This is a genomic window from Pontibacter diazotrophicus (assembly GCF_003367245.1).
Classification (GTDB): domain Bacteria; phylum Bacteroidota; class Bacteroidia; order Cytophagales; family Hymenobacteraceae; genus Pontibacter; species Pontibacter diazotrophicus.
The window spans coordinates 1-48,453 of record NZ_QRGR01000040.1 but is presented as its reverse complement, the minus strand read 5'-3'; the positions used below and the strand labels follow the sequence as shown (position 1 = coordinate 48,453).

General features: G+C 49.5%; 34 protein-coding genes. 11 read left to right on the top strand and 23 right to left on the bottom strand.

From position 1 onward, the window contains the following. Positions 1 to 1,031 precede the first annotated feature (1,031 nt). Positions 1,032 to 2,459, bottom strand: a complete 1,428-nt coding sequence (locus DXT99_RS24360) for a S41 family peptidase (protein WP_115568211.1) — start codon at positions 2,457 to 2,459, stop codon at positions 1,032 to 1,034. Positions 2,460 to 2,496: 37 nt separating this feature from the next. Continuing rightward, positions 2,497 to 3,741 (bottom strand): NAD(P)-dependent oxidoreductase, encoded by a 1,245-nt coding sequence (locus tag DXT99_RS24355; protein ID WP_115568201.1) that lies wholly within the window; start codon positions 3,739 to 3,741, stop codon positions 2,497 to 2,499. Between the two features lie 271 nt (positions 3,742 to 4,012). Here DXT99_RS24355 and gcvP point away from each other — a divergent pair, with 271 nt between their 5' ends. Both gcvP and DXT99_RS24345 read left to right on the top strand, forming a co-directional pair. After that, complete coding sequence (gene gcvP / locus DXT99_RS24350; protein ID WP_115568200.1) at positions 4,013 to 6,931, top strand: aminomethyl-transferring glycine dehydrogenase; 2,919 nt, start codon at positions 4,013 to 4,015, stop codon at positions 6,929 to 6,931. Positions 6,932 to 7,177: 246 nt separating this feature from the next. Further along, the gene (locus DXT99_RS24345) at positions 7,178 to 7,792 is read left to right on the top strand and encodes a DUF4136 domain-containing protein (RefSeq protein ID WP_115568199.1); all 615 of its coding nucleotides are present in this window, start codon (positions 7,178 to 7,180) and stop codon (positions 7,790 to 7,792) included. Between the two features lie 9 nt (positions 7,793 to 7,801). Here the strand turns inward: DXT99_RS24345 and DXT99_RS24340 are convergent, their stop codons facing one another. Further along, positions 7,802 to 10,093, bottom strand: a complete 2,292-nt coding sequence (locus DXT99_RS24340; RefSeq protein ID WP_246001014.1) for a TonB-dependent receptor domain-containing protein — start codon at positions 10,091 to 10,093, stop codon at positions 7,802 to 7,804. A gap of 192 nt (positions 10,094 to 10,285) precedes the next feature. Here DXT99_RS24340 and DXT99_RS24335 point away from each other — a divergent pair, with 192 nt between their 5' ends. Beyond that, entirely contained in the window at positions 10,286 to 11,470 is a 1,185-nt protein-coding gene (locus DXT99_RS24335) for a PQQ-dependent sugar dehydrogenase (protein WP_115568198.1), read from the top strand. Positions 11,471 to 11,694: 224 nt separating this feature from the next. Here the strand turns inward: DXT99_RS24335 and DXT99_RS24330 are convergent, their stop codons facing one another. The 5 genes from DXT99_RS24330 to DXT99_RS24310 form a co-directional block, all read right to left on the bottom strand. Further along, a complete protein-coding gene (locus DXT99_RS24330) occupies positions 11,695 to 13,701 on the bottom strand; it encodes an OmpA family protein (protein WP_115568197.1) in 2,007 nt (668 codons plus the stop codon). A gap of 18 nt (positions 13,702 to 13,719) precedes the next feature. Further along, entirely contained in the window at positions 13,720 to 14,658 is a 939-nt protein-coding gene (locus DXT99_RS24325; RefSeq protein ID WP_115568209.1) for a PorP/SprF family type IX secretion system membrane protein, read from the bottom strand. A 33-nt stretch (positions 14,659 to 14,691) separates the two neighbouring features. Then, on the bottom strand, positions 14,692 to 18,441 hold the full coding sequence (locus DXT99_RS24320) for an ice-binding family protein (protein ID WP_115568196.1): 3,750 nt from the start codon (positions 18,439 to 18,441) through the stop codon (positions 14,692 to 14,694). 461 nt (positions 18,442 to 18,902) lie between these two features. Continuing rightward, complete coding sequence (gene lipA / locus DXT99_RS24315; RefSeq protein ID WP_246001013.1) at positions 18,903 to 19,814, bottom strand: lipoyl synthase; 912 nt, start codon at positions 19,812 to 19,814, stop codon at positions 18,903 to 18,905. A 211-nt stretch (positions 19,815 to 20,025) separates the two neighbouring features. Further along, entirely contained in the window at positions 20,026 to 20,754 is a 729-nt protein-coding gene (locus DXT99_RS24310) for a hypothetical protein (RefSeq protein WP_246001012.1), read from the bottom strand. A gap of 73 nt (positions 20,755 to 20,827) precedes the next feature. Between DXT99_RS24310 and DXT99_RS24305 the strand changes: the two genes are divergently transcribed. After that, entirely contained in the window at positions 20,828 to 21,235 is a 408-nt protein-coding gene (locus DXT99_RS24305) for an OsmC family protein (protein ID WP_115568207.1), read from the top strand. Between the two features lie 33 nt (positions 21,236 to 21,268). Here the strand turns inward: DXT99_RS24305 and ytxJ are convergent, their stop codons facing one another. From ytxJ to DXT99_RS24285, 4 genes are read right to left on the bottom strand one after another with little or no spacing between them, the layout of a single operon-like run. Next, positions 21,269 to 21,610, bottom strand: coding sequence for a bacillithiol system redox-active protein YtxJ (ytxJ, locus tag DXT99_RS24300; protein ID WP_115568194.1), 342 nt, complete (start codon positions 21,608 to 21,610; stop codon positions 21,269 to 21,271). A 33-nt stretch (positions 21,611 to 21,643) separates the two neighbouring features. Next, complete coding sequence (locus tag DXT99_RS24295; protein WP_115568193.1) at positions 21,644 to 22,000, bottom strand: hypothetical protein; 357 nt, start codon at positions 21,998 to 22,000, stop codon at positions 21,644 to 21,646. Positions 22,001 to 22,046: 46 nt separating this feature from the next. Further along, the gene (locus tag DXT99_RS24290; protein WP_115568206.1) at positions 22,047 to 22,259 is read right to left on the bottom strand and encodes a hypothetical protein; all 213 of its coding nucleotides are present in this window, start codon (positions 22,257 to 22,259) and stop codon (positions 22,047 to 22,049) included. Positions 22,260 to 22,314: 55 nt separating this feature from the next. Then, positions 22,315 to 24,294 carry an alpha-ketoacid dehydrogenase subunit alpha/beta gene (locus tag DXT99_RS24285; protein ID WP_115568192.1) on the bottom strand — a complete coding sequence of 660 codons (1,980 nt, stop codon included), beginning with the start codon at positions 24,292 to 24,294 and terminating at the stop codon, positions 22,315 to 22,317. 210 nt (positions 24,295 to 24,504) lie between these two features. Here DXT99_RS24285 and DXT99_RS24280 point away from each other — a divergent pair, with 210 nt between their 5' ends. Further along, entirely contained in the window at positions 24,505 to 25,782 is a 1,278-nt protein-coding gene (locus DXT99_RS24280) for a M16 family metallopeptidase (RefSeq protein WP_115568191.1), read from the top strand. A 145-nt stretch (positions 25,783 to 25,927) separates the two neighbouring features. On the opposite strand, the gene DXT99_RS24275 is transcribed toward DXT99_RS24280, so the two are convergent. Beyond that, positions 25,928 to 27,013 carry an arabinan endo-1,5-alpha-L-arabinosidase gene (locus DXT99_RS24275; RefSeq protein WP_115568190.1) on the bottom strand — a complete coding sequence of 362 codons (1,086 nt, stop codon included), beginning with the start codon at positions 27,011 to 27,013 and terminating at the stop codon, positions 25,928 to 25,930. Positions 27,014 to 27,420: 407 nt separating this feature from the next. On the opposite strand from DXT99_RS24275, the gene DXT99_RS24270 reads away from it, so the two are divergent. From DXT99_RS24270 to DXT99_RS24260, 3 genes are all read left to right on the top strand, one after another. Then, on the top strand, positions 27,421 to 27,870 hold the full coding sequence (locus tag DXT99_RS24270; RefSeq protein ID WP_115568189.1) for a MarR family winged helix-turn-helix transcriptional regulator: 450 nt from the start codon (positions 27,421 to 27,423) through the stop codon (positions 27,868 to 27,870). 62 nt (positions 27,871 to 27,932) lie between these two features. Then, positions 27,933 to 28,751 (top strand): aldo/keto reductase, encoded by an 819-nt coding sequence (locus tag DXT99_RS24265; RefSeq protein ID WP_115568188.1) that lies wholly within the window; start codon positions 27,933 to 27,935, stop codon positions 28,749 to 28,751. 113 nt (positions 28,752 to 28,864) lie between these two features. Further along, the gene (locus DXT99_RS24260) at positions 28,865 to 29,965 is read left to right on the top strand and encodes an alkene reductase (protein WP_115568187.1); all 1,101 of its coding nucleotides are present in this window, start codon (positions 28,865 to 28,867) and stop codon (positions 29,963 to 29,965) included. A gap of 75 nt (positions 29,966 to 30,040) precedes the next feature. On the opposite strand, the gene DXT99_RS24255 is transcribed toward DXT99_RS24260, so the two are convergent. Both DXT99_RS24255 and DXT99_RS24250 read right to left on the bottom strand, forming a co-directional pair. After that, on the bottom strand, positions 30,041 to 30,850 hold the full coding sequence (locus DXT99_RS24255) for a cytochrome c oxidase assembly protein (RefSeq protein WP_115568205.1): 810 nt from the start codon (positions 30,848 to 30,850) through the stop codon (positions 30,041 to 30,043). Positions 30,851 to 30,874: 24 nt separating this feature from the next. Next, a complete protein-coding gene (locus tag DXT99_RS24250; protein ID WP_115568186.1) occupies positions 30,875 to 31,351 on the bottom strand; it encodes a DUF2243 domain-containing protein in 477 nt (158 codons plus the stop codon). A 358-nt stretch (positions 31,352 to 31,709) separates the two neighbouring features. On the opposite strand from DXT99_RS24250, the gene ispF reads away from it, so the two are divergent. The 3 genes from ispF (at position 31,710) to DXT99_RS24235 (ending at position 35,528) form a co-directional block, all read left to right on the top strand. Continuing rightward, positions 31,710 to 32,195 carry a 2-C-methyl-D-erythritol 2,4-cyclodiphosphate synthase gene (ispF, locus tag DXT99_RS24245; protein ID WP_115568185.1) on the top strand — a complete coding sequence of 162 codons (486 nt, stop codon included), beginning with the start codon at positions 31,710 to 31,712 and terminating at the stop codon, positions 32,193 to 32,195. A gap of 157 nt (positions 32,196 to 32,352) precedes the next feature. Beyond that, positions 32,353 to 34,002: a M28 family peptidase gene (locus DXT99_RS24240; RefSeq protein ID WP_115568184.1), complete on the top strand. Its 1,650-nt coding sequence runs from the start codon at positions 32,353 to 32,355 to the stop codon at positions 34,000 to 34,002. Between the two features lie 152 nt (positions 34,003 to 34,154). Further along, entirely contained in the window at positions 34,155 to 35,528 is a 1,374-nt protein-coding gene (locus DXT99_RS24235) for a LutB/LldF family L-lactate oxidation iron-sulfur protein (RefSeq protein WP_115568183.1), read from the top strand. Positions 35,529 to 35,572: 44 nt separating this feature from the next. Here DXT99_RS24235 and DXT99_RS24230 read toward each other — a convergent pair whose 3' ends face one another. The 8 genes from DXT99_RS24230 to DXT99_RS24195 all read right to left on the bottom strand — a co-directional run. Continuing rightward, positions 35,573 to 36,778 carry a galactose-1-epimerase gene (locus tag DXT99_RS24230; protein WP_115568182.1) on the bottom strand — a complete coding sequence of 402 codons (1,206 nt, stop codon included), beginning with the start codon at positions 36,776 to 36,778 and terminating at the stop codon, positions 35,573 to 35,575. A 78-nt stretch (positions 36,779 to 36,856) separates the two neighbouring features. Continuing rightward, complete coding sequence (locus tag DXT99_RS24225; protein ID WP_246001011.1) at positions 36,857 to 38,467, bottom strand: family 43 glycosylhydrolase; 1,611 nt, start codon at positions 38,465 to 38,467, stop codon at positions 36,857 to 36,859. 79 nt (positions 38,468 to 38,546) lie between these two features. Then, positions 38,547 to 39,623 carry a glycoside hydrolase family 43 protein gene (locus DXT99_RS24220; RefSeq protein WP_246001010.1) on the bottom strand — a complete coding sequence of 359 codons (1,077 nt, stop codon included), beginning with the start codon at positions 39,621 to 39,623 and terminating at the stop codon, positions 38,547 to 38,549. A gap of 99 nt (positions 39,624 to 39,722) precedes the next feature. Next, positions 39,723 to 41,603: a glycoside hydrolase family 2 protein gene (locus tag DXT99_RS24215; protein ID WP_115568181.1), complete on the bottom strand. Its 1,881-nt coding sequence runs from the start codon at positions 41,601 to 41,603 to the stop codon at positions 39,723 to 39,725. 222 nt (positions 41,604 to 41,825) lie between these two features. Beyond that, positions 41,826 to 42,500, bottom strand: a complete 675-nt coding sequence (locus DXT99_RS24210) for a DUF3823 domain-containing protein (protein WP_115568180.1) — start codon at positions 42,498 to 42,500, stop codon at positions 41,826 to 41,828. A gap of 9 nt (positions 42,501 to 42,509) precedes the next feature. Next, the gene (locus DXT99_RS24205; RefSeq protein WP_115568179.1) at positions 42,510 to 44,363 is read right to left on the bottom strand and encodes a RagB/SusD family nutrient uptake outer membrane protein; all 1,854 of its coding nucleotides are present in this window, start codon (positions 44,361 to 44,363) and stop codon (positions 42,510 to 42,512) included. 10 nt (positions 44,364 to 44,373) lie between these two features. Beyond that, positions 44,374 to 47,625 (bottom strand): SusC/RagA family TonB-linked outer membrane protein, encoded by a 3,252-nt coding sequence (locus DXT99_RS24200; protein WP_246001008.1) that lies wholly within the window; start codon positions 47,623 to 47,625, stop codon positions 44,374 to 44,376. 324 nt (positions 47,626 to 47,949) lie between these two features. Then, positions 47,950 to 48,453 (bottom strand): Gfo/Idh/MocA family oxidoreductase (locus DXT99_RS24195; protein ID WP_246001007.1); only part of this gene is annotated, 504 nt, incomplete at its 5' end.

The following is a 48,453-nucleotide window of genomic DNA, read 5'->3' as shown; positions in this document are numbered from 1 at the left end:
GGATTACCTTAAATTTCTGTCTCAATCAATCTCTCAAAGAACGTAGTGAAAAGAACATCTTTCTTTTCCTTGTGGCAGTACAACTGCCGGTGTTTTTCTCTTGTTTCCGCAAGGCCTGTTGCCCTGTTTTGAGGAAGCGGATACAAAGGTAAGAATCTTTTTCTTAGTCCGCAATGAAAAGGAAGATTTTATTTTCCTGTTCCTTTTCTCTAACGACCTCTCTGCTTCCTTTTGAAGCGGGTTGCAAAGGTACGAAGAGTTTTGCTTTCCGCAATGCCAGAGCAGAAGTTTTTTCTTTCTTTTTCTCTGTCCGTAGAGCCTGTGTTAGCAGCCTCTCACTGACCGCCTCCTGCCGAAACGGGATGCAAAGGTAAGAAGCTTTTTCCGCTTTGCAAGCAGTGAGGAGAACTTTTTTCTCTCTGTACTGCGCTTCACTCTCTCTTTCCCGTCCCTGCCGAACGGGGATGCAAAAGTAGCAATCTTTCCCCTATCCGCAAGCGCCGCTTGTAAGAAAAGCTGCTGCCCCTTGCCTGATTCCACGCAAGTAACTGGTACTGCGCGGGAAAGAATTTCGGAAAACTTTGCTGTTTTTTTTGCTGCGGCCTGCCCGAGGCCTCTCTGATTCGCGCAAGGAGGCAAGACTGGTGCCCTTTCCTATGGCTTGCCCCGCTCTCTTTTACTGTTCCCGGCCCCCTTTCAGCGCCGGTTGCTGGGGATTAACATGCACAAAGCAGCCTGAAGTTCCAAAGGGGAAATAAATTTCTACAGCCTGTTTGTTTTTGCTACCTGCGTCTCAGGCACGGGGTAATCACGGGGTAAAAAGCCTTGGGAGTTCCCGCACATCAGAAGTTTTGCCGAAGACGCTTAGGAAAGGTTTACATTTTCTCTTATAGTTGACAGCAAGCTTGGACATAGAAAAGGCAGGAGCAACTACCTCTTTGCATTTGATACTATGTAAACTTATGTCATGGCATCTGTTCACTCTTTTTCATTGATGAAGGTACCTGCGCACGTGCCAAACAGGTGTGCAGCTACTGCTTAGGTGTGCTTGGGTTAAGTAATTTATTCAGGGTATAATCCAGCACCTCATCCTTATTGTCTAGCAGATGATCCCTTACTTTATAATCCGGTATTACGCCAGATAACTTTTCATCACCATTTGGACGAATAATATACCCTTTAGGGACTTTCACCATGATGCCTGTTTTAGGTAAGGGAAAGGAGAACTGGGAGGCATACAAGGTTGGCACATCTCCGGTTTCTTCACCCACTATTTCTGCAAACCCATAATCCTGAATAAGCGCTGCACTTACGGCAGCCATGGAATAAGTCTGGCGGTTCACTAATACATATACCTTCCCCCTAAACCGTTTGTCATCGGGAACTGGATTTTGGATTGGCAAATCATATTCAAAAACTTCCCCGTCTTTATGGTTCAAGATAGCTTTTGTATAGCTGTCCATATCTTGTGCAGGAGCGTTCTGCCTGGTCTGCTCTTTCAGAACTTCACTGGTCTTCAGATGAAACTTCGAATACCATCTGAAAGGCTTGTCTGCAAAGTAGGCTATCAGGTAGTCGCTATAAGCATTGTGCCCCCCGGAGTTATTTCTAAAGTCAATAACCAGATTTTCAATATTCTTTATGTTTATGTCTGAGAAAGCGGAGTCAATAAACGCTTTGAACTTTTCTTCGCCATCTGCATCTGGAGAACTAGAGGGGCCAGGACTGAGATAGGCGACATCATCGAAATAATGAAAGGTCCGTTCCTCTTTTAAAATCTCACCGCCTCTCTTTGTCTCATAGTCCATCACAGGGATAGCCTCTACCTTGTGTGTGCCCACTATCCCTTCAGGGCTCTTTGTCTTAATGTTGAAAGTTGCTTTTTCTCCAAACACTGACCAGTATAGCCTGGGAAACGACCAGAACTCAAGTTTTGCATCCTTGAAATAAGGTCTCTCAGCGGAAATGTAAGGGTGTATCTCTTTCTGCAGTGATTTAATGGATGTGTTATTTATGCTAAGTATCTGAACCCCGGCTTTTACGTTCGAGTTACCTGCATAGCTTTTTCTAATATAAGCTACCCCATCCTCGAAAGCCAGTTCCAAAGGAAAAACCGTCCCTCCTCTTTGAGCATAAGCTATGTATGACTGGGCTGGGAAATCAACTTCGCTGTGACCTGTATTTCCGATAGCTGCAAACTTCTGATAGCGCTTTGTTGTCTCCAGGAGGCTTAAAGAGTCTTTGCTAATTGATTTTTGGATAGCTGTATAAGCGGCATCAAACTTATTCTTGTTCACATACCCATATAAATCATAGTGAGACTTCTCTAACGTATTGTATAGGTATTCTAAATCAGCTTTCACGTCAGAGGCAGAAAACTTCACCTCACTCCCCTGGGCTAATGGAACCTGAATTGAAGCAAAAGACAACAGCAGTGTTATCCATAGTGCTTTTTTCATAAATAATTTCTTCATCGTTCGTTAAGCCCAACCTCCACTATGCCACCTTTTGCTTCTGCTTACCTGTAGTAGCGCCATCAGCATACTCCTGCAGGTAACTATAGCGTGGCGTTAGTTTACCAGCTCTGGCAATAGTGCCGCGCTCCAGCATGCCTTCTGCATCTCCGTTGAAGAGGTGCGGAAACACATTATCGATTAGGTGGCGGCCAAAGTCGCGGGAGGCATTGCGCGGCAACTCACAAGGCAGGTTGTCCACAGCCATTACGGTAATGTTTTCCGGGCGGCTGTAGGCTGGCTCCAGTTCTCCTGTGTCCGGGTTATAGTCAAAAGCTGGCTCCTGTATGGTGGTGGAGCGCTTGGTGGTGGGAATAGAACCGTTGACATCGCAGGTAATGTCTGCAATGGTGTTTATTCTAAAATCTGGCTGGCGTGCCTCCTCCTCTGTGAACAATTTAGGTGCGTTCGGATGCCAGTAAGCGCAGGCCAGCAGCAGATCGGTCACGCGGGTGAATTTCCGGAACGTACTCTTGTATAAATGTGGATTGGTATAAAAGTCAGGTGAGTCCCACACCTCTACATCCGGGCGCATATTATAGTCACCGGAATGCAGTTGGGCGTAAACCGGCTCTGTGAATTGCTTGTACAGGTAATCGAACACGCTAACTTTTTTTATACCCATCTTATCCAGCACCTCCATAGCTCCGCTGGCCACACGTCCTCCTCCGGTTACGGCAATCTTTACCGGCGGCAGCTTTACCTTGAAAAACTCCTCCTGCATGTCCTCCATCTCATGGCACAGGTAAGCTGGCTTCAGATTGAACAGTTTCCATTTTTTGCCATAGGTCAGCATACCGTTATAGGCCCCTACTATACCTGCATACCGGCCAAAAGCTACTACACGCTGCCCCTGTGGGGTTTTGAGTGTTTCATAGTCTACCAGCGTAATGTTCTTATCGAGGATGGCCCGAAGCAGTCTGGCATTTTGCGGCTGCTTCTTTATCGTATGGGAGAAGAAGAAATAGGTCTTGTTGGGAATGAGCAAATCAACTGGCACCTCTTTTACACCAAGCAGAATATCGCAGTCGTGCAGGTCCTGCTGTACCGGAATACCCAGCTCGGCATACTCAGCGTCGGCAAAGCTCCGGACATCACTGGACTGCACCACAATCTCCATCTCGGGAAACTTCTCCAGCGCTTCCACACACTTTTTTGGAGTGAGCGGTACGCGCTTGTCTGTCGGTGTTTTACCTTCCTTTACAATGCCAATTTTGATCTTGCCCATGAATGTGCCCTTTTGAATTGTTGATGGATCAAATTTGTTAGACTAAAGCAAGCAAAAAGTGCTTTTACCTGTTATAGTTGAAAGGCTGTATTGCACATAAAGGCAATATCATGTAAGTAGCAACAGATAGCAGGTTAAAGCCCTAACTATTTAGTTTTGATGCTTCAATATAATAAACAATTACTATTACTTTTGTAGAAAATTACTGAGAATGGCGGAGGTCCGCTGCTTTCTACTATTTGCAACCATAATTCCCAATCTATATTCCGTTATGATTTTTAAAACCAAACCTGCAGATGTATTTAAGGAGCGCCACAACGGCCCCGATAAAGAGCAGATGCAGTATATGCTTCAGACTATTGGGGCAGACTCGCTGGACCAACTGATTGAGGAGACGGTACCAGCCGCCATTCGCTTAAAAAAACCACTGAACCTGCCAAAGGCTCTTTCTGAGAAAGACTTCCTGAACAAGTTCAGCCAGATTGCAAAGCAGAATAAAGTATTCAAGTCGTACATCGGCCTTGGATACAATGATACGGTGGTGCCCCCGGTTATACTTCGCAACATTATGGAGAACCCGGGCTGGTACACGGCCTATACTCCTTACCAGGCCGAAATTGCCCAGGGCCGCCTGGAGGCGCTGATCAACTACCAGACAATGGTGATGGACCTGACGGGGATGGAGATTGCCAATGCCTCTTTGCTGGATGAGGGCACTGCTGCTGCCGAGGCAATGGGTATGTTCTTCTCACAGCGCAAAGGCTCCCGCAAAAACGCCACCCGTTTCTTTGTATCGGAACAAGTGCTGCCGCAAACAATAGATGTACTGCTGTCGCGTGCCACGCCGCTTGGCATTGAACTGGTAATAGGAAACCATCGCGAAGCCAACCTGGAAGACGAGACGTTGTTCGGCGCTATGCTGCAATATCCGGCTGCCGACGGTGCGGTATACGATTATACAGATTTCATCAGCCGCGCCCATGCCCAGGATATACTGGTAGCAGTGGCTGCGGATATACTTTCGCTTACCTTATTGACACCTCCGGGTGAGATGGGTGCCGATGCCGTAGTGGGCACGACGCAGCGCTTTGGTGTGCCGATGGGCTTTGGCGGACCACACGCTGGTTACTTCGCTACAAAAGATACTTTCAAGCGTGTGCTCCCGGGCCGCATTATTGGTGTTTCTGTGGATGCGGCAGGTGACAAGGCTTACCGCATGGCCCTGCAGACACGTGAGCAGCACATCCGCCGCGAGAAAGCTACTTCCAACATCTGTACAGCGCAGGTACTGCTGGGCGTGATGGCGGGGATGTATGCCGTTTACCACGGGCCACGCCGCCTGAAGTACATTGGCCTGAACACTTATGCTCTGACGCAGCAACTGGAAAACGGCTTAAAGGCCTTAGGCTTTGAGCAGCAGAACGAGCAGTATTTCGACACGCTGAAAATAGCAGTAGAGAGTGCCGACCTGCAGCAGGCCATCCGCCAGGAGGCAGAAGCTGCAGGTATCAACTTCCGTTACTTTGGTGAAAAGAACATCGGCATTTCGCTTAACCAGAACACAGAGCTGCAGGATGTGAAGGATATCTTAGCGGTATTCGCGAAGGTGGCTGGCAAACCTGCCGATGTGTTAAACATAGACGAACTTTCTGCAGAAACAGACGTGACCTGGGCCGACAGCCTGATCCGTAAGAGTGCATACCTGCAGCACGAGGTGTTTAACAAGCACCATTCAGAGCTGGAGATGACGCGCTACATGAAGTCTCTTGAGAACAAGGATATTTCGCTGGTGCACTCCATGATTCCACTCGGCTCCTGCACCATGAAGCTAAACGCCACAGCAGAGATGATTCCGGTAACCTGGCCAGAAATCGGACAGTTGCACCCCTTTGCCCCGGCTGACCAGACAAAAGGCTATCAGCAGATCTTCGCTGACCTGGAGGCCTGGCTGTGCGAGGTGACACAGTTTGATGCGATGTCGCTGCAGCCTAATTCCGGTGCACAAGGTGAGTATGCCGGCCTGATGGTTATCCGTGCTTATCACGAGTCACGTGGCGACCACCATCGTACTGTTTCGCTTATCCCTTCTTCTGCACACGGTACCAACCCTGCTTCTGCGGTAATGGCCGGCATGAAAGTGGTGATTGTGAAGTGCGATGAGAAAGGAAACATCGATGTGGCTGACCTGCGTGCGAAGGCAGAGCAGTATAAAAACGAACTTTCGTGCCTGATGGTGACTTATCCTTCCACACACGGTGTGTATGAGGAGAGCATCATCGAGATCTGCCAGATAATCCACGACAACGGCGGCCGCGTATATATGGACGGTGCCAACATGAATGCCCAGGTTGGCCTGACTTCTCCGGCTACCATCGGAGCCGACGTTTGCCACCTGAACCTGCATAAAACCTTCTGTATCCCTCACGGTGGTGGTGGCCCAGGCATGGGACCTATCGGTGTGGTGAAGGACCTGGCTCCGTTCCTGCCGGGCCACGCGGTGGTGGACTTAGGCCGTGGTGAGGCTATTAATGCAGTGTCTGCAGCGCCTTGGGGTTCTGCTTCTATTCTGCCTATCTCTTACGCTTACATTGCCATGATGGGCGGCGAAGGTTTGACAGAGGCAACCAAAGTTGCCATCCTGAACGCCAATTACATTAAGGCGCGCTTAGAGAAGCATTACCCTGTGCTGTATGTAGGTTCTAAAGGCCGTTGTGCACACGAGATGATTCTCGATTGCCGTAACTTCAAGAAAGTGGGTGTAGAGGTAGAAGATATTGCGAAGCGCCTGATGGACTACGGTTTCCATGCGCCTACCGTATCTTTCCCGGTTGCCGGCACGCTGATGGTGGAGCCAACAGAGTCTGAGGCACAGGAAGAATTGGACAGGTTCTGCGATGTGATGATATCTATTCGAGAAGAAATCCGCGAGGTTGAAGACGGCAAAGCAGACCAGAAAGCGAACGTGCTGAAGCATGCGCCGCATACCTTAAAAGTTGTGATGACAGAGAATTGGGAAAGACCATACAGCCGTGAGAAGGCAGTATTCCCGATGGCTTACCTGCGCGACAACAAAGTATGGCCAACTGTTAGCCGCATCGATAGCGCATACGGCGACCGCAACCTGATCTGCTCCTGTGCCCCAATTGAGGCTTATAATGAGAATGGAAATGAGATGGTAGCTGTAGGCTAAACTAACGCTCAACTCCTGTTAAAATAGAAAGCCCCGCAGCAATTTTTTGTTGCGGGGCTTTTTTGTGCCTGTCCCAAAAGAGTGGCTCCTATATAGAAATCAGCCTAAAGCATGTGTAGCAGGAATAATTAGAACAATCATTCAATATTTTGTATATTCCGGTGCTGGAGGCACTGCCGCTGGCGCCGTTACAACAGCTACCGTATATACCTCGTTACATCCTTTAGATATCAAGAGGAGTTTAAAATGATGAAAGCCACCACACCCTTTGGCATTTTTTTCCTGCTATTTATTTTCCTGCTTTCTGCGAGCGGGTGCGCCCGCCTTCCACTGGCAGATGTACAGTATGTGTATGACCCCACCGTCAATTACAGGAAGTACCGTACCTTTGGCTGGTACCGGGCAGAAGTACCGACTCCTGTTGCAGGAGGTTCAGGCCCTGCATTCAGTACACTTGTAGATGATAGAGTAAAGGGAGCCGTGGCCAGTGAACTTGTGAAACAAGGGTTAGACCTGGTAGTGGATGGAACGCCGGACTTACTGGTGGCTTACGACATTGCAGTAGATACAGCCCAACTCGTGACGCAGGATTCTAACCTGCCTCCAAGTTATGGCTACGCCTACTGGTATGGGTATCGCTACCGTTACAGCTATGCAGGTGTGCCAAACTATATGGACATCAGAAGATACAACATCGGCACCCTGGTGATAGATCTCATTGATCCAAACACAAATGAGCTGGTCTGGCGTGGCTGGGTCGATTCTGAAATAGACCCTGCTGCCCTGGAGAACTCTTATATACCCGTAGTTGTGGCAAACATTATGTCACGGTTCCCTCCAACACCTGATATTACGCACTAAAGCTACACCTCACAACCTGTAGCTGATGTTAATACCGCCATAGTAGTTGCGGTCGGGGGCAGGCTGGAAATAGCGGCCGCCAAAAGCATTCAGATCGTTGCCGAGGCTGTACTTTTCATCTGTCAGGTTATCCACTCCTCCAAAAATCTCCAGCCCGATGTGGTAGCCTAGCTGCCGCTTAAAGCCAGCCCGCGCTCCCAGCACAAGGTAGCTATCGGCGTAAACTGTGTTGGCGTCGTCCAGCGGAATCTCATCCACGTAAGTGCCTGTCGCATTCAAGTAAAAGCCTAGGCTAGTGTTGAGATCGAGGCCTGCGGTGGCAGCGTGTGGCGCTGTGCCCGTTAACCTGTTGCCAGAGAAATCATCTTCGTCCCTTTGGTATTCGTCGAAACGGAAATGGTTGTAGGTATAACTGGTCCATGCTTTGAGCAAACTCAGCGCCTGCTCTGGCTTGTCTATGAACGTATAGCCTATACTTGTCTCGATTCCTCTCTGATTGGTAGAGCCCACATTTCTAAATACAGCCACACTCGACACATCCTGCCGGCTCACGATGGTCTCACTCAGCCGGAAGTAAAAGGCGACCACATCAAAACTCAATTTGTCTGCCAAGGCAAACCCGCGTACGCCTACTTCATAGTTTGTGCCTCGCTCTGCTTCTAAATCTTCGTTCAAAATGCCGTTGGAGGTGAGTATCTCCTCTTCGGTGGGAGGAGAAAAGCCTGAACTTACGCTGGCATGGACCGATATATTATTAGAAAACTGCTTCAGCAGGGCTATTCTTGGAGAAAGCTCCGCCTCAAAATCACGGGTATAGATATAGTCGCCGGTGACTACCTGCTGCAGCCGTGTTATTTCGTAGCGGGTGTCGTTCAAACTCAGTGCAGCGGTGGCAATAATATCGGCAGGCAGCTCAAACTCGGCCTGGGCAAACAGGAATCCTGACTTTGCCACCACTTCGTCGTCGGAGCGGAGGTCGCCTGGTTCGCCACCATTGTTGTCGTAGGTGCGGGACGCTTCGAAACCCCGCTGAAACTCACCTCCTACTGTAAAAGCAGTTCCTATACTTCCGAGGTTCATATCATAAACAAAGCTGGTGCGACCACCGATTTCCTGGCTGGCGTTGCGCTCATAGTCGGTATTGAAGGGATGGTCCCTGAAACGATGCAGCCCATATAACACGGTATTATTCCTGAACTGGTCATTGAACCTATACTCCTGCTTCACTCCCACGTTGATGCCTTCCTGGTTCATGGAGGCATTCTGTGCTTCGCTGCCAAACATGCCGCCCCGCGCCTGCCGTGGGTTCTCCTCATACTGCTCCCGTGTCAATCCGCCCGGCAGCTCATAGTACAGGTTGGAGTAAATAATATTTGCCCCGACCGTTCTTTTCTCAGAAGGGTAAAACTCCGATGTAATTAACAGCACATCACGGTTTATGGCTGATTGCGGACGGTAACCATCATACTGCTGTTTTGAATACTGCACCAGCACATTGGCTTTCTCGCTGCCAAACCCAGCGGAGGCCGTATACCGCCTGAAACCATAGGAGCCCGTGGTGGCACCAACCTGCAAAGCGCTTTCTCCTGGAGCGGCACGTCTTGGCTCCAACAACACGGTGCCGCCTGTACCAGCACCGTAAATACTACCTGCAGGGCCTTTCAGCACTTCAATTCTTCCAATATTAGCAGCATCCATCAGGTTCAGCGCTGTTGTACCGTTGGCTTCTGTGAAAGGAATACCGTCGTAGTACATCTTCACATTCCGGATACCATAGGGCGAACGCAGGGTGCTTCCCCGGATAGAAAGGCGGTAGCTGGCGGGAGCACGCTCCTCCATCCGCACACCTGGCACTGTGTTCACGGCTCTTACAATGGAGCTTTCATCGAAGCGCTCTATCACCTCCCGCTCTATCAGGCTCACAGCTCCGGGGGTTTGCAGCAAGGGCCGATTACTTTCATACCCTGTTATCACTACCTCCTGCAGGCTGGCAGCGCTAGGCTGCAGGAGCACACGCAGTTCCTCACCGGTTGGGGGAACCGCTACCCTTTGTGTTGTGTAGCCGAGGTAGCTGAAGACTAATCTTCTTGCTCTTTCCGACACGGATAAGCCAAAGTCACCCAGCTCGTTTGTAATAGCCTGCTCCCCGGTACTGGCCGTAACGGTAACACCTTCCAGTGGTAATTCACTACGGGCGTCCAGCACCCGGCCACTCACAAGCCGCTGGGCCAGCAGCGCCTGCGGCAGAAAAGCCATCAAAAAAAAGAGGAGAAAGGAGGATAGAGGTAAAGAAATCTTCATCAGAAACTGTTTAGTAATAATCTCAAAACGGAAGAAGCTGCTCAAGGTTTGAACACTATTTTATTATCTTTCAGCAAAGCACCCTTGGTACCTGCTTGTAACAATTCTCCATACTTCAAGTTATAGATAAGAATTAAACAGAAAGCATCCTGTTTCAGGATGCCGCTACGACACAAGACACAAAGTAAAACTATGAAAACATTTAACACCGTATTGGCAGTAGGGTTAGCCTTCACTTTTTCGGCTGCCACGGCACAAAACAGCGACCAGCCGATAAGCGCCTCTATGGAAGGGCACATTTATAAACCTGTTAAAGTACCCGCCACCGACGAACGGGTGCGCCAGCTGAAAGTACCTGCAGGCTTCACTATCACCAAGTTTGCCGAAAACCTCAACAAGCCCCGCATGCTGGCCGTGCATACTGACGGCACCGTGTATGCAACAGACCGGGACAAAGGCACCGTGACCATGATCCGTGACACGAATAACGACGGGAAAGCCGACCAGCAGAAAGTGGTTGCCACTAAAAAAGACATGCATGGCATTGCTATTCGCGACGGAAAAGCATACCTGATGACGGTGAATGAAATCTATACTGCTACCATCAACAAAGATGGCAGCCTCGGAGAACTGAAGGAAATAGCCAATGGCTTTCCGGAAGCCGGTCAGCACCCTGATCGCAGCCTTGAGTTTGGGCCTGATGGATTGCTGTATATACAGGTAGGCAGTACATGTAATGCCTGTGGGGAGACACACGAAGAAAACGCCACACTGGTACAGATGAAACCGGATGGCTCCGGCCGCCGCATCTACGCCAAAGGCCTGCGCAACCTAATTGGCTTTGACTGGCATCCACAAACAAAGGAACTCTATGGCTTCGACCACGGTATTGACTGGCTGGGAGACACGACACAGAAGGAGGAACTCAATAAGATTATTGATGGAGGAAACTACGGATGGCCTTATGTGTTCGAAGACGGCAAAGCCAACCTGGCCGATGAGCCGCCACAAGGTATGACATGGGAAGAATATGCAAAGAAAACAGAATTCCCTGTATTGATGTATGATGCACACGCTGCTCCTATGGACTTCATTTTTTACACTGGCTCACAATTTCCGCAGGAATACAGTGGAGACGCTATTGCAACAATGCACGGCTCCTGGAATCGAAGCGAACCTGTTGGTTATAATGTAGTGCGGGTGCGTTTTGAAAACGGCCAGCCTAAGCGCATTGAAGATTTTGTAACCGGATTCTTAATGGAGGATGGCAAGTCCCATTTCGGGCGGCCAGTAGGCTTAGCACAACACCGGGATGGTTCTCTTCTGATTGCGGATGATGATAATGGTGTTATTTATCGTGTAGCCGCCAAGAAGTAAGCTTTAGATACAACGAAGATTAAAAGACAGAAAGCAAAAATAATTTTAAATGAAAAAGCGGCTATCCAACTGGGTAGCCGCTTTCTTGTTGGTGTTTGTTAGAATTATACCGTTATCAATTGGATACTTCGCACGAAGCTGTTCTGCAAAACCCACCCCTACCCCCAGGAGGGGAATCTGCAGACAGTTAAAATGTAATGCGCATGAACCAACTGATAGTGATGTTAGTTCTTTTTGATGACGAATTCTGTACGGCGATTCTTCTGATGATCTTCCTCGGGGCATACCACACCATCCCCGCAGCCATTCACCAGTCTTGTTTTACCATAGCCTTTGGCCGTCAGCCTGCTTCTGTCTATGCCCCTGGATACCAGGTAATCTACGGCAGCCTGCGCTCTTCGCTCTGAAAGTATCTGGTTGTAATCCTGGCTTTCGCGGCTATCGGTGTGGGCACTCAGCTCTATCTCAATCTGCGGGTTGTTCTCCAGCAGCGTTGCCAGCTTGTTTAGCTCACTTGCAGCATCCGTACGAATATCCGATTTGTCAAGGTCGTAGTAGATGTTCTCCAGTACGATGGCTTTCTCCAGCTCATTCTTATCGAACAGCAACACAACTTCTACGGTGTCAGGGGCTGTAGCTGGTACCTCTGCAGTAGTTTGCATTTTCAGGTAACCGTGCTTCGCACCCATAAAGGTATAGGTATCCCCTGCTCTGCCATCTAAGAAGTGCTTACCGCTATTGTCTGTGACAAACACAGTAGAATCTTCTAAACTCTTCTGCGCCATTACGATTCTTGTTTCCGGAAGAAGCTCCTGCACAGTACGCTTCTGCTTGTCTTGCTTACGCTCGAGTGTAGTGATGGCAAGCACTACCGGCTTATTCAGGATATCGAAGGTGAATATGTCATCCGTTCCATTGCTGGCATCGCGGTTAGAAGAGAGAAGCCCTTTCTTGCCCGGCTCAGTAAACATGATGCCGTAGTCGTTCTTCGGCGTATTAACCGGGTAACCCAGGTTTTTAACTTTTTGCCAGTTGCCTTGTGTTCCCTCAGCTGAGAAGATATCGAGTTCACCCATACCTACGTGGCCATCAGAAGCAAAGAATAGCTTGCCCTTGGCATCTACATAAGGAAAACTCTCACGGCCCGGCGTGTTGACAACAACTCCTGCATTTATCGGTTCACCCCAGCTGCCATCAGCCTTGCGAAGGGAGTAGTATACATCTGTGTCGCCCATACCGCCCGGCATATCAGACACAAAGTACAGCACCTGCCCATCGGGTGACAGTGCGGGGTGCCCTACTGAATATTCCTCTACCTTGTTGTACACGAAAGGCTGAATATTGCTCCAGTTTCCGCTTTGTTTCTCAGCTGTAAATATCTCCAGGCGGTTCACGTAATCCTTCACCTCTGGCTCAGCCGCTTTTACCCAACTGGTTGGGTCAGAATTTACATGTGTTTTTCTCTGCATTACCTGCGTGCGGGTAAAGTAGAGCGTTTTACCATCCTCAGCGGCAGAAGCAGTAGCGTTGTGATAATCAGAGTTGATGACATCCTGCAGTGGCATTGGGTTGCCCCAGTTACCCTGCACATCCTGCTCAGCAGTAAACAGCTGCAGATAAGGGCGGCCGGTCCAGCCGTGCAACTGCGCCTGATCTTTCTTTTTATCGCCGGTGACAGGCTTCACTCCCCTGTCAGAAGTAAAGATGATGCCTTTGTTACCGTACTGCATTGGGCTGAAGTCGGAGTAGTTGGCATAATTTAATACTTGCAGCGGCTCTACCTTGGCCACGGCAGGCTGTTTCATCCACCTGGCTGCCATTTCTGTTGCCTCTATCAGCTCCTGGGCCTGCTCCGCTTTGTCAGGCATCTCTTCGCCCCATGCCATATACTGCTCTTTTGCTTCCGCATACTTGCCATTGCTGCGCAGTGCCTCCGCAAAGTAGAACAGGTTCATCGGCTCGCGGCCGGTCATCTTCACTATTTTACCGTACCAGTTTTCGGCTTGCTCTGTCTGGCGCGTCAGGCGGTATGCATCCGCAATGCGTGTGGCTGTCTCTAAATCTGGTGTGCGTTTCTGGATGGCCTCTTGGTAGTTTTCCAGCGCCAAAGCGAACTCGTAATTCTCATACTGTTTATTTGCCTTGCGAAGGGACGACTGGCTATGCGCCACAGGTCCAAAACCTAACATCGCCGCCACAACTAAACATAAGGGTGTGTATTTATATTTCATAGGTGTAAGCGCTAATTGTTAAAAGTACTGTGGTGTGAGCATTTTTGTCTCTTTCTTCTTTTTGAAGAAGTAGTATCCAACGGAAACTTCATGCGTATTGTAGCCACTCAGGCCGTTCAGCATCTTATCGTAAGAGTAGCCCAGGCGAAGTGTCTTGAGCACTTGCAGCTCCGCGATGAGCGCCACTGCCGTAGGTCTGCTTAAACCCTCTCCTTCCGCTTCACCCATCAGGTTCATGCTGGTACGGTAAGAGCTGCCCAGCCACAGGCGGTCGCCCAGCAGCACAAAGGCATTCAGGTCGATGTTAGCCGGTGCGTTGAAATCCTCTTTAATGAGCACGCTTGGCTTTACTTTCACAAAAGGGCTTACATCAAAAACATAACCCGTCGTGAAATAGAAGTGGCGCTCCGGCTCTATCTGCTCCATGTCTTTGTACTGCAACAGGTCTGAAGCAGACAGGCCAGCATAAAAACGGTTTGTATGATAGTAGGCACCAATTTTAACGTCAGGCTTAATGTATACCTCTTTGCCTGAAGGAATCGCGTCGTCACCCTCAAAGTGGCCGAGTGCTGTGCCGTCTATCATGTTCTGCACCAGGCCAGGCGCTAAACCTAAGCTTATCACAGAGTTCTCGCTCAGCTGCAGCTTCACAGCGATGTTGGCATAGGCGCTGAGCGTGCTCTGCGCACCAATCTCATCGCGTGTCAGGTTCAGGCCCACGCCCAGCCGGTCGTTTGCCAGCACGCCATCCACAGCCAGCGACTGCGTAGTGGGCGCCCCGTCAACCCCTGTCCACTGCGAACGGTGGAAGGCGTTCAGGTTCAGCACGTTTTTGCTTCCGGTATAAGCCGGGTTAATTCCCATGCTGTTGAAAATGTACTGGGAGTACTGCGGATTCTGCTGTGCGTTGGCTGCTGTTGTGAACAGCAGCGCCAGCAATAGATAAAATATTCTCATATTCATTAAAGTTTCAGATTTCATAACCACTGCTTATCGGAAAAGGGTTGTATAGCCAGTGAACTCTTTTACAACGCCCTCGCATAATGTTACCCTTACCTTAAAGAAGTAAGTACCTGGCCCCAATTTACTTGCACTCCAGTTGTTCTGGTAGTTGCTCGTTTTGTATACTTCAGAACCCCAGCGGTTAAAGATGGTCACCTCATTGGCGGTGAACTTCTCCAGGTTAGTTATCATCCAGGTATCATTCTTACCGTCTCCGTTCGGGCTAAAGGCTTTCGGGAAATTAAGCTGGCCATCGGCAAGTGAGACATCTATTGTTGCGCTGGCGGCAATGCTGCTGCAAGTACCATTCAGGGCGGACACAGTTACCTGACCCGCTGCAGTCGGACTATCCGCTGTTACGGTGATGGTGGTTGTTCCCTGACCTGAGGTGATGGTGAAGCCTGCCGGAACAGTCCAGGTATAACCTGTCGCTCCTGTCACCGCATCAATGGTGTAAGTCAGGCCGTCGCATACGTTGCTGTTATCTATAATGGCACCTGGTGAAACCGGCGGCACTGTGATGCTGACATCCTTGGAAATGCTTTGAGCGGTGCCGCAGGTGTTTGTCGCAATAACAGAGATGGTTCCTGCAGCTGCTGTTGTGTTCACCGTGATGGTGCCTGTTCCCTGGCCATCCACTAGTGTCCAGTCGGCAGGTACTGCCCAGGTGTAGGTTACGCCTTCTTCTACAGTAGCGAGGGTATACGTTACTGTCTCTCCGTACTCACACACGGCACTGTTACCCACAATCTCATTTGTTTCGGTCGGAGCCAGCACTGGAGCCACATTTAAAGTAGCGGCATTGCCTGTACCACAATCATTTATCACGCCTACTGTAACCTGACCTGCCTCTTCACCTACTTCCACTACAATGCTCGTTGTGTTCTGGCCGCTAACCAATGTCCAGGTAGCCGGCACTGCCCAGGCGTAACCTGTAGCGCCTGTTACAGCAGGAATGGTATAGGTCAGGCTTTCTCCGATACAGGCCCCTGCCTCTCCTGTTATAGCCGGAGCGGCAAGTTTGTCATTCACCGTTATGGCCAGCGTTGCTGCAGAACTGCCACCGCAGTTATTGTCAGCTGTTACACTGATAGCACCTGCTGCGGAGCCAACCTGTACGGTTACCTGTGCTGTGCCTTCGCCACTTACAATGCTCCAGCCAGTTGGCAGTGTCCAGGTATAACCGGTGGCACCTGTTACGGCAGCCACTGCATAGGTTGCTTCCGTGCCGGCGCATACAGTTGCCTCGCCAGTGATAGCCACCGGAGCTGCCGGCACTGGGTTGATGGTACTGTTATAAGTGCGCTCTCCGCTGTCGCCGCATTCGTTTGTTGCTTTTACTTTGATGGCACCTGCCGTTTCACCGGCTGTTACGGTGATGCTGGTAGTATTCTGCCCGTTCTCGATTGTCCAGCCATCAGGCACCGTCCACACATATCCTGTAGCACCGTCTACGGCAGCTATACTATACACATTACCTGTTCCTTCGGCACACACGGCAGACGGTCCGGTGATGGCACCGGGAGTTTCGGGTTTGTCGTTTACTGTTACTGCTAGTGTTGTAACCGGGCTGCTACCACAGCCATTGTCTGCTGTTACGGTGATGTTACCGCCTGCTTCGCCAACCTTGAAGGCAACGCTTGCCGTACCTTCCCCGCTAACGATGCGCCAGCCATTTGGCATTGTCCAGGTATAGCCGGTGGCACCTGCTACGGCAGCCACGCTGTAAGTTGCATCCGTTCCTGCGCATACAATTGCCTCGCCGGTGATGGCTGCAGGAGCTGCTGGTATTTCGTTTACCTGTACCGCTATAGTAGCAGTGCTTGTGTTACCGCATGCATTGGCAGCTGCCACGCTTAAGTCTACACTGCCCGGAGTGTTGCCAACCTGTAGCGTAATTGTCCTGGTGCCTTCTCCTGAAACAATCGTCCAGCCAGTTGGCACATCCCAAACGTAGCTATCGGCTCTGTTTATTGCTGCAGTGCTGTATGTTACCTGGTTACCTACACATACTGTTGCGCTACCAGTTATAGCAGTTGGCGCATTTGGTAAAGTAGTGGTGGTTATCGCTTTGAGTGCAGTATAGGTGTTACCGCACTTGTCTGTGATCTCTACCTGCACTACACCTGAAGTAGTAACATTTACAGTTATATTGTTATCCGTCTGTGAAACCTTTGAAAGGCCATCTGTAAGGGTAAAATTGTAAGTAGCTCCTGGAATTCGTGTTGCAGTGAACTTGACGTCATTAGTTCCTTCGCAAACAAGCGAAGCACCTGTAACTTCAACTGCTGTTATCGGTTCGCAGGTTACTTCAATTTCTTCTCCACCCGTATTGTCACCCGGTGTTAAATCCGGCACATTACCACCAGGCGATACAGTTACTGTGTTTACAATATTTCCCGGTGCGTTTATTTTCGCTATCAGTGTAAGCGTTGCCTGGCTACCTACTGCTAAGTCGCCGATTGTATAAAGCCCTGTAGTATTGTCATAAGCACCCTGGCTAACAGCGGCAGATACAAACTCCAAACCTTCCGGAAGCACCTCTGTCAGCGTTACTGCTTTTGCATCGTATGGGCCTGCATTGTTCACCGTGATGGTATAGGTCACGTTGCCACCTACATAATAAGGTGCACCTGCAGCTACTTTCGTAACGTTGAGGTTTGAGCTAATTTCAGGAACTTCAATGATTACCTCATCTTTGACAGGAGGGTCTTCTTCTTTTGTCTCTTCACTCTTTACAATAACTGTATTGACAATCTGACCTGCGCTTAGAATCTCAAACGTAAGCTTTATCTCCTGGCTCTCGCCGAACTGCAGGAAGTCTAATGACCAGATATAATTGCTTTCGTCGAACACGCCGACAGAATGAACAGCAGAGCCAGGTATATAGCGCAGGCTTTCCGGGAATCGCTCTTTCATATTCACGACCGTAGCCGTACCCGGACCTTCGTTATGCACTAAAATGGTGTAAGTAATGTGGTCGCCTACACGGTAGTTTCTAGCAGGCGCTGTTTTGACAACACTTAAGTTGGGATCTATAGTGGAAGGCAGATACAAGTTGTTCTTTTCTCCATTGAACACAACCTTACCTTCCAGCGATATAGCGCGGCCCTCTACAGTTACACCATTCAATATTATATCTCTTTTAGCCAGCATATTGCCTTTCATAGCAGATATACTACCTAACCTCACTTCTCCACTTATGATCCAGAAAAGGTTTTTTTCGTGGCCCCCATTCTGCCCTATAATACTGGCATTAGGGGATTCCGACAGGAGATTGCCATCCACTATGATGATGAAAACAGAATTATCGTCACCCAATCCCTCCAGTGTCAGCCTGCCCTGCAAGCTGAGGTCTCCGCTTATCTTATGAACACCCGGTGTTAACGTTGTCCCGGTTCCAATTATAGGGGAAAGCTCCTTAGCCTTGGGATCATCCTTCTGTGCTAAGAAAAAGTTGTAAGCGGCTAGCGCATCTTCCTGAGCATTAGCGGCAATGGCAGTACCTTTTTCGGTACGTCCCTGTAAAATGCTCATTCGCTCTTCGCCAACAATGGAGGTACCCGGATGCACCCCCACGTTTCCTGTCACCCCCGTCTGGTCTGCGTTGTTGATTATTTCTGTGGAAGCCAGCACGGTGAAGGTGGTTGCCCTCTTTAGCGCTGGGTCTGACTGTGCAAGGCTAAGGGAAACGCCCAAAGTCAGAAAGAAAAAGACTAGAAGTAAAGCTCGGTTCATATAGTGTTAGTAAAGCAAAATGGTAGTTCCTTTTTAGATTAATTCAAATATAAATAGATATAAGTACATATATATACTCTCCAATATATACTTGCCTTTCTTTATTTTGTTTCCGAAATAAAGAAAAAATTGTAATAAGATATATAAATCGATCTATATATACTGACTAATTTATACCAGAGGAACTTAAAGCATCCGCTTAACAGTGCCTGTAGAAAAAGCTATCGGGACATTCATGGTTTCTAAAAGCAAAAGTAATGATATTTATATATAATAAAACTATATGTTTAAATATATAAGAAATAAAATACATTTTATTCTTAAAACCTCAATAGCATTACATGCAGCACTATAATTTGATTAACTTCAAAAATAATTCCTTTGAAAATTGTGCAATAAAAAACCCGGCTACATCCTATGTAGCCGGGTTTTTTATACTCTTTGCTTATGTACAGTTTATATTAAACGTTTACGTGGCGCTCTGCGTGGTAAGATGACCGCACTAACGGACCAGACTCAACATACTTGATTCCTCTTTTCAAGCCTTCCTCGCGGTAATGATCAAACAGGTCGGGGTGAATAAACTCTGCCACCTCCAGGTGCATCTTGGTTGGTTGCAGATATTGACCTAAGGTCAGGATATCGCAGCCATTGGTTGCCAGGTCATCCATGGCCTGGTACACCTGCTCCCGAGTTTCGCCGAGGCCCAGCATGATACCGGTTTTGGTTCGCTTGCCATATTCCTTGGTGCGACGGATCTGCTCTAAGCTGCGGTCATACTTCGCCTGCGGGCGTACACGGCGGTACAGTTCTTTTACTGTCTCCATGTTATGCGACACAACCTCCTGCCCTGGAGAGATCATCGTAATCAAGGCATCCCAGCTTGCTTTCACATCCGGAATCAGCGTTTCGATGGTGGTAGCGGGAGACATGAGCTTCACCTGTTTCACCGTATCGTGCCAGACGGCAGCGCCACGGTCTTTCAGTTCGTCGCGGTTCACAGAAGTAATCACGGCGTGTTTTACTCCCATCAGTTTGATGGCCTCTGCCACACGGCGCGGCTCATCTTCGTCGTACTCGTTTGGGCGGCCGGTAGCCACAGCGCAGAAAGAGCAGCTGCGGGTACATACATTGCCTAAGATCATGAAGGTGGCTGTACCTGCACCCCAGCACTCACCCATGTTAGGGCAGTTGCCGCTTTCGCAGATGGTGTGCAGTTTATATTCGTCTACAATGCTTCTTACTTTGGCGTACTCCTTCCCAACCGGTAGTTTTACACGCAGCCAGTTTGGCTTGCGTGGCTGGCCCAGCGCGTTCAGCCCCTCGGGCTGTGCATTAGGCTGTATAACCGGAAGTGTCATTAATTCATCCATGGTGCAAAGATAGGAAGTTATAGGTTAAGAGGTTAACCTTGGGCTAAAAATGTAACCCTCACAGGTTTTGCCTCTATAACAAAGTGACTGCTCTGTTTGTTCGGGGGATGGGTTTGAAGCGTGTTTAAACTTTGTCTTAAAAGCTGCAAATGGATGTTTCCAGAACCTGGCAACATCCATTTGCACATTCAGAACCCGATTTAAACGTGCGCTAATTACGGCTTCCGTAGTACAGGTTCAGGTAAACGGAAGTGAACGTTTTGTGATTATCAGCATCCGGGATGATGACGGGTGTGTTGAGAAAGCGCTCTACCAGAAAGCCTACCTCTATGCCGGCAATACTTTCACGGTAGCGGCCATACTCAAAGGTGAGACCTGCCTTTAAGTGCACACCGGGGTTCAGGCTAGCTTCTCCGAGCCCCCTAAGCACGCTATCGCTACCAAGGATGTAGTCTCTGTCGAGGTGGCGGCTCGGGTCGTATTGCTCTGTGCGGATATCAGTACCCTGCCCGCCATAGTTATAATCAATATAATACGGCACCAGCAGGCCAAGTGACGGCCCTGCAGCTGCGAGGGCATTTACCTGCACCCCCGACTCCGGCGCCTTCCGGAACAAAACCAGGTCACGGCCATAATGCGGCCGCACTACAAAAAAATAGTTCTGTTTACCATCCACAAAGGACTCGCCGGAAATAGGGCTGAAATAGCGGTTTTCTTTCGGGTGCTTTACTTCTACAACCTCTATGGCACCAAACTGGTACATGTTCTCGTTCATGAAAAAAGTAGAACGAATGAAAGCGCCTCCAATAAGGCCGCCATTGGAGTTAAAATTAACGCCATAGCTCAGCTCATTCTGAAAGCCTTCATCTTCCTCGGACTGGGCTTTAGCCGGAGCGGCTGCCAACAACGCAAAAGCAAGCAGGATTATAAGGGATTTCACCAAGTAATTTTTGAGTTTTGAATTGTATAAAAGTAAGTATCTTTACGCTGATATCAAAACAGAGTTTATACCTATGGCTACTATAAGCAGCACTTACCAAGGAGGCTTGCGCACTACTGCTCAACACCTTGCCTCCGGCAATACTATCATCACCGATGCCCCTGTCGACAACAACGGCAAAGGGGAGGCTTTCTCACCAACTGACCTTGTTGCTTCCGCGTTGGGCTCCTGTATGATGACCATCATGGGTATTGTCGCCAACCGCGCCGGTATCGACATTGACGGCATAGCGGTAGAAACCACAAAGATTATGGCTGCTGAGCCACGCCGCATAGCAGAGGTGGTATTAGACTTCACCATGCCGGCCGGCAAATCCTACTCTGATAAAGAGAAGGCGATGCTGGAAAATGCTGCCCGCACCTGCCCTGTAGCACTTAGCCTGCACCCTGACATCAAACAGACGGTAACTTTTCAGTACTAAAGCATTAACGGCGTGGCAGCCTGATAATTATCTCTACGCCGTTACTTTTTTCTTCAAGGCATCTACACCTATGCTCATGTGGGAGGCATTGTAGGTGCAAACTCCATCCTGCACCAGCAACAGCTGCGGCGACTGGTGCTCTACCTGCAGCACCTCGGCTACCTCATTCGACACGGGCCGGTAACGCAGCAAATCCAGGTAATAGGTTTTTACATGGTCTAAGCCAGCGCCTTCCCACTGCCGCTCTATGCGGCTCTTAGCCGTGGCACTGATAGAACAGGAGGTGCTGTGCTTAAAAATCACCACCGGTGTCTCTTTCGATTCTTGTATTACTTCATCCAGTTGCTCCGGGCTTGTTAGCGGGTGCCAGTTCATAGCTGTCTCTCCTTTTCCTTCTTTAGTTCGTTTTTAATTTTTCTTTTGTTCCCGCTTATACTTTTTCTTCTTCAGGAAATGAAACCATCTCATTGGTTTGCCTCTCTCGTTGAACTGGTAGCTGGCCCGTTCATCCTGCTTTATCTGCCTGCGGGCAGCAGCCCCTTTCCTAAATGTATAAGCATTGGTATTCAGATGGCTTTCTTTGTAAGCAATATCAGCTTTGGCAGCTTCTTTCAGAGACTTGCGCATCTCCCGCCCATGCTTTTCCTGCGCTTTATGGCTAATCTGACCATAACCGGGCAGGGCTCCGAAAAGGAGCAACAGCACCAGGGGCAGCATAACTTTCACTGCCTTTTTCGCATCACTTCTTACAGTCCTTACTTCCATCTTCACTGGAGATTATACTGATCTTCAAAAAAGTAGTTTCCTTTGCTTACCATATGCGCCAGCCTCCTTTCTTCACTCTGCCATTCTTATCACGGGGTACTTTGATGGCCTCAAACCCCTGTCCTGCCTGTGTGGTCATTTTTACACGGTTCTTATTGCCCGTTGGCTTGGGGCAGGGAATACCTTTACGCTGGCAGCCCGTGCCCAACAGCAGCCCTATGCAAAGCGAGGCTAAAAGAAATGACCGAAGTATGCGCATGGCACAGGAGTTAAAGTTTTTTATATAGTATTTGTACAGTATAAGCAAATATAGCTTAATATGCCAACATGGCCTCCACTTTCTGGCGAAGGCGCTGCTTTGGCAGAAACTCCTGCTCCAGCGGCTGCGCAAACGGAACAGCCGTATCCAGGCTGGCGACACGGGCTACCGGAGCATCCAGCAGCTCGAAGCAGTTCTCGCCAACCCAGGCAGCTATCTCACCGCCAATACCGCCTGTCAGGGTATCTTCATGTAATATAAGCACACGGCCTGTTTTTGCAACAGCATCCCGCACGGCTTCTTTGTCCCAGGGCAGCAGCGAGCGCAGGTCCAGTATTTCCAGGCTTGCGTCTGTTAGCTCCTGCTGCAGCTGGCTGGCCCAGTGCACGCCCATACCATACGTGATAATGGTCAGGTCTGTGCCTTCTGCCACTGTTCTGGCTTTGCCAATTTCTACGGTATAATAGTCGTCCGGTATCTCTTGTGAGATAGAGCGGTACAGCAGCTTGTGCTCAAAGTACATCACCGGGTTCGGGTCTTCGATGGCCGCATTCAGCAAACCTTTGGCATCGTAGGGTGTGGAGGGGTAGACCACCTTCAGGCCAGGGGTGTGGAAAAACCACGCCTCGTTGCTTTGCGAATGGAAAGGACCTGCCGCTGCACCTGCGCCGGTAGGCATGCGCACCACCACATCGGCAGCCTGACCCCAGCGGTAATGGCTTTTGGCCAGGTTATTCACAATCTGGCTGAAACCAGCGCTCACAAAATCGGCGAACTGCATTTCCACGATGCTTTTCTTACCGCGCACCGACATCCCGAGGCCTACACCCAGAATAGCGGACTCACACAATGGCGTGTTGCGGATGCGCTCTTTGCCGAACTTATCCACAAAGCCCTCCGTCACTTTAAACACCCCGCCGTATTCCGCTACGTCCTGCCCCATCAGCACCAGTTCCGGGTAACGCTCCATGCTTTGGCGGATAGCATCCGAAACGGCATCCACAAAGCGACGCTCTGTTTTTCCTTCCGAAGAAGGCTTTATCACTTCCTGGTCAAAGGACTTATACACATCCGCCAGTTCTTCCTGCCGGTTGGCTTCCGGCATCGGCGTAGCATAAGCCGCCTGAAGCCCAGCCTCTATCTCGGCTGCTATCTCTCCTCTTATCCCATCCATCACCTTCTGCGTCAGGATGAGCTCTTCCAGCAGGAATTTTTCGAAGTTTTCCACAGGGTCTTTCTTCGCCCACTTCTCAAACAGCTCCTGCGGCACATACTTGGTGCCGCTGGCCTCTTCGTGGCCGCGCATCCGGAATGTAATGGCCTCTATCAGCATCGGGCGCGGATTTTTGCGGATGCTGGAGGCTGCCTGTCGCACGGTATCATATACTTCCAGCACATTGTTGCCGTCAATCTGCAGGGCATCTATGCCGTAAGCCGGGCCTTTATCTATAAAGTGCCTGAACTTAAATTGTTCGTTATTCGGTGTGGATAAACCGTAGCCGTTGTTTTCAATCATGAAGATGACCGGCAGTCCCCACACGGCCGCTACATTCAGGGCCTCATGGAAATCTCCTTCTGAAGCACCGCCATCGCCGCTGAATACCAGCGTCACTTTCTCTTTCTTTTCCAGTAAATCAGCCAGGGCAATGCCATCCGCCACCGCCAGCTGTGGCCCCAGGTGCGAAATCATCCCAACAATGTGGTGCTCGTTTGTCCCGAAATGGAAAGAACGGTCGCGGCCTTTGGTAAAGCCGGTGGTCTTGCCCTGAAACTGGGCAAACAAACGATCTAAAGGAACTTCGCGGCTCGTGAACACGCCCAGGTTACGGTGCAGAGGCAGAATATACTCATCTTTCTCTAAGGCCAGAGCAGAACCTACCGAGATAGCCTCCTGGCCGATACCGGAGAACCACTTGCTCACTTTGCCCTGCCGCAGCAGCACAAGCATGCGCTCTTCAATCATACGCGGCTTCAGGATAGCGCGGTAAAGGCTGATCAGTTCGTCTTCGGTATAGTCTTGGATGTTATAGTTCATCTGTAAAAAGGAAACCTTGTTATATGGTGGCAAGTTAATGTATTGGCGGGTGACCTGAAATTTATGCCGCTATTTTTTAATTTTGTTCTTATTTCAAAAGTTGAATGGCTAAATGGTTTAATTGTTAAACGGTTTGAGAGATAATCCTTGCGTTAAACGGCTGTAAGCTCAAACTTACAATTTAGCAATTCAACAATGTAACAACTACCTATGATAGAATTCAGAGAATTTACACTTGATAATGGCCTCCGTGTGATTGTGCACGAAGACCATACCAGCCCCATGGCCGTGCTGAACGTGCTGTACGATGTAGGCTCCAGAGATGAAGAAGAAGCCCACACCGGATTCGCGCACCTTTTTGAGCACCTGATGTTCAGCGGCTCGAAAAACATACCGGTTTATGATGAGCCCCTGCAGCGTGTAGGTGGTGAGAATAACGCCTTCACCAGCCCCGACATCACGAACTATTACCTGTCGCTTCCGGCGCAGAACATTGAGACTGGCTTCTGGCTGGAGTCGGACCGCATGCTGGAACTGGCCTTTAGCGAGAACGGCCTGGAGGTGCAGCGCAAGGTAGTGGTAGAAGAGTTTAAGCAGAACTACCTGAACCAGCCTTACGGCGATGTGTGGCTCAAACTGCGTCCGCTCGCTTATAAGGAGCACCCGTACAAATGGGCAACCATCGGAAAAGAGATTTCGCATATAGAGGAGGCTACGATGGATATTGTAAAGGCTTTCTTCCGGAAACATTACTCCCCGAGCAATGCTATACTGGTAGTGGCCGGCAACGTGACGTTCGAGCGCGCAAAGGAACTGACAGAAAAATGGTTCGGCCCAATACCTGCCGGTGAGAAATATGTCCGCAATAACCCGAAGGAGCCAAAGCAAACGGAGCCGCGCGTGCTGGAGACAAGTGCCGACGTGCCTCTAAATGCCATCTACAAAGCATACCACATGCCTGCTCGCACTGAGGATGACTATCATGCTGTAGACCTTATCAGCGACATACTGGGACGTGGAAAATCGAGCAGGCTGTATGACCAACTGGTAAAAGAGCAGAAGCTGTTCAATTCCATTACGGCTTCGGTATCAGGCTCTGTGGAGCAGGGACTGTTGATTATACAGGGCAAGCTGAATGAGGGCGTGGACCTGCAGGAAGCGAATGCTGCCATCGAGGCTATTAACCAGGAGTTGATGGACAAGTTGGTAGACGAGGAAGAACTGAACAAGGTGAAAAACCAGGCGGAAACCGCTATTGTATTTTCTGAGATTGAGCTACTGAACCGCGCCATGAACTTGGCTTATAGTAAGCTTATGGGCGATGCGAACCTCATCAACCTGGAAGGAGAGAAAGTGCAGGCTGTGACGCCACAGGATATTCTGCGTTGCGCAAAGCAGGTACTGGCCCCGAACAACTGTTCTACGCTACTGTACAAAGCGGAGAAAAAGAAAGTAAAGGAAGAGGCGCCTGTGGAAGCAGAAGCATAAATCCTGATTACATATTTCTGAATAAAAGAGGAATGGCTGCCATGTTATTGGCAGCCATTCCTCTTTTATAGTGATAGTGATGAAGAATTGTACTACATCAACCCTCTGCGTCTTCTGAGAAAAACCAGCTTTTTTCTACAAGAACTTATTTTTTCATATCGATAGAGGGCCACTGGTCATTTCCCCATTTTATTTCATTGATTCTTAATTTTGGCTTGCCCTCATCCTTCTTGTCATAAGCATGGAAGATAAGATAGTCTTTTCCATCAAAGGTGTAAGCAGCCGGGTGCCCTGCAGCGGCCCACTCCTCATTGCCCTGTGCTACTAATGTTCCTCCACCATGTATTAGCTTATTCCCCTCCTTGTCAAGGTACGGGCCGGTGATGTCTTTTGAACGGCCAACTAAAACTTTATACGTGCTTTCCAGGCCACGGCAGCAGCGGTCCCAGGACATGAAAAGGTAGTAGTACCCGTTTTTCTTGAATAAGAATGGTGCTTCGATAGAGCCACTTTTCATGTTCCTGGCCTGTTCCAGCAACTCCGGCGTATACAACTTTTCATAGTCCAGTTCAGGGTTGGCAGCGTCGCCTGCGTCACGCTCATCCAGTAACCAATTGCGTTCCCTGGCAGCAATGGTATGCCAACTCTGTGGAGTGTTGACAACAGAGGTCAAATCTGGAGTTAGCTGCACCAGCTTGATGCCTTGCCAGAATGAGCCAAAAGTCATCCAAGGCGTGCCCTTATCATCAAAAATCACATTTGGATCGATGGCGTTCCACATATCACGACCAGGCACAGAGCGAACAACGATGCCCTGGTCTTCCCACTTGAAATTCGGGTCATTGGGGTTCAACGTTTTATTGGTGGCCACGGCGATGGCTGAATTATTGCGGCCAAAAGCGGACACGGAGTAATACAGGTAATAGGTACCGTTGTGCTGCAGAATATCGGGAGCCCAGATATTTCCATCAAACTTTGGAATCATTTTAGTCACCCAGTCCGGCGTGCTTGCGAAAACCGGCTTTCCTTCTTTCCAGTTTTTCATGTCCTTCGATGATTTCACATGAATTCCCTCCCCCGTATGAAAAACATAGTAGGTGTCACCCTGCTTTATCATGACCGGGTCATGCGCAATAACGTCACGCGACTGTGCCAGCAGGGCCGTGTTTCCCAGCAGTAAAACCAGCATCAGGGAAAGGAGTGATTTAATATTTATATGAAGGTTATGCATATTTAAAATACAGTTTAATGATTTATAAATTATTAATTAAATGTATAAACTACATTTATAATAGGCAAGTAATTATGATGCGATTATACATGTTTATAGAAATTTAATTTAAATAGACGCCTTACATGTTACTTGAGCTAGGTTAATATAACGTGTAGCAGAACTTTTGCCATAAAAGCTACCTGTCCTGAAGAAGCTATCTGCTATAGCATTGCCCCGGCCTTCGTGCCCAACTCTGCCTTTTTCACCTATCATCTTTTTATCTTTTGCCTAAAAGTTCTTCATCGCTTTAGATAACTTTAGTGAAACCTTACTTACCAGAAGTCTTTTGCTCATACTGAAACCTTACACCTACAAAGTTTGTATATACAAATAACATTCATACCTTTGTACCCACTAAAGGAGTTATGCGCATAGAAGACGAAATACATCAGAAAAATTTTAAGGACGACCACCGTCGCCTGCTGGCCAACCTGTTGTTTACGAACAACTGGCTGAATCAGCAACTGATGCCTTTCTTCAAAGATTTAGGTCTTACCCTGCAGCAGCACAACGTGCTCGCTATTTTGCGCGGGCAGCAACCTGACCCGGTATGCTTTGGCGACATTCAGAACCGGATGGTGGATAGAAATTCTAACGTCACGCGCCTCATTGATAAGCTGATTGAGAAAGGCTACGTGACCCGCGACATCTGCCAGACGAATCGTCGTATGATTGAAGTACGTTTAACGGAGCCTGGCTTGCGCAAATTGCAGCAGGTGGACGAGAACTTCCCAAAGCTGTTCGCTAAGCTTCATAACCTGACGCAGGAGGAAGCAATTTTGGTAAGTAACCTTTTAGATAAGCTACGCGGATAGGCTATTTTTTTACCCATATACTTGTATATACAAATAATGTACAAACCCATAATAACCAGACTATGAAAGACATAAATATAAAAGACGCTACGATACCAGCACTGGGATTCGGTACTTTCGAATTAACCGGCGATACAGCGGTTGAATTGGTGACAGCTGCCCTGGATACTGGCTACCGCCACATCGACACAGCCCAGATGTATGACAACGAGGCTGCTGTAGGCAGCGCGATAAAGGAATCAAGTGTAGCCCGTGAGGAAGTGTTCCTGACCACAAAGGTGCTGCCTTCTAATCTAAGTAGTAAAGACTTCCTGCCCTCCGTGGAGGAAAGCCTGCAAAAGCTGCAAACAGATACTGTAGACCTGTTGCTCATTCACTGGCCAAACCCGGAGGTACCCGTGGAGGAATACATAGGCGAGTTGGTGAAGGCGCAGGAAAAAGGCTACACAAAGCATATTGGCGTCAGTAACCACACCACTGCCCTGCTAGACAAAGTGTTAGCCACAGGTGCCAACATCATCACCAACCAGGTAGAGTACCACCCTTTCCTCAACCAGGATAAACTGTACAGCTACCTCCGTGAGCACGACCTGACATTGACCGCTTACAGCCCGATTGCCCACGGCAAAGTGATGGGTAACGACACGCTGAAGCAGATTGGTGAGAAGTACAACAAAAATGAGGTGCAGATTACACTGCGATGGCTGCTGCAGCAGGATGGCGTATTAGCCATTCCGAGGTCCTCAAAAGAAAGCCACATGCAGTCCAACTTCAACATTTTCGATTTTGAACTGACACAGGACGAGGCACAGCAAATCAGCAGCCTGACCCAGGCAAACAACCGCCTCATCGACCCAGGCTTTGCACCGGACTGGGACTAGATTAATTATGAATTACGAATTATAAATTATGAATGAAGGTGGAGGGAACAGAAGCTTTACGATACTAGTAACTTTTTAACCCTCTAACTTTTTAACTTTCTAACTTAAGAAATATGTCTCAAGCACTTTTAAAACCTATAGATCTTAATGGCCTGGAACTGAAAAACCGGGTGGTAATGGCTCCAATGACGCGCAGCCGCGCAGATAATGAAGGCAATGTACCGAACGAACTGATGGTAACATACTACACGCAGCGTGCCGGAGCGGGCCTGATTATTTCGGAAGGCTCCCAGATTTCAAAGCAGGCCGTAGGTTATATTAATACACCCGGCATTTACTCGCAGGAGCAGGTGGAAGGCTGGAAAAAAGTAACTGACGCCGTGCATGCAGAAGGCGGAAAGATTTTCCTGCAGTTGTGGCACGTAGGCCGTATGTCGCACCCTGACTTCCATAATGGTGAGTTACCGGTAGCGCCATCAGCTATCAACCCGAATGATAAGTCTTACACACCAGAAGGTTTTAAAGACACCGTTACGCCACGTGAGTTGACTGTGCCGGAGATTAAGCAGATCGTGCAGGACTTCAAAAACGCAGCTGAAAATGCTATCGCCGCCGGCTTTGATGGCGTAGAGGTACACGCTTCTAACGGTTACCTGTTCCACCAGTTCTTTGTAACTACCGCCAATACCCGCACAGATGAGTATGGCGGTTCTAAAGAGAACCGTACCAAGCTGCTATTTGAGGTATTGGATGCCATCAAGGCAGTAGTTCCTATTGAGAAGGTGGGCGTACGTTTAAACCCAAGCCTGCACAACGGCTTCGGCATCACCGTGAATGAGGATACTATTCCAACCTACGACTATATCATTGAAAAGCTGAATAACTATAAATTGGCTTACCTGCACCTGTCAGAGCCGTTCTCAGATGTAAGTGATGTGCCACATGCAGAGTCAGATATTGCGAAGCGCTACCGCCCGATTTTCAAAGGCAACCTGATTATTAATGCTGGCTTTACGCAGGAAACAGGCAATAAAGTAATAGAAGAAGGAGATGCAGACATGGTGGCGTTTGGCGTGCCGTTCATTGCAAACCCAGACCTGCCGGAGCGATTTGCTCAGAACGTAGACCTCCAGAAACCAGACCAGAACACCTTTTACTCTCCTGGTGCCAAAGGCTATATCGATTATCCTTCCTTAGTGGAGGCAGAGGCCTAAGCCAAAGGCGCTTTTTCATATATATTTTTACAGCCAGCTTCCGCAAGGTAGCTGGCTGTTTGTTTTATTGCTCAGCTACCTTGAACGCTGAACTTGTGGATTTAACGAATAAGCGTGTCGGCTACTGTCCCGATACCAGCTTGCAAATAAGATTATCACAAGCAACAGTTCAGCAAAATCGCCGCCGTAGTACATAAGCTGCGCAGCCTCCCGTATCTGTTCCATATCGTGCGGTGTGTTTCGGGGCCAGCTGTAGGCGTACATGAACTTACTCAGGTAAGCATGGGCAGCAATGCTGATGAAGAGCACAACTAAGCGGGTGCGCATGGCGGGGCGCCCGGGTGCAGGGTCCGGTCCGGCAATGGACCATGTAAAAAGATAACCGGCAGCCAAAAAGTGAAGGTGCACCAGGTGGTGCATGTAAGGATTAGTGAGAGTAAGGGCGTAAAGCGGCGTCAGGTAAAGCAGGTACATGCCGCCAATGTTGAGCAAAAGGGCCGTAACAGGATGGCTCAGCCATTGAAACGCCCAGCTACGCAGCACAGACGTCACAACCCGCGCACTTTGTACAGGCAGCGTGCGCAGCATCAGCGTAAGCGGCGCAGCAAGTACCAACCCAAGTGGGGCAAGCATACCTATCAGCAAGTGCTGGATCATGTGGCCCCGCAAATCGTGATGGGCATACCGCACGAGCGAAGGTGACATGGCGACAGCAAGTAAGGAAACTCCAACAATAAAGCTGATGGTACGCCACCTGCTCCAGGGGCGTAAAGAATTGCGCTGCCGTGCTACAGCAAATAAATAAGCAGCCAGCGCCGCAGCTATCAGCAGGTAAGGAATAGCTACTGCTAAAGTACCTCCTCCGGCTCCTGTATGATGCTCCATTGTTTCCATTGCACAACCTCCGGATTACCTGTCTGCTGCTATAGGCTTTGTTGCCGCCCGCGCCCGAAAGGCCAGCCAGATACCTATCAGGAGGAGCACGACAGCTGCCAGGTTCCAGGCCAGATCGTAAGGCAGCAGGTTTACGCCGTAACGGATTTGGTGCAGCCGCAACACCTTGTGGTCTACTATACCATCAAAAAGCTGAAAGCCTCCCATCCCTAAGAAGAAGCCTGCCCATGCCCAAAGAGGTACTAGGGAATGGCGGCGGCGCAGATCGGCGAGCAGGAAAAACCCGGCCACTATAGCGATAAGTTCTGCCGCATGAAGCAGCCCATCTGTCAGCAGGCCAATCTCTAAAGTTGACTGATCGTAAAAGTGGTGCCATGCCAGCAGCTGATGAAAAACAATTTCATCTACAGCCGCCATTATCCCAATGCCAATCAAAATTCCCGCCCACCTGGAGCGGGAAATATCCGGATAATGCTGCTTGTCGTCATTCATAATCGGCTTGTTCTCTACGGGGCAGTATAAGTTCTTCTAAAAAAGATACTTTCTCATTCCATTGCTAAACTTGGTTACGCTGAATTTACCAAAGAGATTACCCCTACTTATACATGTGCAGCCCTGCGAGAAGCAACGGCACACGCAGGGCTGCTTCTATAGGATAAAGCGCAGCCATTTCATGCTGCTTTCAGACTATATCGCTTTCAAAAGGAACTCTGTTTGAACAGTCTTCACAAAGTGTAAACATCAAAAACCGGAATGCTTTTTGCCCACTTCAGCACAAATTAAGCTACTTTTACGTTTTAGACCTGCTGCTAAAGGGCAGCGCAACAGGCTCGAACACAAGTATAATCACATGAAACTGAAAATAAGAACCGGCTTTGGCTACGATGTGCACCAGTTGCAGGAGGGGCTTGATTTCTGGCTCGGCGGCATCAAATTACCGCACACACACGGAGCGCTGGGTCATTCTGACGCCGATGTGCTGATTCACGTTATCTGCGATGCCCTGCTGGGTGCAGCGAACATGCGTGATATCGGCTTTCACTTTTCCGACAAGGACCCTAAGTACAAAGGCATCGACAGCAAAATTCTCCTGAAAGAAGTGGTGCACCTATTGGCCATGGAAGGCTACGAAATTGGCAATATAGACTCTACGGTATGCCTGCAGGAGCCAAAGGTGAATCCACATATTCCGGCCATGAAAGCCTGCCTGGCGGAAGTAATGGGTATTCCGGAGGCAGATATTTCCATTAAAGCCACCACCACCGAAAATTTAGGCTTTGTAGGAAAAAAAGAAGGCGTAGCCGCCTACGCAACCGTACTGATTATGAAGCAGTAAAAGCAGGATTACAGGCTAAAGCACCTGATTACCGTAGAAGCAAACAAGCTACCACATTGCCGTACAGGGAAAAGCTGCCTGTTTAGTCTTTTATCCTTTGTCGGAATATCGTTTATCTAATTAATCACACCTTATCTAAACTAACAAATCTAACAATATGAAACACAATGCCTATGGGTATTTGCTGTTAGCCGCCCTAGGGTTCGGCTGCGCGCAAACACCTACCACTTCCACTCCGCAGGGTCCCGTTACAGATGTAGCCCAGCTAACTGAAGTCGCTCCCCAATATGCCAGCACTGTTACTGCCGCTGACCTCTCCAGACACCTTACTATTCTGGCATCAGATGAGTATGAAGGACGCAATACTGGTGAAAGAGGTCAGAAGATGGCCGCCGAATATATTGCCCGCGAGTTTCGGGAAGATGGCCTGACCGGGCCTGTACAAGGCGGCAGCAACCCCTACTATCAAACTTTTGACCTTGAAAGAAGCCAATGGGGAGACGGCTATATGACAGTTGGCCAGGAAAAGTACCTGATGATGCAGGACTTCTTTGTACTGGGCAGTTCTCCTTTCCAGACAGAGCAGGCTGTTGATGTGGTGTTTGCCGGCTATGGTATTGATGCCGAAAATTACTCCGACTACACAAATCAGGACGTAACCGGCAAAGTAGTAGTTGTGCTGGCAGGCGAACCAAGAGGCAGCAATGGCAACTTCCTTATCAGCGGCACCGATAAAGCCTCTGACTGGGGCAACGACTACCGCACCAAGCGCAATGCCGCCACGAAACACGGCGCAAAGGCAGTATTAATAGTTACAGGCACCAACGAGTCTGAATTTAACAGCCTGACGCAGCGCTACAAAGCCTACGCCAGCCGTCCCTCCCTCGGCTTAAAGAGCAGTGGCAACCAGGAAAATGCTGCAGTTGCTTTTGTATCTCCGGTTGCCGGCTCAACGCTGCTAAACACCACTCCTGAAAAACTATTCGCACATGGCACCCAGACAGGAGAAGCAGGCGGACCCGTGGCAGGCAATTTCACGGCAGCAACAGATGTGAAAATAAAAGCATCGCGCGACGCCTCCCCGCTTCCTACTGAAAACGTACTGGGCTTTGTAGAGGGCTCTGACAAAAAAGACGAAGTGGTGGTGATAACAGCACACTACGACCACGTAGGTGTAGACAGTACACTGCAGGGCGACCAGATTTTTAATGGTGCCAACGATGACGGCTCAGGTACAGTGGCTGTCATAGAACTGGCCGAAGCTTTTGCACAGGCGAAGAAAGATGGCTTCGGCCCACGCCGCAGCATCCTGTTTATGACGGTAACAGCCGAGGAGAAAGGCCTGCTTGGCTCTGAATATTACGCAGAGAACCCCATCTTCCCGCTGGAGAACACGGTAGCCAACGTAAACATCGACATGATTGGCCGCATGGACAAGGAACATGAGAAGACCAACGACAGCAACTACATCTACTCTATCGGGGCAGACAAGCTATCCTCAGAGCTGCACCAGATAAACGAGGAGATGAACGAGAAGTATGTAAACCTGAAGCTGGACTACACCTTTAACGATGAGAATGATCCGAACCGCTTCTACTACCGCTCAGACCACTACAATTTCGCGAAGAACGGTATTCCGATTGTGTTTTACTTCAATGGCGTGCACGATGACTATCACCAGCCGTCAGACGAAGTAGACAAAATCATCTTCGAGAGTGCAGAGAAAGTAGCAAGGCTTGCCTTCCACGTAACATGGGAGTTAGCAAACCGCGAAAACCGCATTGTAGTAGACAGCAACAAAAAATAGTATACTACAGCGGCCAGAACAGCCGTTAAGAGTATAAATATTTACAGCTTTATTAGCTTTCAGAAAAACACCCTAACTTTAAGGGTGTTTTTCTTTTTATGAGTACCTAAGGTGCAGCTACATACAGAGAAAGAACGTAGGGGAGAATAATTATGAGTAAACTGAAACAGTTTCTGCTCGACGCAGAGACAAAAGCATTTGACCAGGGCCATCGCGCAACCATCAAGTTTAACATCGGCAAGTATAATACTGCTGTGCAGCGTGGCCTTACCCAGTACTCCGACCATGAACTGGCCCGTGAGCGGGGTTCCTATATAAAAACAAACACCATCAATAACCTGGATAAGTACCTGATGGAGTTTGAATCTAACTTCACGGCACGGGGCGGCAAAGTAATCTGGGCCCGTGACGCCCAGGAGGCGCTGAAGGAAATAGGTGAGATTATGAAGCGCAAACGCGCCCGATCCGTCGTAAAATCCAAGTCGATGACGACGGAGGAGATTCACCTGAACGAGTACCTGGAGAAGAATGGCATTGAAACCGTAGAAACCGACCTGGGTGAGTACATTGTGCAGCTGGCCGAGCAGCGGCCTTACCATATCGTGACACCGGCCATGCATATGTCCAAAAAGGACATTTCTGAACTGTTTGTGCGCAAACTAGGGATAGCTCCCACCGACAATGCCGAAGAACTAGTAGGCGTAGCCCGTAAGCTGATGCGCGAGAAGTATACCGCTGCGGAGGTAGGCATTACAGGAGGCAATTACCTGATAGCAGACATAGGGGGCGTAGCCGTAACGGAAAATGAAGGCAATGCCCGCCTCTCCACCACCTTCCCGAAAACGCACATTGCTATTGTGGGTATAGAGAAGATGATTCCGTCTATTATGGACCTGGACCTCTTCTGGCCGCTCCTGAGCACCAGCGGCACGGGCCAGGACGTAACCGTTTACAATACCATCATGACAGGCCCGCGCCAGCCAAAGGAAAAGGACGGGCCGGAGGAAATGTATGTTATCCTGCTGGATAATGGCCGTACCGACCTGCTGGCACTGCCGGAAAAACGTGAGGCACTGAACTGCATCCGCTGCGGCGCCTGCCTCAATGTGTGTCCGGTTTACAAAAACATCGGAGGTCATACCTATGAGAGCACCTACAGCGGCCCGATTGGTTCTGTCATCACACCGCACTATAACGGAATGGCCGAGAATAAACACCTGAGCTTTGCCAGCTCCCTATGTGGCGCCTGTACCTCCGTATGCCCGGTTAAAATCAACATCCACAACCTGCTGCTGCTTAACCGAAAGCAGAGCGTGGATCAGGGAATGGCCGACAGCAGCGAGAAAACAGCCATGAAGTTCTGGCTGAAGGCCATGAAGAGCCGCACGCTGCTGAACCTGGCTCCTGCCTTTGCCAAGAACTTTGTACTGAAGCAGGTGCTGAAAGATACCTGGAGCAAGCGCCGTGAGCCACTGCAAGTGCCTTCCAAATCCTTTAACCAGCTCTGGAAAGAGCGTAACAAATAATAAAAAAGCCTGCGTAAAGCAGGCTTTTTTATTATGAAGCTTTCTTATTGTCCATCTTCTCTTGTAGAGAACTTATAGACGGTTGTTGTCTCGTAAGTGTTCCCCGGCTCCAAAATAGTGGAAGGGAACTTTGGCTGGTTCGGAGAGTCAGGGAAGTGCTGCGTCTCCAGCGCGAAACCGTAGTGTTGCTCATATACCTTGCCCCCACTTCCGGTGATGGTGCCGTCGAGGAAGTTGCCTGAGTAGAACTGGATTCCCGGCTCTGTGGTGAAGACCTCCATCACTCTACCGCTGGTCGGCTCATATACCGTGGCCGCCTTCTTCAGTGAATCGTCTGTGTTGTTGAGCACATAGTTGTGGTCGTAGCCGCCGCCCTCCACCTGCTTCACACGTGCGCCTATTGTCTGCGGCTCCCGGAAGTCCATCACCGTGCCCTCCAGGTCGCGCAGCTCTCCTGTCGGAATCAGTGACTCGTCCACCACTGTGTACTTGTCTGCGTTTATCGTCACAACGTGGCCCAGCGCGTCCTCGGCCTCGCCTGCCGCCAGGTTAAAGTAGCTGTGATTCGTGAGGTTCACAGGCGTTGGCTTGTCTGTTTTGGCCTCGTAGTCAATCTTTACCTCGTTGTCGTTGGTGAGAGTGTAGGTGACGGTCGTGGTAAGCGTGCCGGGGTATCCCTCCTGCCCGTCCGGGCTCACGTAAGTGAGGCGCAGGGCGTTCTGCTGGGGCAGCGGCTCTGCCTGCCACAGCACCTTGTCAAATCCCTGGAGTCCCCCATGCAGGTGGTTCTCCCCGTTGTTCGTGGCCAGTTGGTACTCCTCTCCGTTGAGGGTGAACCTGCCCTTGGCAATCCTGTTGCCGTAGCGCCCCACGATGGCGCCGAAGTAGGGCCCGCTCTTCACATACTCCTGGCTCTTGTAGCCTTCCATGCTGTCGAAGCCCAGCACCACGTCGCCCAGTTCCCCTTCTCTGTCGGGGGTAAGCAGTGAGGTGATAGTGGCCCCGTAGTCGGTAATCTGCACCTGCATACCCTGCGCGTTGGTCAGGGTGTAGAGCGTGGCTTCTTCTCCTTCCGGTGTTGTGCCGAAGGACTCTTGACTGATGTTCATTTCTTGCTGTTGGTCTGTTGTGGCTGTTATTTCTGTGCTGTCTGTTGTCTGCTGGCTCGAGCAGCCGGCAAGGCTGCCGGCACCGATGCCACCCAATGCCGCGAGCAGCAGAAATCGTTTACTGATTTGTCTCTTTTTCATGTTGATTTAAGGGTGCTTACGATATAGTTTTTTAAATTTATTCATATTTAGGATACTGCCTGCAAAATCCTGACCAGTTTAATTATCCACGCGGAACCAGTCAAAGACGGCTGTGGCATTTTCCGGGCCTTTCGCTGTCAGCCCCACACGCACACCCCGGTCCCAGGGCGGCAGGTAGAAAGCATCCACGGCTTCGCCCTCATTTAAGGGATGCCAGGTGGTGCCATCGGCGCTCCAGGCAAACTGCATTTGGTCGCCTTCTTCGGTGGTAAGCCGCAACTGCACCATCTCCTCACCAGCAGGTGCGGCTGCTCTGGCAATCGTAGACAAAGAGCCTCCTTTCATCGCCCAAAGTACAATCTGTTCGTCGCTGAGGGCGATGCCTACCGCATTATCAGTGTCGCCGATGGCAGTAAGACCCGCCATAATACCTCCATGCAGTGCGCTCTTTCTGATGGCCGTAGTTGCCGTGTAGTCCTCATCTATGGTACGCTTCCCTAATACCGTTCCTATGTTATCAGGAGAGGCTTCCAGCACCAGCAGTCCCTCGTTAAAAGTATAAGCTGGCTTCTGCTCTACCGGCCACTGCCAGGTGTCGGAGAGGTTACCATCATTAAACTCTTCGCTGATATCTAAATCTTCTGCTCCGGAGGCAGTAGCTCCCCCTGGAGCTGGTATTTGCGCAGTGATGGCTGGAGAGTTATTCTCGAAGTACGGCCAGCCGTCTTCTCCCCACTTTATCTCATCCAGCAACCCCTGGCGACCGGCGTACACGAAGCTATCGGTGTTGTAGGCATGGTATAGAAAATAGTCGCGGCCACTTGGGTCAGAGACTACGGTTCCGTGGCCGGGGCATTTCCACTCCTCGTTCTGCTTCATAATCGGGTTCTGATCATACTTCTCCCATGGCCCTTTGATACTTGTGGCCCGCGCCACGCCCACGCCATAGGTGCACTCACGGCCGCAGCACTTGTCGCCTGCATAAAAGTTGTAGAAATAATCCCCCCGGCGCACGATGGCAGGGCCTTCTACAAGCCCTCCCTCCCATGTGCCGGGGTCGTTGCGGAACATCTCGAACATCTCACCTGTCAGGGCGGTGCGTTCCTCATTCATGCGCTGGCCCCAGATAGGTGTGGGCAGTCCCCGGCTGTTGCCGTCTTCTTTCCAGACCAGGTACAAATCCCCGTTTTTATCCCTTATCTCATAGCCGTCTATAGAACCCACCTCCTGGCAAACCAGCGGGCCATGATCCACATAAGGACCTGTGGCGCTGGCAGAGCTAGCCACCCCTACACAGAGGTTGCCGCCTTTCTTCTTAGCTGTGTAGTAAATGTAGTACCGGCCGTTTTCGTGGGCAATCTCAGGAGCCCAGAAATGCGCCTCCGCCCAATCCGGCAGCTTATCCGGGAATACATGCCCTACCGTCTCCCAGTCCACCAGGTTTTTGGAATGCAGGATAGGAAATAAGGGAGCCCATTCAGAGGAAGTGGCTGTTGCCCAGTAATCATCCCCGACCCGCACCACCGAAGGGTCGGCATAGTCGCCGGGCAGCACAGGATTGGTATAGGATATAGTCTGAGTGGCTACAGGCTCACTGACAGCAGTATCCTGCTGGTTCATGGGCGTGTTACTGGTACAGGAGAAGGCCAGCAGCCCGACCAGGTATAAAAGCAGGGTTTGTTTTTTCATTTCTTTCATAGTTGTTACTTGTTAAAAGCCTCGCCTGCTTTCATACAATTACTATATAAAACGGGCTTGGATATTTGTCTTATTCCTCCTGCCCTGAAGGCACGGGTAAAGGCACCCCAGCCGGTACAGGTGTTCCAAAATCAGGAAAGCCGTCCGCTGTCCAGGTAAACTCCTGCGCCCGTATATTCCGGTCCCACCCCGGCTCCTCGCTTTTTTTAGAATGATACAGAATCCAGTGCTCTGTATTGTCCGGAGATGTGGTGAAGCTACAGTGACCTACACCCAGCACCTCATCTGTTCCCTCGAAAACCGGCCCTGATTTTACCCAGTGCGCGGCCTCCATTGGATTGAGTAACGTATCAGAAAGCGTCAGTTGGCCCAAGCGGTACTCCTTCAGCCACGACTCGCGGGTGGAGTAGATAATGAATACTTTTCCCTGATGCTTCAGCACCTGCGGCCCTTCGTTCAAATCCAATGGCCCACCTGTCTCCCAGGGCTCTTCCGGAGATGAAATTAACACCCTGTTGCTGCTAATCGTCCAGGGATTGCTCATGGTGGCCATATATAAATGTTGCTTTGTTTTATCAGTGTCCGCATCACTCTTCCAGCCCGACCAGATAGCATACAACTGTCCGTTGAGCGGCAGCGGCGTCAGGTCTATGGCCCATTTAGGTGCAGAGGCGGCATACTGAATGCTGTCGCCGGTGTAAAGCATCCCTTTGTCTACGTACGGGCCGAACGGATCATCCGCCACCGACTCCAGCACCCCGGACCGCTGGTGCAGGAATGGTCCTCCCGGCTTTTTGGCAGCGGCATAATAGATGTACCACTTGCCGTTGAAGTGGTGCAGCTCCGGAGCCCATACATTGCTCTTGTTCCAGCCTGTATCAGGTGTTTCCCAGACAAGTACTTTTTCACCGAGTTCTGTCAGCTTCTCTGATTTGGAGACCTGGATACCTCCATTGCCAGAGCTGCAGAAATAATAGACACCGTCTTTCTTATACACCCAAGGGTCGGCACCATCTGCAATCGGATTCGTGAAGTATGCCTCTGCTTCAGGCTGGCTGCTCTCCTGCTGTTTTACTGGCGCGTCAGCCGTGGTGCAGCCAAGCATAAACAGCGGGTACAGCAGTAGCCCGATCAGCGCCTTCTTCATCTTTATGTATCTGTAGTCAGCGGTATCCATTCAGTAGCATTTTTTTGTCCGGCTTCCGGTAGTGGCTTTGAAGTAAAAAGCCTGTGTAGCTTCTTTACTTTATCTCAGACTGCCTGTAGCCTGTTGCTTCATCTTAACCAATGACGGATCATATAACTTGGAATGAACCTGCCGCAGCTTCTCAGCCGGCACTTTAATTATTTTCCGGTCGTAGGTCATCAGGCCGTTTGTTTCAATTTCCACGTCGGTGGTCTGGGTATATACTGCCGCAGAAAGGCCTTGTTTTATCAACTCCTCTAGGTTTTCTGTGAAGGCTTTATACCGCTCAAACAGCTCGTCCGCATTCTTGAAGCTTTGGTAGCCCCAGTTGTCTTTCTGCTGCCATGTGTGCCCTTCTACCGGCAAACCAAGCCCCCCGAACTCGCCCAGCACAATCACCTGCTTCTCCCCAAACAATTCGGGGCGCGGCATCACTGGGTCCGGGTAGTTGTGCAGGTCGATAATCTGGCCCACCGGATGAAAGTTACCGCCGCTGGCGCTGTTTACCAGCCGCGACGGGTCGCGCTCCACTGTCCAGTTCGTGATTTCTTCTGTCTTAAACTGTCCCCAGGCCTCGTTAAATGGCACCCACACCACAATGCTCGGGAAGTTGTGCAAATCATCCATTATCTCGGCCCACTCGGTTCGGAATATCTTCTCCGATTCAGGAGTCCGCTCTTTTTCAGTACCGCGTCCTGTAACACCCGGGCGAGATTCCCACCTGTTGCCCATGTCGCCGCTCGGCATATCCTGCCATACCAGCATGCCTGTCTTGTCGGTGTGGTAGTACCAGCGGGCTGGCTCCACCTTCACGTGTTTGCGTATCATGTTAAAGCCCATTTCTTTCGTCTTATCAATATCAAAAAGAAGGGCTTCCTCCGTAGGCGCCGTATATAGGCCGTCCGGCCACCAACCCTGGTCCAGCGGGCCGTACTGAAACACGAACTCGTTGTTAAGCAGCATACGCTGCACCCCGTTTGCATCAGGTTCCATGCTTATTTTGCGCATGGCAAAGTAGCTTTTCACTTCATCCTGCACCTTCCCGTTCCGCACCACAGCCACCCGCAGATCATAAAGGAAAGGGTTTTCAGGAGACCACAGTTTAGCGTTGCTTACCTGCAGCACAGCCGGGCTATTGGCGCTTACCTCCTGCTCTGCCACTTTCGTTTTACCGTCCCAGGCTGATACCCTTAGCCGGTCATTTGCCTGCAGCTGCGCTACTTCAGCCGCCACGGTAACGGTTCCTTCGTCTATGTCCGGGGTTTGCCTGGTAGAGGCGATGTAGGTGCGGGGCACCGACTCCAGCCACACCGTTTGCCAAACACCGGTTACGGGGGTATACCAGATAGACTCCGGCTTTTTTACCTGCTTGCCGCGGGGCTGCGGACCATCGTCGCTGGGGTCCCATACGCTGATAGCAATGTCCTGTTGGCTGCCCCTTTTCAGGTATGGGGTGATGTCGAAAGAGAAAGGATCGTAACCGCCCTGGTGGGTGCCTGCTTTCTGTCCGTTTACATACACATCTGCTTGCCAATCCACGGCACCGAAGTGCAGCAACACGTTTTGCCTGCGCAATTTGGCAGGCACATTGATGCTTTTCCTGTACCAGAGCACACTGTCTTTACCCACAGTTTTGCCTACACCAGACAAAGCAGATTCAATGGCATAGGGCACCAGGATTTTCCCCTGGGAAGTAGTGGGGAGACTTGCCTGCTGCGCTTTCGGCACTATAGCGTAATCCCAAAGCCCGTTCAGGTTCTGCCAATCTTCGCGTACTAGCTGCGGGCGCGGGTACTCCGGCAAGGGGTTGGATGGGTTTACCTGCTCTGCCCAGGGAGAGGTGATTTTACCTTCTACTACTTTCCAGTCGGAGCTTTGAGCATGCAATATGTTTACCTGAACAAGCGAGGCAAACAGTAAGAGTAAACAGGTCTTTTTCATCTTATTTTTCTGAGATTAAAACAATGACCAGCGCCTTGATAACTACTAATGAGTCAAATTACTCAATTACTTTATAAAAATGTAATCAACTGTTATCCTAAGGCTGGTTTATCATTTTGAAGATACTCTATGATCCTGTACAAAAAATTAGTTCAGGTAAGCTTCCCTGGAGAAGTCGGCTTACCTGAACTAACTATTTAATTTGATTGAAAGATAACCTTATCAGAGCTCTACCTTTTCAACAGGTGAATAAATCATTTCTGCCACGTCGGCTATTTTCACACCAACTCTGGCAAAAACGTACCCCTTGTTGGCTATGTTAGCCGGAACTTCTAAGCTCATGCTCATTGGAGCAGCAACAGCCTCCTCATTCGGCCACCATATGTCTGTTACGGCCGCAAAGTTGTTCGCATCTACGATAGTAGTGGAGCCTAAATAATAGGTTACCCGCTCGATTTTTGCACCGGGGACTAACGCCTCCACATTCAGAGTTGTTGTTACGGCATTTCCATTATTCTGAAACTGCTCATTTCTGATTAAGAAAAAAGGCTGTACAGGAACTTCTACTACTGTGTTGCCCTGAACCTGAACATCGATGGTATCGGTATTATCTACCCAAGGGCCGTTTCCTCTTAACCGGGTGAGCTTGTAGTTTCCATCAAATACCATGGCAGAAAATGTTCCCTCCTGGTCTACATAAACGGGTATTTTTTGCAGCACCGGGTAACCCGGCTGCCATAACTCCAGCTGCACACCACTGGATCTGACGCCGATGGCTTGGTCCTGATAAACTACTTTACCAGTCAACATCGTTTTTGGCGGCTCATGGTTATCATATTCGCACCCCGAAAGCACTACAACCATGGCCATAATATATGTTATCAGTCTAAATTTCATATCCTTAGATTAATGGAATGGATTTCTAACAAGTTTTGGATTATTATTTAACACATCCTGTGGTAATGCAGCATAGTAGGCCGGAACCTGGAAGTTACGAGGTGCTCCGAACCTTGGAGCAACTAATTTCTCAAACACATACTTATTGTGTGTAGGATGATCAGGACGAATTATACGATAGGGATACAAAGCTTGTAACACTGCATCCGGATTGTTAGGGCTTCCGTTCCAGATCTCATGCGCTATTCTCCAGCGTTTTACATCCCATATTCTATGATCCTCGAAGGCCAATTCCACACGGCGTTCATTCCGAAGCCGCTCCACAGTTAATTCGGTCAGACTGTTCTCTCCAAATCCAGCTCTTTCTCTTACCGTATTCACATATCCAACCGCTTCCTGCATCTGTCCGAGCTCAAGGGCTGCTTCAGCTGCATTCAGAAGTATCTCGGCATAACGGAATCTTATCCACCACATTTCACTCCGGACACCTCTGGTGCTGGACATAGGTGTAGGATCGACATACTTTCTCATGTAGAAACCGGAATTTGACACCTCCGTGATAGAGCGATGTGGTCCTGAGCTACCGACAAGCGTTTCGCCATCCGTGTAGTCGGAACCCAGTTGGTTACCTTCTACGGTTTCATAGCCAGACCCATTCCAAACTTTTACGCCAGCCTGCATTTCTACTTCCTGTCCTTTGAAAGAAGCACCTGGATAAATTACCGTACCATACAGACGTGCATCCTTATTTTCGAATATGTCATCCAGCTCATCATAATAGATATAGTCGCTGTCGTCGGCTGTTCTGGTTCTCAGTTCACCTGATGAACCATCCAAGTATTCAAAATCCTCCACAAGGTTCAGAACAGGGGTAATGTTAGACGAGGAAAGGTTATCTTCACGTATACCACGGGCAATATTATCGTACGTAAACCAGATACGCTTATCACTCGCAGTAGAAAAGTCCTGCGCCAGAATAACCTCCGGGTTTGCCTGCTTCTTTGATATCGCCTCAGCAAAGTTCTCCCCCAGATGAGCCGAGTTTCCTTTGTACAGACTGTAAACGCCACTGTTAATGATTTCCTTGGACGCTTCGAGCGATTTAGTGTAATAATCGCTTGCCATGGAAGCCGGTATACCTGCTTCTCCGCCAGGAGTGGCCGCTATAGGTGCACCCGACTCATTATTATACTTCGCTATGGAAGCGGCATACAGCATGGCCCGGCTCTTTAGGGCAAGCGCCGTGAATTTATTCGCCCTCCTGATACTGCCTTCATTCCCTAGATCCTCTTTGATGGCGTCTAACTCACTGGCAACAAAGTCATACACTTCGTGCTCCTTATTTCGCGGGAGCTGCAGGGAAGAGGGGTCGCCACTAAAATCGTAGATAAGCTGCTGTGTTACAAGAGGCACCCCTCCCATGCTCCTGACATGCGAAAAATAGACAAATGCTCTTAAGAACCTTAGCTCTGCCTTAAACTGCGTTTTCTGCTCATCTGGGAGTGTAGCTGAGTATTGGTCTATGTTCTCCAACGCCAGGTTGATGTCCCGGATCAGACCATAGTTCCAGATTGTCCAGGTGAAGGGGCTGTAAGCTTGGATGTTGTTTTGCCCCTCTCCGTTACCAGACCACATCGCTTCGTCGTAGGCGGCAAAGGCCTGCCAGTTTGAAGAGGTTGAGTTATAGGTTGGTAAACGGTCGTAATAATTAGCCAGCAAGCTGGTAATCATTTTCGGGTCGTTCCAGACCTGCTCTTCCTGGATAACGGTAGGCGGATCCTTCTCTAGGAATTCATCGTCGTCACAGGCCGTAAAAGGCATTAGGACCGCTCCAAGAATCAAAATTTTATATATACTTTTCATATTTTTTCAATTAGAAACTTACGTTAAAACCAAGCGTGTAAATTCTCTGCTGCGTGTACTGTAAACCATTACCAGAAGAGATCTCCGGATCAATACCAAACACTTTTGTATTATCGATAGTGAACAGGTTGGTACCATTGGCATACACTCTCAGCGCTGACATACCTACCCGGCTGATAATGCTTTCCGGCAGGCTATAGGACAGCTCCAGGTTTCTTAATCTGATGTAACGCACGTTGGTCACCCAGAAATCACTGTGGCGGTAGTTATGGCCAGCTCTTTCTCTTCTGATGGCAGGATACATTCCAGGCACCCAAGGGCTGTCGCTGTTATAGGGGTCCTCACGGTGCCAGCGGTCTTCCAGCATAAAGTTTGGTGAAGTACCATCGTTCTGGTAAGGATACATTAATTCCCAGTCACGTCGGTAAGACTGCATGGAAGCACCCGCAAAGTCCATCATCAGGCTTAATCCTTTGTACTGCACGCCGGTGTTAATACCAAAGCTCATATATGGGTTGGCGCCCTGCTGGTATCCGATTGGCCTTTCATCCAGGCCGTTGATGATGTTATCACCATTCACGTCCTTATAGATAAAGTCTCCCGGAAGCACGTTTCTGTTACCTTGCCCATCAATAATTACCGGATAATTATCTATCTCTTCCTGGGACCCGAACCGGCCAACTACCTGGTACCCCCAGTTAACACTTCCCCAACGATCCATCCAGGAGTTGCGATATTCATCCCATGAATTACCAAATCGTGGATTATACTGCTGCGCAATATCATAACGTCGGGCAAAAGTACCGTTCACCCCCACAGAGTAGCTGATGTCGCCCGCTGTGCCTGCATAGGTTAAAGCACCCTCGAAACCACGGTTTGCTTCAGAAAGCAAGTTTTCGGCCGGCAGACCGTATCCAACTTCACTTGGCAATAGCACATCATACCTGCCGGATGGCAGACCTTCGCGCTTCCGCTCAAACACATCGAACTGACCACGCAGATGATTGAAGATAGTGAAGTCGATACCGATGTTGCGGGTGGTGTTTGTAATCCAAGATAAGTTGGTGATAGGCAATCCCCGGGGAGCAAGGCCAGAATAATAATTATCGTCAAACACAGCACTTCCAACGTTAAAGGTATACCCTCCAAAGTAGCTAAACGGCGGAACCACATACGTATCGCCACTGATGATGTCACTACCGGTTCTACCCCACGATGCTCTGAGTTTTAAGTCATCCAGAAACCCGACTTTACCCTTCATAAAATCTTCTTCTGTGATTCTGTAACCTACAGAAACACCAGGGAACAATCCAAAACGGCTATCGGGAGCAAAAAGGAAGGAACCATCGTAACGGCCCAACACCTCCAGCAGGTACTTCTCTTTGTAGTTGTAATTAACACGGCCAATATAACCTAACCTGGCAGATTGGCTCCACTGATCAATAAGTAAATCCTGGTCAGCGAAGTACATGATAGGAACATAATTGTTAGGTGGCACCGTGTGCACTACCATGTACTTGTTATCATTGTCCTGCCGCTCATAGGCTGCAACCGCCGACACGCCATGGTTCCCGAACTGTTTGTTGTAGCTTAACTGGAACTGTGCAAACTTATCCACAATGTTTCGCTTACGACGCTCTCTCCAGGGGTTTTGGTTACCGCCTGCCATTTCGTATGTGTCGGTAGCCTCGTTGTAAGTATAGGCGTTGTACGTATACTCAAACCCGTCAAAATCAAAGTTCGTGAAGTTGTAGGAGTAGGTTGCTTTGGCACTCAGACCAAAATCAAAATCATACTGGGCATAAAAGTTACCCTTTGCGGCACGCGTGGTCTCCTCTATATAACCCGTGATATCTTTATCATAGGTAGCAGGGTTTACGTTTACGTTATGCGTCTGATTGATGTAATTAGGGTTATCATTAGCATAAGGTCTTTCAGTCGGCCACATGGTAAAAATACTCAGGAACGGGTTGAAATAGTCATCCAGTCCCGGTACCCCAATCTGAAAGCGATCTTCTACCCTACCGTAAATCTGCGTACCAACCCGTAGTCCCTTCGCAAGGCTCGTCTCTATGTTGGCCTGGAAGTTTGTTCTGTTAAAGTTATAGTCCTTTATCAGGGCGTCCTGGTTAATATGGCTGACAGAGAAATGGTAATTGGTGTTTTCTGAGCCGCCCGAAGCACTTGCATTCACATAATACTGTGGTGCCACCTCGTCCATTACCATGCTGTAATAGTCCGTGCTGATATACCCTTTTTCAGTGCCAACTCTCCACTTTTCTAATTCTTCAGCTGTGATCGGTGCCGGACGACCGAGGTTCTGCGCGTTTTCTACGAGACCGCGCATATGCTGATAGGCGTTGGCTGGTCTTGGATAACGCGTAAAATCCTGTAATCCATAGTAAGTATTTACACTGATTCTGGGCTTTTGATTCGCTCTTCCTTTCTTAGTGGTTACCAGTATAACACCGTTAGCTGCACGCAAACCGTAGATAGCCGCAGAGGCATCCTTTAATACAGAAACACTTTCAATGTCATTTACATCCAAGTTGTTAAATTGTGGTGCATCAGAGGTTACACCGTCAATAACATACAGAGGATTCCCCATATTCCGAACCTGAATATTGGTTCCAGCTCCGGGACGAGCATCTGCCTGACGGGCCGTGATACCCTGTATCTTTCCCACCAACGCCCCTGTTGCTGTTGTAGCGGTGGTTCTGGCAATATCCCTAGACTCAATTTGTGATACTGCACCGGTTACCGTACCTCTGGACTGCGTGCCATAGCCTACTACCACTACTTCTTCTAAGGCTTTTGCATCAGTACCCATCGACACATTGATAGCAGACCTGCTATTGATAGGTACCTCCTGCGGCTGGAAACCAATGTAAGAAAAGACCAGTGTACCGCTGCCATCCGGAACAGTGATAGTATAATTACCACCTGCGTCTGTAGGAGTAGCTTTAGTAGTCCCTTTAAGTAAAACTGTTACACCAGGCAGGGGCGTACCGTTCTCATCTGTGACTTTTCCGGTTACAGCCATCTCCTGCCATACAGGTGCTGAAACTCCTGCAGACCTTGAATACCCTGAGCTTGCCAGAGCTTCATCTAAAAATTTTGCCAGGGAGTTTGTCTCTAACTCATGGTTAGCTTTAACCCTGCCTGAACTGGAGTAAGCATCTGCTACCCCGGGAAGGGAGACACAGCATGCTGCAAGAGCCAGGCTATACCTTCCCAAAAAATGTGTAGTAATTTTTCTCATACAATCATCATTTAATTACTTAACCACGAAATAAATTGACATTCCTATTTTTCACGACCCTCTATTTTAGCAGAACTGATTAATCACTTATAAACAAATAAGGATTACAACTATTTAAAATGTGAATCAGGGATGTATAGCTTCTTACAGGCTATGCTGACAAAGCCATTCTACATTAACCTGCCTGCTCTAACGAAGCAGTGCGCCGGGCTGAGTTTTGCAGCTAGCTTTTCATAGCTAAACAATACAAGTACTTTCCCATTGTGCCACTGATACTACCTCCCTGACTCACAATCCATTTTATGTTCCGGAGAACTCTTTCTCTTACACAAGTACCTTTTCCATTGTAAACTCCGGCATCTGCATAATCTTACCGCCCTGCATGGCCGACTCGTGCGCCAGGATACCCACGCAGGTGATGTTGGCCGACTGCCGGGCGTTCGGGTAAGGCTCTCTTCCTTCCACCAGCGCGCTCACGAACTCGTGCACCAGGTGCGGGTGCGAGCCGCCGTGCCCCGCCCCCTGGATGAAGGACAGGTGCTGGTTGTCGTCCGAGTCATACACCCCCGCCTGCGTAAAGTTCTGAATCTCCTCCGGCAGCAGGTGCGCGTAGTCCGGAATCTTCACCCGCTCCGGCGTCTCGCCTGTGTGTATCACGCTGTCCTCGTGCTCTATCTGCGTCCACTCAAAGCTCTTCTTCGAGCCGTATACGTCGAAGCTCTCCCGGTACTGCCGCGCCGTGTTGAACAGCGAGCGCGTCACCTCCGCCGACAGGTCCGAGTCGCGGAACTTGATGTGGCAGGTCTCGATGGCGAAGGGGGAGCCGTA

Excerpts from the sequence above, each read along its gene's own strand:
- DXT99_RS24360 (WP_115568211.1), bottom strand. The coding sequence starts at position 2,459 with ATGAAAAAAGCACTATGGATAACACTGCTGTTGTCTTTTGCTTCAATT.
- DXT99_RS24355 (WP_115568201.1), bottom strand. The coding sequence starts at position 3,741 with ATGGGCAAGATCAAAATTGGCATTGTAAAGGAAGGTAAAACACCGACA.
- gcvP (WP_115568200.1), top strand. The coding sequence starts at position 4,013 with ATGATTTTTAAAACCAAACCTGCAGATGTATTTAAGGAGCGCCACAAC.
- DXT99_RS24345 (WP_115568199.1), top strand. The coding sequence starts at position 7,178 with ATGATGAAAGCCACCACACCCTTTGGCATTTTTTTCCTGCTATTTATT.
- DXT99_RS24340 (WP_246001014.1), bottom strand. The coding sequence starts at position 10,093 with ATGAAGATTTCTTTACCTCTATCCTCCTTTCTCCTCTTTTTTTTGATG.
- DXT99_RS24335 (WP_115568198.1), top strand. The coding sequence starts at position 10,286 with ATGAAAACATTTAACACCGTATTGGCAGTAGGGTTAGCCTTCACTTTT.
- DXT99_RS24330 (WP_115568197.1), bottom strand. The coding sequence starts at position 13,701 with ATGAAATATAAATACACACCCTTATGTTTAGTTGTGGCGGCGATGTTA.
- DXT99_RS24325 (WP_115568209.1), bottom strand. The coding sequence starts at position 14,658 with ATGAGAATATTTTATCTATTGCTGGCGCTGCTGTTCACAACAGCAGCC.
- DXT99_RS24320 (WP_115568196.1), bottom strand. The coding sequence starts at position 18,441 with ATGAACCGAGCTTTACTTCTAGTCTTTTTCTTTCTGACTTTGGGCGTT.
- lipA (WP_246001013.1), bottom strand. The coding sequence starts at position 19,814 with ATGGATGAATTAATGACACTTCCGGTTATACAGCCTAATGCACAGCCC.
- DXT99_RS24305 (WP_115568207.1), top strand. The coding sequence starts at position 20,828 with ATGGCTACTATAAGCAGCACTTACCAAGGAGGCTTGCGCACTACTGCT.
- ytxJ (WP_115568194.1), bottom strand. The coding sequence starts at position 21,610 with ATGAACTGGCACCCGCTAACAAGCCCGGAGCAACTGGATGAAGTAATA.
- DXT99_RS24295 (WP_115568193.1), bottom strand. The coding sequence starts at position 22,000 with ATGGAAGTAAGGACTGTAAGAAGTGATGCGAAAAAGGCAGTGAAAGTT.
- DXT99_RS24290 (WP_115568206.1), bottom strand. The coding sequence starts at position 22,259 with ATGCGCATACTTCGGTCATTTCTTTTAGCCTCGCTTTGCATAGGGCTG.
- DXT99_RS24285 (WP_115568192.1), bottom strand. The coding sequence starts at position 24,294 with ATGAACTATAACATCCAAGACTATACCGAAGACGAACTGATCAGCCTT.
- DXT99_RS24280 (WP_115568191.1), top strand. The coding sequence starts at position 24,505 with ATGATAGAATTCAGAGAATTTACACTTGATAATGGCCTCCGTGTGATT.
- DXT99_RS24275 (WP_115568190.1), bottom strand. The coding sequence starts at position 27,013 with ATGCATAACCTTCATATAAATATTAAATCACTCCTTTCCCTGATGCTG.
- DXT99_RS24270 (WP_115568189.1), top strand. The coding sequence starts at position 27,421 with ATGCGCATAGAAGACGAAATACATCAGAAAAATTTTAAGGACGACCAC.
- DXT99_RS24265 (WP_115568188.1), top strand. The coding sequence starts at position 27,933 with ATGAAAGACATAAATATAAAAGACGCTACGATACCAGCACTGGGATTC.
- DXT99_RS24260 (WP_115568187.1), top strand. The coding sequence starts at position 28,865 with ATGTCTCAAGCACTTTTAAAACCTATAGATCTTAATGGCCTGGAACTG.
- DXT99_RS24255 (WP_115568205.1), bottom strand. The coding sequence starts at position 30,850 with ATGGAGCATCATACAGGAGCCGGAGGAGGTACTTTAGCAGTAGCTATT.
- DXT99_RS24250 (WP_115568186.1), bottom strand. The coding sequence starts at position 31,351 with ATGAATGACGACAAGCAGCATTATCCGGATATTTCCCGCTCCAGGTGG.
- ispF (WP_115568185.1), top strand. The coding sequence starts at position 31,710 with ATGAAACTGAAAATAAGAACCGGCTTTGGCTACGATGTGCACCAGTTG.
- DXT99_RS24240 (WP_115568184.1), top strand. The coding sequence starts at position 32,353 with ATGAAACACAATGCCTATGGGTATTTGCTGTTAGCCGCCCTAGGGTTC.
- DXT99_RS24235 (WP_115568183.1), top strand. The coding sequence starts at position 34,155 with ATGAGTAAACTGAAACAGTTTCTGCTCGACGCAGAGACAAAAGCATTT.
- DXT99_RS24230 (WP_115568182.1), bottom strand. The coding sequence starts at position 36,778 with ATGAAAAAGAGACAAATCAGTAAACGATTTCTGCTGCTCGCGGCATTG.
- DXT99_RS24225 (WP_246001011.1), bottom strand. The coding sequence starts at position 38,467 with ATGAAAAAACAAACCCTGCTTTTATACCTGGTCGGGCTGCTGGCCTTC.
- DXT99_RS24220 (WP_246001010.1), bottom strand. The coding sequence starts at position 39,623 with ATGAAGAAGGCGCTGATCGGGCTACTGCTGTACCCGCTGTTTATGCTT.
- DXT99_RS24215 (WP_115568181.1), bottom strand. The coding sequence starts at position 41,603 with ATGAAAAAGACCTGTTTACTCTTACTGTTTGCCTCGCTTGTTCAGGTA.
- DXT99_RS24210 (WP_115568180.1), bottom strand. The coding sequence starts at position 42,500 with ATGAAATTTAGACTGATAACATATATTATGGCCATGGTTGTAGTGCTT.
- DXT99_RS24205 (WP_115568179.1), bottom strand. The coding sequence starts at position 44,363 with ATGAAAAGTATATATAAAATTTTGATTCTTGGAGCGGTCCTAATGCCT.
- DXT99_RS24200 (WP_246001008.1), bottom strand. The coding sequence starts at position 47,625 with ATGAGAAAAATTACTACACATTTTTTGGGAAGGTATAGCCTGGCTCTT.